Annotated in this window: 47 protein-coding genes and 4 tRNA genes (1 of these 51 running past the window's edge); 30 read left to right on the top strand and 21 right to left on the bottom strand. The window is 69.2% G+C overall.

What is annotated here, in order from left to right:
- Positions 1-1,106 carry the 5' portion of a dihydrolipoyl dehydrogenase gene (gene lpdA / locus AUC47_RS11940; RefSeq protein ID WP_096715405.1) on the bottom strand. 268 nt of this gene lie to the left of the window's left edge, so 1,106 of the gene's 1,374 nt are visible here — the first part of the coding sequence; it begins with the start codon at positions 1,104-1,106; its stop codon lies off the left edge, out of view.
- 4 nt (positions 1,107-1,110) lie between these two features.
- Positions 1,111-2,583: a leucyl aminopeptidase gene (locus tag AUC47_RS11935; RefSeq protein WP_096715404.1), complete on the bottom strand. Its 1,473-nt coding sequence runs from the start codon at positions 2,581-2,583 to the stop codon at positions 1,111-1,113.
- A 104-nt stretch (positions 2,584-2,687) separates the two neighbouring features.
- Here AUC47_RS11935 and AUC47_RS11930 point away from each other — a divergent pair, with 104 nt between their 5' ends.
- From AUC47_RS11930 to AUC47_RS11920, 3 genes are all read left to right on the top strand, one after another.
- A complete protein-coding gene (locus tag AUC47_RS11930; RefSeq protein WP_096715403.1) occupies positions 2,688-3,629 on the top strand; it encodes a proteasome assembly chaperone family protein in 942 nt (313 codons plus the stop codon).
- Positions 3,630-3,757: 128 nt separating this feature from the next.
- Entirely contained in the window at positions 3,758-5,041 is a 1,284-nt protein-coding gene (locus AUC47_RS11925) for an RNA polymerase sigma factor (protein ID WP_096715402.1), read from the top strand.
- Positions 5,041-5,733 carry a coenzyme F420-0:L-glutamate ligase gene (locus AUC47_RS11920; protein WP_096715401.1) on the top strand — a complete coding sequence of 231 codons (693 nt, stop codon included), beginning with the start codon at positions 5,041-5,043 and terminating at the stop codon, positions 5,731-5,733. The genes AUC47_RS11925 and AUC47_RS11920 overlap by 1 nt, the downstream gene beginning before the upstream one ends.
- A gap of 87 nt (positions 5,734-5,820) precedes the next feature.
- Here AUC47_RS11920 and AUC47_RS11915 read toward each other — a convergent pair whose 3' ends face one another.
- Positions 5,821-6,837, bottom strand: a complete 1,017-nt coding sequence (locus AUC47_RS11915; protein WP_096715400.1) for a sugar-transfer associated ATP-grasp domain-containing protein — start codon at positions 6,835-6,837, stop codon at positions 5,821-5,823.
- Between the two features lie 79 nt (positions 6,838-6,916).
- Here AUC47_RS11915 and AUC47_RS11910 point away from each other — a divergent pair, with 79 nt between their 5' ends.
- On the top strand, positions 6,917-7,624 hold the full coding sequence (locus AUC47_RS11910) for an alanine racemase (RefSeq protein WP_256999562.1): 708 nt from the start codon (positions 6,917-6,919) through the stop codon (positions 7,622-7,624).
- Positions 7,621-8,661, top strand: coding sequence for an alanine racemase (locus AUC47_RS11905; protein WP_096715399.1), 1,041 nt, complete (start codon positions 7,621-7,623; stop codon positions 8,659-8,661). The genes AUC47_RS11910 and AUC47_RS11905 overlap by 4 nt, the downstream gene beginning before the upstream one ends.
- Positions 8,662-8,732: 71 nt before the next feature.
- Here the strand turns inward: AUC47_RS11905 and AUC47_RS11900 are convergent, their stop codons facing one another.
- Positions 8,733-8,951 (bottom strand): DUF7455 domain-containing protein, encoded by a 219-nt coding sequence (locus tag AUC47_RS11900; protein WP_096715398.1) that lies wholly within the window; start codon positions 8,949-8,951, stop codon positions 8,733-8,735.
- A gap of 192 nt (positions 8,952-9,143) precedes the next feature.
- On the opposite strand from AUC47_RS11900, the gene AUC47_RS11895 reads away from it, so the two are divergent.
- Positions 9,144-11,249 (top strand): DNA gyrase/topoisomerase IV subunit B, encoded by a 2,106-nt coding sequence (locus AUC47_RS11895; RefSeq protein WP_373557864.1) that lies wholly within the window; start codon positions 9,144-9,146, stop codon positions 11,247-11,249.
- A 41-nt stretch (positions 11,250-11,290) separates the two neighbouring features.
- Here AUC47_RS11895 and AUC47_RS11890 read toward each other — a convergent pair whose 3' ends face one another.
- Complete coding sequence (locus AUC47_RS11890) at positions 11,291-13,732, bottom strand: DNA gyrase/topoisomerase IV subunit A (protein ID WP_096715397.1); 2,442 nt, start codon at positions 13,730-13,732, stop codon at positions 11,291-11,293.
- Between the two features lie 58 nt (positions 13,733-13,790).
- Here AUC47_RS11890 and AUC47_RS11885 point away from each other — a divergent pair, with 58 nt between their 5' ends.
- Positions 13,791-14,912, top strand: coding sequence for an alkaline phosphatase family protein (locus AUC47_RS11885; RefSeq protein WP_256999561.1), 1,122 nt, complete (start codon positions 13,791-13,793; stop codon positions 14,910-14,912).
- Positions 14,913-14,922: 10 nt separating this feature from the next.
- On the opposite strand, the gene sepH is transcribed toward AUC47_RS11885, so the two are convergent.
- Positions 14,923-15,969 carry a septation protein SepH gene (gene sepH, locus AUC47_RS11880; protein WP_096715395.1) on the bottom strand — a complete coding sequence of 349 codons (1,047 nt, stop codon included), beginning with the start codon at positions 15,967-15,969 and terminating at the stop codon, positions 14,923-14,925.
- Positions 15,970-16,165: 196 nt separating this feature from the next.
- On the opposite strand from sepH, the gene AUC47_RS11875 reads away from it, so the two are divergent.
- Positions 16,166-16,459 carry a DUF4193 domain-containing protein gene (locus AUC47_RS11875; protein WP_096715394.1) on the top strand — a complete coding sequence of 98 codons (294 nt, stop codon included), beginning with the start codon at positions 16,166-16,168 and terminating at the stop codon, positions 16,457-16,459.
- Between the two features lie 71 nt (positions 16,460-16,530).
- Here AUC47_RS11875 and AUC47_RS11870 read toward each other — a convergent pair whose 3' ends face one another.
- Positions 16,531-16,995, bottom strand: coding sequence for a DUF3093 family protein (locus AUC47_RS11870; RefSeq protein WP_096715393.1), 465 nt, complete (start codon positions 16,993-16,995; stop codon positions 16,531-16,533).
- 12 nt (positions 16,996-17,007) lie between these two features.
- On the opposite strand from AUC47_RS11870, the gene dut reads away from it, so the two are divergent.
- The 5 genes from dut to dxs all read left to right on the top strand — a co-directional run bounded on the left by dut (position 17,008) and on the right by dxs (position 23,906).
- The gene (gene dut / locus AUC47_RS11865) at positions 17,008-17,481 is read left to right on the top strand and encodes a dUTP diphosphatase (protein ID WP_096715392.1); all 474 of its coding nucleotides are present in this window, start codon (positions 17,008-17,010) and stop codon (positions 17,479-17,481) included.
- Positions 17,474-18,061 carry a DUF3710 domain-containing protein gene (locus AUC47_RS11860; protein ID WP_096715391.1) on the top strand — a complete coding sequence of 196 codons (588 nt, stop codon included), beginning with the start codon at positions 17,474-17,476 and terminating at the stop codon, positions 18,059-18,061. Before dut ends, AUC47_RS11860 begins: the two co-directional genes overlap by 8 nt.
- Positions 18,058-18,804 carry a DUF3159 domain-containing protein gene (locus AUC47_RS11855; RefSeq protein ID WP_256999560.1) on the top strand — a complete coding sequence of 249 codons (747 nt, stop codon included), beginning with the start codon at positions 18,058-18,060 and terminating at the stop codon, positions 18,802-18,804. Before AUC47_RS11860 ends, AUC47_RS11855 begins: the two co-directional genes overlap by 4 nt.
- A 108-nt stretch (positions 18,805-18,912) precedes the next feature.
- Positions 18,913-21,795, top strand: coding sequence for an aconitate hydratase (locus AUC47_RS11850; RefSeq protein WP_179297608.1), 2,883 nt, complete (start codon positions 18,913-18,915; stop codon positions 21,793-21,795).
- A 170-nt stretch (positions 21,796-21,965) separates the two neighbouring features.
- Positions 21,966-23,906: a 1-deoxy-D-xylulose-5-phosphate synthase gene (gene dxs, locus AUC47_RS11845; RefSeq protein WP_096715389.1), complete on the top strand. Its 1,941-nt coding sequence runs from the start codon at positions 21,966-21,968 to the stop codon at positions 23,904-23,906.
- 20 nt (positions 23,907-23,926) lie between these two features.
- Here dxs and AUC47_RS11840 read toward each other — a convergent pair whose 3' ends face one another.
- The 3 genes from AUC47_RS11840 to AUC47_RS11830 all read right to left on the bottom strand — a co-directional run bounded on the left by AUC47_RS11840 (position 23,927) and on the right by AUC47_RS11830 (position 26,809).
- Complete coding sequence (locus AUC47_RS11840) at positions 23,927-24,622, bottom strand: SPFH domain-containing protein (RefSeq protein WP_096715388.1); 696 nt, start codon at positions 24,620-24,622, stop codon at positions 23,927-23,929.
- Positions 24,623-24,752: 130 nt separating this feature from the next.
- Entirely contained in the window at positions 24,753-26,204 is a 1,452-nt protein-coding gene (locus tag AUC47_RS11835; protein ID WP_096715387.1) for a glycerol-3-phosphate dehydrogenase/oxidase, read from the bottom strand.
- The gene (locus AUC47_RS11830) at positions 26,201-26,809 is read right to left on the bottom strand and encodes a TetR/AcrR family transcriptional regulator (protein WP_256999559.1); all 609 of its coding nucleotides are present in this window, start codon (positions 26,807-26,809) and stop codon (positions 26,201-26,203) included. The genes AUC47_RS11835 and AUC47_RS11830 overlap by 4 nt, the downstream gene beginning before the upstream one ends.
- A gap of 20 nt (positions 26,810-26,829) precedes the next feature.
- Between AUC47_RS11830 and AUC47_RS11825 the strand changes: the two genes are divergently transcribed.
- Genes AUC47_RS11825 through AUC47_RS11815 form a run of 3 tightly spaced genes read left to right on the top strand, consistent with a single transcriptional unit; the run spans position 26,830 to position 31,014 of the window.
- On the top strand, positions 26,830-28,452 hold the full coding sequence (locus AUC47_RS11825; RefSeq protein WP_256999558.1) for an FAD-binding oxidoreductase: 1,623 nt from the start codon (positions 26,830-26,832) through the stop codon (positions 28,450-28,452).
- A gap of 1 nt (position 28,453) precedes the next feature.
- A complete protein-coding gene (locus tag AUC47_RS11820) occupies positions 28,454-29,374 on the top strand; it encodes a diacylglycerol kinase family protein (protein WP_096715385.1) in 921 nt (306 codons plus the stop codon).
- On the top strand, positions 29,371-31,014 hold the full coding sequence (locus tag AUC47_RS11815) for a GMC oxidoreductase (RefSeq protein WP_096715384.1): 1,644 nt from the start codon (positions 29,371-29,373) through the stop codon (positions 31,012-31,014). The genes AUC47_RS11820 and AUC47_RS11815 overlap by 4 nt, the downstream gene beginning before the upstream one ends.
- 135 nt (positions 31,015-31,149) lie before the next feature.
- Here AUC47_RS11815 and AUC47_RS11810 read toward each other — a convergent pair whose 3' ends face one another.
- The 4 genes from AUC47_RS11810 to AUC47_RS11795 all read right to left on the bottom strand — a co-directional run bounded on the left by AUC47_RS11810 (position 31,150) and on the right by AUC47_RS11795 (position 36,363).
- Complete coding sequence (locus tag AUC47_RS11810) at positions 31,150-33,309, bottom strand: 3-hydroxyacyl-CoA dehydrogenase NAD-binding domain-containing protein (protein ID WP_096715383.1); 2,160 nt, start codon at positions 33,307-33,309, stop codon at positions 31,150-31,152.
- Positions 33,310-33,315: 6 nt separating this feature from the next.
- Positions 33,316-34,521: a thiolase family protein gene (locus AUC47_RS11805; protein ID WP_096715382.1), complete on the bottom strand. Its 1,206-nt coding sequence runs from the start codon at positions 34,519-34,521 to the stop codon at positions 33,316-33,318.
- Positions 34,522-34,595: 74 nt separating this feature from the next.
- On the bottom strand, positions 34,596-35,789 hold the full coding sequence (locus AUC47_RS11800; protein ID WP_096715381.1) for an HRDC domain-containing protein: 1,194 nt from the start codon (positions 35,787-35,789) through the stop codon (positions 34,596-34,598).
- Entirely contained in the window at positions 35,782-36,363 is a 582-nt protein-coding gene (locus tag AUC47_RS11795; protein WP_096715380.1) for a DUF3000 domain-containing protein, read from the bottom strand. The genes AUC47_RS11800 and AUC47_RS11795 overlap by 8 nt, the downstream gene beginning before the upstream one ends.
- A gap of 25 nt (positions 36,364-36,388) precedes the next feature.
- On the opposite strand from AUC47_RS11795, the gene AUC47_RS11790 reads away from it, so the two are divergent.
- Complete coding sequence (locus tag AUC47_RS11790; protein ID WP_096715379.1) at positions 36,389-37,543, top strand: alpha/beta hydrolase; 1,155 nt, start codon at positions 36,389-36,391, stop codon at positions 37,541-37,543.
- Here the strand turns inward: AUC47_RS11790 and AUC47_RS11785 are convergent.
- Together AUC47_RS11785 and AUC47_RS11780 are read right to left on the bottom strand one after the other, a co-directional pair.
- On the bottom strand, positions 37,527-37,958 hold the full coding sequence (locus AUC47_RS11785; protein ID WP_096715378.1) for a SufE family protein: 432 nt from the start codon (positions 37,956-37,958) through the stop codon (positions 37,527-37,529). The genes AUC47_RS11790 and AUC47_RS11785 overlap by 17 nt on opposite strands.
- Before the next feature lie 18 nt (positions 37,959-37,976).
- Positions 37,977-38,870 (bottom strand): sulfurtransferase, encoded by an 894-nt coding sequence (locus AUC47_RS11780; RefSeq protein WP_096715377.1) that lies wholly within the window; start codon positions 38,868-38,870, stop codon positions 37,977-37,979.
- 146 nt (positions 38,871-39,016) lie between these two features.
- On the opposite strand from AUC47_RS11780, the gene zapE reads away from it, so the two are divergent.
- From zapE to AUC47_RS11765, 3 genes are all read left to right on the top strand, one after another.
- Positions 39,017-40,069, top strand: a complete 1,053-nt coding sequence (gene zapE / locus AUC47_RS11775; RefSeq protein ID WP_096715376.1) for a cell division protein ZapE — start codon at positions 39,017-39,019, stop codon at positions 40,067-40,069.
- A gap of 114 nt (positions 40,070-40,183) precedes the next feature.
- Positions 40,184-41,422, top strand: a complete 1,239-nt coding sequence (locus AUC47_RS11770) for an ammonium transporter (protein ID WP_096715375.1) — start codon at positions 40,184-40,186, stop codon at positions 41,420-41,422.
- Between the two features lie 19 nt (positions 41,423-41,441).
- Positions 41,442-42,023: a type II toxin-antitoxin system PemK/MazF family toxin gene (locus AUC47_RS11765; RefSeq protein WP_096715374.1), complete on the top strand. Its 582-nt coding sequence runs from the start codon at positions 41,442-41,444 to the stop codon at positions 42,021-42,023.
- Here the strand turns inward: AUC47_RS11765 and AUC47_RS11760 are convergent.
- Positions 42,002-42,676 (bottom strand): Pr6Pr family membrane protein, encoded by a 675-nt coding sequence (locus AUC47_RS11760; protein ID WP_179297607.1) that lies wholly within the window; start codon positions 42,674-42,676, stop codon positions 42,002-42,004. The two genes, AUC47_RS11765 and AUC47_RS11760, sit on opposite strands and share 22 nt — an antisense overlap.
- A 93-nt stretch (positions 42,677-42,769) precedes the next feature.
- Between AUC47_RS11760 and AUC47_RS11755 the strand changes: the two genes are divergently transcribed.
- Complete coding sequence (locus AUC47_RS11755; protein WP_096715373.1) at positions 42,770-43,150, top strand: SPW repeat domain-containing protein; 381 nt, start codon at positions 42,770-42,772, stop codon at positions 43,148-43,150.
- Positions 43,151-43,200: 50 nt separating this feature from the next.
- Here AUC47_RS11755 and AUC47_RS11750 read toward each other — a convergent pair whose 3' ends face one another.
- The 3 genes from AUC47_RS11750 to AUC47_RS11740 all read right to left on the bottom strand — a co-directional run bounded on the left by AUC47_RS11750 (position 43,201) and on the right by AUC47_RS11740 (position 44,256).
- Positions 43,201-43,614: a GIY-YIG nuclease family protein gene (locus tag AUC47_RS11750; RefSeq protein WP_096715372.1), complete on the bottom strand. Its 414-nt coding sequence runs from the start codon at positions 43,612-43,614 to the stop codon at positions 43,201-43,203.
- A 38-nt stretch (positions 43,615-43,652) separates the two neighbouring features.
- Entirely contained in the window at positions 43,653-44,105 is a 453-nt protein-coding gene (locus AUC47_RS11745) for a hypothetical protein (protein ID WP_096715371.1), read from the bottom strand.
- Positions 44,106-44,180: 75 nt separating this feature from the next.
- A tRNA-Val gene (locus tag AUC47_RS11740) sits at positions 44,181-44,256 on the bottom strand.
- Positions 44,257-44,407: 151 nt separating this feature from the next.
- On the opposite strand from AUC47_RS11740, the gene AUC47_RS11735 reads away from it, so the two are divergent.
- The 4 genes from AUC47_RS11735 (at position 44,408) to AUC47_RS11720 (ending at position 45,328) form a co-directional block, all read left to right on the top strand.
- Positions 44,408-44,480: transfer RNA gene (locus tag AUC47_RS11735), tRNA-Gly, on the top strand.
- A 53-nt stretch (positions 44,481-44,533) separates the two neighbouring features.
- A tRNA-Cys gene (locus AUC47_RS11730) sits at positions 44,534-44,604 on the top strand.
- Positions 44,605-44,629: 25 nt separating this feature from the next.
- A tRNA-Val gene (locus AUC47_RS11725) sits at positions 44,630-44,701 on the top strand.
- Between the two features lie 288 nt (positions 44,702-44,989).
- Positions 44,990-45,328: a DUF7882 family protein gene (locus AUC47_RS11720; RefSeq protein ID WP_096715370.1), complete on the top strand. Its 339-nt coding sequence runs from the start codon at positions 44,990-44,992 to the stop codon at positions 45,326-45,328.
- 39 nt (positions 45,329-45,367) lie between these two features.
- Here AUC47_RS11720 and AUC47_RS16565 read toward each other — a convergent pair whose 3' ends face one another.
- A complete protein-coding gene (locus AUC47_RS16565) occupies positions 45,368-45,748 on the bottom strand; it encodes a hypothetical protein (protein ID WP_143740736.1) in 381 nt (126 codons plus the stop codon).
- Positions 45,749-45,832: 84 nt separating this feature from the next.
- Here AUC47_RS16565 and AUC47_RS11710 point away from each other — a divergent pair, with 84 nt between their 5' ends.
- The 5 genes from AUC47_RS11710 to AUC47_RS11690 all read left to right on the top strand — a co-directional run.
- Entirely contained in the window at positions 45,833-46,171 is a 339-nt protein-coding gene (locus tag AUC47_RS11710) for a DUF7882 family protein (protein ID WP_096715731.1), read from the top strand.
- Positions 46,172-46,264: 93 nt separating this feature from the next.
- Positions 46,265-46,519, top strand: coding sequence for a hypothetical protein (locus tag AUC47_RS11705; protein WP_096715368.1), 255 nt, complete (start codon positions 46,265-46,267; stop codon positions 46,517-46,519).
- Between the two features lie 4 nt (positions 46,520-46,523).
- Positions 46,524-46,775 carry a hypothetical protein gene (locus AUC47_RS11700; protein WP_179297606.1) on the top strand — a complete coding sequence of 84 codons (252 nt, stop codon included), beginning with the start codon at positions 46,524-46,526 and terminating at the stop codon, positions 46,773-46,775.
- Positions 46,772-47,227 (top strand): BLUF domain-containing protein, encoded by a 456-nt coding sequence (locus AUC47_RS11695; protein ID WP_256999556.1) that lies wholly within the window; start codon positions 46,772-46,774, stop codon positions 47,225-47,227. The genes AUC47_RS11700 and AUC47_RS11695 overlap by 4 nt, the downstream gene beginning before the upstream one ends.
- A 166-nt stretch (positions 47,228-47,393) precedes the next feature.
- On the top strand, positions 47,394-57,671 hold a 10,278-nt coding region (locus AUC47_RS11690; protein WP_143740735.1), incomplete at its 3' end, for a DUF7507 domain-containing protein.

Below are 57,671 nucleotides of genomic sequence, written 5' to 3'. Positions count from 1 at the left end.
TAGGCGGAGACGGCATCCGCTCCGTGCTCCGCGACCGCGGCCTCCTCCGTGATGCCCACCGAGGCGACCTCGGGGCTCGAGTAGGTGACCTTGGGGATCTGGGAGTCGGGGATGTTCGCGGGGGAGAGCCCCGCGATGCGCTCGGCGACCGCGATGCCCTGCTGGAAGCCGCGGTGCGCGAGCTGCAGCCCTGGCACGATGTCGCCGACAGCCCATACGCCGGGGACACCCGTGCGGAGGTCCTGGTCGACCGTCACGAAGCCGCGATCCAGCGTGATGCCCGCCTCCTCGAAGCCGAGGTCGGACGTCACCGGTCCACGCCCGACAGCGACGAGCAGGTAATCGGCGGTGAACTCGGTGCCGTCCTCGAGGGTCACCGTGACGGAATCGTCGGTCTGCGCGGCGCTCTGGAACCGCACCCCGAGCGAATAGCGGATGCCGCGACGGCGGAAGGCGCGCTCGAGCCCCTTGCTCATCGCGATGTCCTCGTTCGGCACCAGGTGCGGAAGAGCCTCGATGATCGTGACGTCGACGCCGAACGAGCGCCACACGCTCGCGAACTCGACGCCGATGACGCCTCCGCCGAGCACCAGAACGCGCTCGGGGATGACGTCGAGCGACAGGGCCTGCTCGCTCGTCAGGATCCGTCCGCCGATCTCGAGTCCCGGGAGCGTGCGGCTGTACGAGCCGGTGGCCAGTACGACGTCGGCGCCGACGTAGACGTCGTCGCCGACGCTCACCGAGCGGTCGGCGTTGAGCCGACCGAGACCCGCGACCGTCGTGATGCCGCGTGCCTTCACGAGCCCCTCCAGGCCCTTGTACTTCTTGGCGACGATGCCCTCGCGGTAGGCGCGGACGCCCGCCGGGTCGATGTTCTCGAGCGTCGCGGTGATGCCGACGTGCGCGGCGTCGCGGACGTGCTCGGCGACTTCGGCGGCGTGCAGCAGCGCCTTGGTGGGGATGCAGCCCCGATGCAGGCAGGTGCCACCGACCTTGTCCTTCTCGATGAGAGCGACGGTCTTGCCGAGCTCGCTCGCTCGGAGTGCTGCGGCGTAGCCGCCGCTGCCTCCGCCCAGGACGACGATGTCGAAGGTGTGGGTTGTCATGCGGTCATGCCTCCGTGTGGGATGCGTCGGCGAAGGCGACGATCGATCGGACCATCGCCCCCGTTGGGCCCTTCTCGGTGAAGCCGTATGGGGCTCCGCCGTGCTCGCCGGAGCCGGCGATGTCGAGATGCACCCAGGGGATGCGGGGTGCGTCGTCCTCGTCCGAGACCCGACCGACGAAACGGCGCAGGAAGAGTCCGGCGTAGGACGCGCCGCCCATGCGATCGCCCATGTTGGCGTTCTGCATGTCGGCGATGGGGGAGTCGAGCGAGTCCTCCATGTAGTCGGGGAGCGGCATGTGCCACGCGAGCTCGTCGACGGCGTCGGCCGCGGCGAGCAGTTCCGCCACGGCGTCGTCGTCTCCGAACACGCCGGTGTGCCGGTGCCCGAGGGCCATGACGATCGCGCCGGTGAGGGTGGCGACGTCGATGATGACGTCGGGGTTCTCACGGCTCGCTGCGACGAGACCGTCGGCCATCACGAGCCGGCCCTCGGCATCCGTGTTCGGGACCTCGACGGTCGTGCCGTCGAGCATGCGCAGGACATCGCCGGGGCGCAGCGCCCGCCCTGACGGCATGTTGTCGGTGATGCACAGCCAGGCCGTGACACGAACGGGCAGCCCGAGCGTCGCGATCGCGCGCAGCGCGGCGAGGCTCGTTGCGGCCCCGGCCATGTCGAACTTCATGCCGACCATCGACGCGGCCGGCTTGAGCGAGAGACCGCCGGTGTCAAACGTGATGCCCTTGCCGACCAGCGCGATGTGACGCGTCGCATCCGCCGGGGCGTAGTCGAGCCGCACGAGACGCGGCGGGCGGTCCGACCCCTGCGCCACTCCGAGGATGCCGCCGAAGCCCTGTTCGGTCAGTGCGACCTCGTCGAGGATCTCGACCGTCACGTCGAGGTCGGCGACGCTGTCGGCCGCGCTCCGAGCGAGCTGTGCGGGGCTCTGCCACTCCGCGGGGACGTTGACGAGGTCCTTGACGAGTGCTACAGCATCCCCGACCGCGACGGCCTTCGCGACGGCGTCGTCGTCGAGCTCCGCGTGCAGCAGCACGGAAGACGCTCGGCTCCTGCCCTTGTCCGACTTATAGCTGTCGAAGCGGTATCCGCCGAGCACGGCGCCCTCTGCGGCGGCGTGCGCGTGCTGCTCGACGCCGGGGGCGAGTCCGACCGATACGGTCTCGAATCCGGTGAGGCTGCGCAGCGCCGTGCCGACCGCGTTGCGCACGGCTGCCGCATCCGCTTCGGATCCGACTCCGACGACCGCGAAGGGGAGCGCGGTGACCTCCGGTGCGTAGACCCTGGCGAACGCGGAAGCGGATCCGGTGAATCCGACCCCCTTGAGAGCGTCGGCGAGACCGGGGAACGCGGCGAGTTCTTCGCCGGATTCGGTGATCTCGGGGATGACGAGCACTGCGGCGTCTGCAGCGCTTCCGGGGAACTGATCTGTTGTGCGCGTGAGCGCGGGAAGCGTCATGACTCCATCCTAGGAGCGTGGTCGGCCGCCGTCGTGATCGGCGTGTTCGCTCTGAGCATGACGCGCTCAGCCCTGCCGTCCGCGGCTGCTCGTAGCATGGACACATGCCCTTCTCCGCAGAGATCCACGAACGTGTCGCGAACGCGCCGGCGGTGCCGCGCGGGCTTCCCCTTGTGCTGCTGCTGACCGGTTTCACCGACGCGGGCAACGCTGTCTCCGGACTCATCGAGCACCTCCGCGAGACCGCCTCTCCGCAGCCGATCGCCGTCTTCGACAACGATGTGCTGCTCGACTACCGCGCCCGTCGGCCCGTGATCGCCTTCGACCAGGACCACCTCACCGAGTTCCGGCCCGCGCGTCTGGAGCTCTCGCTCGCCACCGATGCCCTCGGTCAGAAGTTCCTCCTGCTCGCGGGATACGAGCCCGACTTCGCCTGGAACCAGTTCGCCCGTACGGTGCTCGAGCTGGCGGCGGAGTTCGAGGTGTCCGGCCTCAGCTGGGTCCACTCGATCGCGATGCCGGTTCCGCACACTCGCCCGATCGGCACGACCGTCAGCGGCAACCGTCGCGAGCTCACGGTGGCGCATTCGGTGTGGCGACCGCGCACCCAGGTGCCTGCGACGGCCGGGCATCTCCTCGAGTTCCGGTTCGCGGAGCAGGGCGAACGGGTCGTGGGCTTCGTGCTGCTCGTGCCGCACTACCTGGCCGAGACCGAGAATCCGGATGCCGTGATCGCTGCGGCCGACAAGCTGATGGCGGCGACGGGCCTCGTGATCCTCCTCGACGAGGTGCAGGAGCGCCGCGAGGACTACCTCGCCCGGGTCGACGAGCAGGTGCTCGGCAACGACGAGCTGCAGCAGATGGTGCACGGCCTCGAGCGTCGCTACGACGCCTACATGGCCGGACGGGATCCCGAGGACGACTCATACGACGAGGGTGGATTCAACGAACGCGACCTGCCGAGCGCCGACGAGCTCGCCGCCGAGCTGGAGCGCTATCTGGCCACTCGCCCCACGGGCGACGACGACAAGAACGGCCGCGGCTGACTTCCCTGTCGACCGACTTCGCCGGAATGCATCCGCATCCCCACACGTGTGCGATACTAGGAGTCTGACCCGTTGTCAATCGATCTTTTCCGAGATCGGACTTGACAAGGGTCTTACTAGTGTCCGAAATGGCCCGGGGCTGCCAGCGGCCCCGTGAAAGGCGAAACGTGACTCCTGCCACGACCAAGAAAACCCGGACGAAGAAGAGCGCCGAGGCCCCCGAGGTCGACGCCGAGGTCGAGGAGACGGCGGCCGAGAAGCCGGCGCCCAAGACCGCCGCACAGCGCGCCGCTGCCAAGCGCGCCCCCGCGAAGAAGAAGAAGTCGGACGACATCGTCGAAGAGGACGAGGCCCCCGTCGCCGGCGCGACCGACGAGGCGGACGAGGACGAAGAGGACTCGAAGCCGAAGTTCACCGAGCCGCTGCCGACCGGCGCGATCGTCATCTCGTCGAACGACGACGAGGACGTTCCGGTCTACTCCACGCAGATCACCGGTGCGACGGCGGACCCGGTCAAGGACTACCTGAAGCAGATCGGAAAGGTCGCGCTCCTGAACGCGGCCGAAGAGGTCGAGCTCGCGATGCGCATCGAGGCGGGTCTGTTCGCCGAGGAGAAGCTCTCCGCGATGTCGCCCGCCGAGAAGGCCGGCCAGCTCGGACTCGACCTGCAGTGGGTCGCTCGCGACGGCCAGCGCGCCAAGAGCCACCTGCTCGGCGCCAACCTGCGACTCGTCGTCTCGCTCGCGAAGCGCTACACCGGCCGCGGCATGCAGTTCCTGGACCTGATCCAGGAGGGCAACCTCGGTCTGATCCGCGCCGTCGAGAAGTTCGACTACACCAAGGGCTTCAAGTTCTCGACCTACGCGACGTGGTGGATCCGCCAGGCGATCACGCGTGCGATGGCCGACCAGGCCCGCACGATCCGCATCCCCGTGCACATGGTCGAGGTCATCAACAAGCTCGCCCGCGTCCAGCGGCAGATGCTGCAGGACCTGGGCCGCGAGCCCACTCCCGAGGAGCTCAGCCGCGAGCTCGACATGACGCCCGAGAAGGTCATCGAGGTGCAGAAGTACGGCCGCGAGCCGATCTCCCTGCACACTCCGCTCGGTGAAGACGGCGACAGCGAGTTCGGCGACCTGATCGAGGACACCGAGGCTGTCGTCCCGGCCGACGCGGTGGGCTTCACGATGCTGCAGCGTCAGCTCGAGCAGCTGCTCGACTCGCTGTCGGAGCGTGAAGCGGGCGTGATCCGCATGCGCTTCGGCCTCGGCGACGGACAGCCGAAGACCCTCGACCAGATCGGCGACACCTTCGGCGTGACCCGCGAGCGGATCCGTCAGATCGAGTCGAAGACCATGGCGAAGCTGCGCCACCCGAGCCGGTCGCAGTCGCTGCGGGACTACCTCGAGTGATGCAGGCGAACGACGGCAAGGCGCTCGAGGCGAGCGTCGACGGGAAGAAGTACGCCCGCATCCCGCTCAAGACCCGCGTGGTGATGCCCGACGACGACCTCGACGCCATCGTGACGGAGTACGCGAAGGACGCCGTGCAGCCGGGCGATCTGCTGTTCGTGACCGAGAAGATCGTCGCGATCACGCAGGGCCGGTCGTACCGTCTCGATGAGATCACGCCGCGGCCGCTGGCGAGGTTCCTGTCGCGGTACGTCGTGCGGACGTCCTACGGCATCGGGCTCGGCATGCCCGAGACCATGGAGATGGCGCTGCGGGAGTGCGGCACGCTCCGCATCCTCTTCGCAGCGGGCGTCTCGGTCGTCACGAAGGCCTTCGGCCGACGCGGTGACTTCTATCGCGTCGCCGGCGACAAGGCACGGGCGATCGACGGCCCCACCAAGAACACGATCCCTCCGTACAACGAGGCGGTCGTGCTCGGACCGAAGAACCCGCGCGAGGTCGCCCAGCGACTGCAGAGGCTCGTCGGCAGCGGGGTCGACGTCGCGGTGGTCGACATCAATGACATCGGCGGGAACATCCTCGGATCCACGCTCGACAAGGCGGGTGAGCGCCGGCTCGTGCAGATCCTCGGCGACAACCCGCTCGGCCAGGCGCGTCAGTCCACGCCGATGGGGATCGTCCGCGCAGCTTGACGCGCGACTCGCCGGCAGACAGCACACACGACGAAGGCCCGGATGCTCGGCATCCGGGCCTTCGTCGTGTTCGAGACGGGCGGGGAGTCAGAACCCGATCGCCGCGCGGTACCGCGGCTTGTGACCGGTGCGGATGCCGGTCACGCTCGGCTTGTTCTCGTAGACTCCGGCGCCCCAGTTGCCCTCGACGAGCACGGGGCCGTCCGGCGTGACGACGACGTCCCACCCGACGTACTGCACCTGCGGCACGACGCGGGCCGCCTGGTCGACGAAGGCGCGCACCTCGTCCATCATCGGCAGCTGGAAGTCGGCGATCACGAAGCCCGAGTCGGGGTGCGTGACGTGCACGTGGCCGTGCGAGTCATAGCCGGGGCCGACGGCGTGACCGTCGTCGTCGAGCATCGTGTAGAAGCCGCCGAAGCTCATCTGGTCGCTGACGGCGCCGCGTCCGAACTTCTGTGCGATGGCCAGGATGTGCGTCTTCTCCCCGTCGAAGAACGCGGTGACACGGGTGGTGTTGACGGTGCCGGGGCAGACGGCCGCGAGATCGGCGTGCTGGCGGATCACCTCCTCGACGAGAACCTGCTTCTTCGACAGGAGCTCGGAATGGAAGGCGTCCCAGTCGGTGACGTCGGCGGCGTGGTAGCGGTGCACGCCGGTGCCGGCCTGACCGTGGGTCTCCTTCACGACGATCGTGCCCTGGCGCTCGGTGAAGGCACGGAGCTCGTCGGCGTTGCCGTCGGTGATCAGCATCCACTCCCGCTTGAGGAGCGCGTCGAATTTCGCGTTGAACTCCGCCTTGTCGTGGAACAGGTGGCGGTACTCGGGGTGGTCGTACTGCTGCGAGATCTGGTTCGAGACCGGGTGCGTCATGTAGGTGTCGCGCTCGGCCTTCGTGAGGATCGCGAAGTCGTAGTCGATGTAGTCCTGGAATCCGACATTGTGGCGTCCGGCGGACCAGAGCATGTCGACCACCACGAGCGGCAGAGCCTTGCCGTGCTGTGCGGAGGCCTCTTTCGCGCGCTCGAGCACGGAGCCGACGTCGATGCGTCGCGCGCGCTCCAGCAGGTAGCGGACACGGGGCACAGGGGAAAAGCGCGACATGGATCTCCAAGTTCTTCGGTCGCTCCCAGTCTACGGGCGAGCTACCGGGCAACCTGGCAGCCCGGAGTAGGCTGGACGGGTGCGCGCCTCGACTTCCAGCTCCCTTCCGCAGGCCGTGATCTCGCGATCGGCGTTGGCGGCGGCGGCATCCGAAGCGGTGTCGCGAGGGGGGCGGATCGCCGATCTGCGACGCGACGCCTGGGGACACGGGCTCGTCGGGGTCGCCCATGCGGTGGCGGCTGCCGGCGGCGAGGCGATGCTCGTCGATTCCGCCGCAGAGGCGGAAGCTCTGGCAGTCGAGGGCATCGACGCCGTGACGACCGGGTCCGCCGACGTCGATCCCGCTCTGCTCTACGGATTGCCGGATGCCGACGGCGCGATGCGGACGCGGCCCGTGATGCGCCTCGTCGGCCGCGTGCTCTCGATGAAGCCGCTCAAGGCAGGGGATGCCGTGTCGTACGGCTACACCCATCGTGCGGAGTGCGACACCACGGCGGCGCTCATCACCGGCGGGTACGCGCAGGGGATCGTCCGCGCGCTCGGGAACGCGGCGCACGTCGAGATCCGCGGCACGATGCGTCCGATCATCGGCCGGGTGGCGATGGACGTCTGCGTCGTCGACGTCGGTAGTCCGACCGGTGCCGCGACCGACGACGAGGTGACCTATTTCGGGGGCACGGGTCCTGCGGCTCCCAACCTCGCTCGGTGGAGATCTGTGACGGGGATGTCGGCGGGCGAGCTGATCGCCGTCGCCGGTGCGCACGCCGCCCGGAGGTGGGAGGCATGATCCGCCCCGAGCTGAGACTCTCGACCCGTCGCCTGGCATGGAACATCGCCGCCGTGCGCGATCGCATCGCCCCGTCCGAGCTCATGATGGTGCTGAAGGACGATGCATACGGGCACGGACTGACCTGGGCCGTGGAGACCGGTCTCGCCGCCGGAGTCGACTGGTACGGCGCGTACGACGTGTGCAGCGGGGTGCGGGTGCGGGAGATCCTCGGCGCGCACGGTCGCATCTTCGCGTGGGTCACGTCGATCGACGACGAGATCGACGAGGCGCTGCGCCACGACATCGACCTCGGGGTCGGTTCGACGGAGTACCTGTCGGCGGTCATCGCACGGGCGACAGCGCTCGGCATCCGCGCGCGCATCCACCTCAAGATCGACACCGGACTGCACCGCAACGGCATGCTGCCGGAGGAATGGGAGCAGACCATCGCGGATGTGCGGCGGGCTGAGGCGGCCGGAGCCGTCGCGCTCGTCGGCATCTGGAGCCACCTCGCGGAGGCCAGCGACGAGGAGGACGACGACGCTCGCCGCGAGTTCCTGCACGCGATCGAGGTCAGCGGACGTTCGGGCGAGGTGCCCGACGCGCTCCATCTGACGGCATCCGCCGCGTCCTGGTGGCGCCCCGAGCTGCGGGGCACGGTGTCGCGCATCGGCGCCTTCTGCTACGGCATTCGCTCCGCCGACGGCCCGGACCTCGAGGGCATCGCTCCCGTCGCCGAGCTCGTCGCGACGGTGACCGAGGTCCGCGGCGATGAGGTCACCGTCGGGATCGGCTCTTTCGACGGCATCCCGTCGCGGCTCGCCGGCTCGACGATCGGGACGCCCGCCGGAGCGGGCACGCTCGTCCGCGTCGACGAGGCGAGTTCGGCCGTGTCGATCTGGCCAGGCGCCGCGGTCGGCGATCCGGTCTGGATCTTCGGTGCCGGCGACCACGGCGAGTCGAGCGCGACGACGCTGGCCGAGCGGATCGACACGGTCGGCGAGGAGATCCTCACGCGCCTGACCTCGCGCATCCGCCGGGTCGTCGTCGACTGACCGATCACGAGCGCAGACAGAAGGAGCCCGTCATGAGACGGGCTCCGTGTCGACTCGTTCGGGTCGGCGGATCAGACGGCGTCGATGAGGCGCGAGGTCTCGTCGTGCCAGCTGGTGGCGACGCTGCGGAGCTTCTCCTCGTACTTGCGGCCATGGTGCGCGCAGAAGAGAAGTTCGGATCCGTTGACCTCGGCCGCGATGTAGGCCTGCGCGCCGCAGGAATCGCATCGATCCATGGCGGTCAGGCGGAACTCGACGGCGGAGGTCTCACGTTCGGTCGTTGCGTTCATCTTCGGTGCCTCCTAGGTGTCGGGTTCGCTGGTGGGCGTGATCAATACAACCACGCTGCACCTGTATGCATGCCCGGTTGACGGCGTGTTTCGCTCGGAGCGTACGCGCCGGTCGTGGACGGGGCGCGGAGTAGTCGTGTACGGGGAGTGTCGAGCGGTCCGTGTCCGCGCCCGAGAATAGAATCGGAGATTGTGACCGCCGAGTATTCCGCCCATCATCTCCAGGTGCTCGAAGGCCTCGAGGCCGTCCGCAAGCGCCCTGGCATGTACATCGGGTCGAACGGCTCCCCGGGTCTCATGCACTGCCTGTGGGAGATCATCGACAACGCGGTCGATGAGGCCGTCGCCGGAAACGGTTCGAAGATCGACGTCATCCTGCACGAGGACGGCAGCGTCGAAGTCCACGACCGGGGCCGCGGCATCCCTGTCGACGTCGAGCCCCGCACCGGACTCACCGGCGTCGAGGTCGTCTACACCAAGCTGCATGCCGGCGGGAAGTTCGGCGGCGGCTCGTACGCGGCATCCGGCGGTCTGCACGGCGTGGGTGCCTCGGTCGTGAACGCGCTCTCGGAGCGTCTCGACGTCGAGGTCGATCGCGGTGGCAAGACGTACGCGATGTCGTTCCACCGCGGCGAGCCCGGCATCTTCGCCGACAAGGGCGAGAAGCGTCCGGATGCCCCCTTCACGCCGTTCGAGCAGAAGAGCGAGCTGCGGGTCATCGGGAAGGCGCCGCGCGGCGTCACCGGAACCCGGGTGCGCTACTGGGCCGATCGGCAGATCTTCACGAAGGATGCCGCGTTCCAGCTGGGCGAGCTCGAGACGCGCGCCCGTCAGACGGCGTTCCTCGTGCCCGGGCTCGAGATCGTGGTCCGCGACGCCCGCTCGACGGGCGACGCGGAGGGCGGCGAGTCGACGGCCGTGGAGACCTCGTACCTGTACGAGGGCGGCATCTCGGAGTTCGTCGAGTATCTCGCGACCGATGCGCCGGTGACAGACACCTGGCGTATCCAGGGCGAGGGGACCTTCACAGAGACCGTACCCGTGCTTCAGGCCGACGGGCACATGGTCGCGACCGAGGTCGAGCGCGTGTGCGCTGTCGACATCGCGATGCGGTGGGGAACCGGCTACGACACGATCACCCGCTCGTTCGTCAACATCATCTCCACGCCCAAGGGCGGCACGCATCAGCAGGGTTTCGAGCAGGAGCTCCTCAAGGTGCTGCGCGCCCAGGTCGAGCAGAACGCGCGCCGACTCAAGGTGGGCAGCAACGACAAGCTGGAGAAGGACGACGTGCTCGCCGGCCTCACCGCCGTGCTCACCGTGAACGTTCCGGAGCCGCAGTTCGAGGGGCAGACCAAGGAGGTGCTCGGCACGCCGGCTGTCCGTCAGATCGTCGCCCAGGTGATCCGCAAGGACCTCGCAGCACGGTTCTCGTCGACCAAGCGCGACGACAAGAGTCAGGCGACGCAGCTGCTCGACAAGATCGTCGCCGAGATGAAGGCGCGGGTCTCGGCGCGCGCCCACAAGGAGACGCAGCGCCGCAAGAACGCGCTCGAGTCATCGACGCTGCCGACCAAGCTCGTCGACTGCCGCACGAACGACGTGGAGCGCAGCGAGCTGTTCATCGTCGAGGGCGACTCGGCTCTCGGCACGGCCAAGAACGCGCGCAACAGCGAGTTCCAGGCGCTCCTGCCGATCCGGGGCAAGATCCTCAACGTGCAGAAGGCATCCGTGGGCGACATGCTGTCGAACACCGAGTGCGCCTCGATCATCCAGGTGATCGGCGCCGGATCGGGCCGGAGCTTCGACATCGACGCGGCGCGCTACGGCAAGATCATCCTGATGAGCGACGCCGACGTCGACGGCGCGCACATCCGCACGCTGTTGCTGACGCTCTTCTACCGCTACATGCGACCGCTCATCGAGCACGGCCGGGTCTTCGCCGCCGTACCCCCGCTGCATCGTGTGGTCGTCATCAACCCCGGCTCGAAGCCGAACGAGACGATCTACACCTACAGCGAGCAGGAGATGCACGCGCTCCTCGCCAAACTCCGCAAGGCGGGCAAGCGGTGGCACGAGCCGATCCAGCGCTACAAGGGACTCGGGGAGATGGATGCCGAGCAGCTCGCGTCCACGACCATGGACCGCGGAGGTCGCCTGCTGCGCCGAGTGCGCATGGAGGATGCCGAGGCCGCGGGCCGTGTGTTCGAGCTGCTCATGGGCAACGAGGTCGCGCCGCGGCGCGAGTTCATCATCGACTCGTCGGATCGGCTGTCTCGCGAGTCGATCGACGCCTGATCGCCGAGCGGTAGACCTCGACGAGCGCGAACGTCGAAGTCTCAGACCAGAGTGCGTCCGATGCTGCCGATGACGCCTTCGACAGGCTGCCCCGACGCGTCACGCCGCGCGCGCGCCTCGGGCAGCTTGCGAACCGCACCTGTCGGGTCGACCGCCTGCGCCGGCGCAGGGCCGACCCAGGCGACGCTCAGACGATCCTCTCCCTTCAGGAAGGCGTGGGCGCGCACGCCGCCGGTGGCGCGACCCTTCGCCGGGTACTCGGCGAAGGCGGAGACCTTCACGCGCCCTGGGTCGGTACCGGGCAGAGCGCTCTCGGTGCCGGAGACGGTCGCGACGACGGCATCCGTTCCCGGCGAGACCGCCCCGAAGAACAGCACCGAGGCTCCCGAGCCCAGTTTCACCCCGGCCATGCCGCCGGCCGGAGCTCCCTGCGGGCGCACTGTCGAGGCGGAGAAGCGCAGCAGCTGCGCGTCGGTGGTCACGAACACGAGCTCGGCGTCGTCGGAGGCCTCGGCCGCACCGACGATCGTGTCGCCGGGCTTCATGCCGATGACCTCGATGTCCGGACGCACCGGGAGAGCGGAGGGGACGATGCGCTTGACCGTACCCTGGGCAGTGCCGATCGCGATCGGGGTGTCGCTGTCGAACCGCACGAAGCCGAGGATGCGCTCACCCCGCGTCGTGATGCCGAGATAGTCGCGCAGCGGCGTGCCGGCGCCGAGCTGCACCGACGAGGAGGGGACCGACGGGAGGTCGACGGGGGAGAAGCGCAGAACGCGGCCTTCGGTCGTGAGCGCGCCGATCTCGCCGCGCACTGTGGTGTCGATGGTCGCGAGGATCGCGTCGTGCTTGCTGCGACGGGTCGGGGCGGTGAGCTGCTGTCCCTCCGCGAGGTCGACCCGGACGGCGCGACCCGTCGTCGACAGGACGAGCACGGTCGGCGCGTCGGCGATCTGCAGATCGACGGCGCCCTTCGTCGCCCGCGGCTTCGGTGGGGCCGCGTTCATCAGCAGGGTGCGACGCGGCGTGCCGTAGGCGTCGGCCACGGCATCCAGCTCCTTGGCCACCGCCGCACGCAGGAGCACGTCGCTGCCGAGCAGTTCGCGTAGAGAGGCGATCTCGGCCTGCAGTGCGTCGCGTTCGCTCTCGAGCTCGATGCGCGAGAACTTCGTCAGGCGGCGCAGACGAAGTTCGAGGATGTACTCCGCCTGCGGCTCGCTGAGGTCGAAGACGGTGCGCAGCCGCGTTCGCGCCTGCTCGGAGTCATCGGACGAGCGGATGACCTGGATGACCTCGTCGATGTCGAGGATCGCGATGAGGAGTCCCTCGACGAGGTGCAGGCGCTCCTCGCGCCGGGCCAGCCGATAGCGACTGCGGCGGGTGATGACCTCGATGCGGTGGCTCACGTAGACGCTGAGCATCTCCTTGAGGCCGAGCGTGCGCGGCTGTCCGTCGACGAGCGCGACGTTGTTGATGCTGAACGAGTCCTCGAGCGGGGTGAGCCGATAGAGCTGTTCCAGCACAGCGTTCGGGTCGAAGCCCGTCTTGATGCCGATCGCGACCCGGAGGCCGTGGTTGCGGTCGGTGAGATCGGTGACGTCGCTGATGCCCTGCAGCTTCTTCGACTGCACGGCGTCGCGGATCTTCTCGATGAGGCGTTCGGGGCCGACCATGTAGGGGAGCTCGGATACGACGATGCCGGTGCGCCGCGGACCGAGGGACTCGATCGACACCTTGCCGCGCACCTTGAGCGCGCCGCGCCCGTTGGTATAGGCGTCCTTCACGCCGTCGAGTCCCATGAGGATGCCGCCGGAGGGGAAGTCGGGACCGGGGACGAACTCCATGAGCTCCTCGGTCGTCGCATCCGGATGCTCGAGCAGGTGCGTCGCTGCGGCCACGACCTCGATGAGATTGTGCGGCGCCATGTTCGTCGCCATGCCGACCGCGATGCCGCTGGCTCCGTTGACGAGGAGGTTCGGGAAAGCGGCGGGCAGCACGGCCGGCTGCTGGAACTGGCCGTCGTAGTTCGGGATGAAGTCGACGACGTCCTCGTCGAGATCCTGTGTGAGAGCGGTCGCCGGAGCGGCCAGTCGTGCCTCGGTGTACCGGGCGGCGGCGGGGCCGTCGTCGAGCGAGCCGAAGTTGCCGTGCCCGTCGACGAGCGGCACGCGCAACGCCCAGTCCTGAGCGAGGCGCACGAGCGCGTCGTAGATCGCGGAGTCGCCGTGGGGGTGCAGCTTCCCCATCACCTCGCCGACGACGCGCGCGCTCTTCACATGCCCGCGATCGGGACGCAGACCCATCTCCGCCATCTGGAAGAGGATGCGCCTCTGCACCGGCTTGAGACCGTCTCGCGCGTCAGGGAGAGCCCGCGAGTAGATCACGGAGTAGGCGTACTCGAGGAACGACCCCTGCATCTCACTCTCGAGATCGATGTCCTGGATTCTCTCCGGAGCGAGCTCGGGCGGCGGGGTCTTCGGCATGGCCATCCTGGGTGATGCGGGCTGAGGGCGTGGCGGAGCCTGTGTCAGACTGGCTCGGATGTCCCTCATGCTACCGCCCGAGTCGCTCACAGCCCGGAGCGTCGTCGGGGTGGCGGGCGACCTGTTCGCCGCACTCCGCGGCGAATCGGAGGCTCTGCCGCGCGCGGAGTCCGTCGTGCTCGTGCTCATCGACGGTCTGGGCGCAATCACCCTGCGCGCGCACACCGGGCACGCCCGATCGCTCACAGCGGGGATGGCGAAGAAGGACGTCGCGCACACCGTCTTCCCGTCGACCACCGCCGCGGCGCTGACCAGCCTGCTGACGGGTGTCTCGCCGGGGGAGCACGGCCTCGTCGGATACCGGGTGCTCGACCGTGAGCGCGACCTGCTCGTCAATCAGCTCTCCGGATGGGAGACGGAGGGCATCGACCCGCTCGCCTGGCAGCCGGTCGCGACCGTGTTCGAGCGCGCATCCGCCGAAGGGCGCCCGGCGTTCGCGGTCGGCGTCGCCGCCTACGCTCGCAGCGGTTTCACCCGTGCCACACTCCGCGGCGCCGAGTTCGTCTCGGCCGAGGCTCCGGCCGACCGGGTGCGCCTCGCGTACGACCTCGCCGAACGGCATCCCGGCTCCCTCGTGTACTGCTATCTGCCGGAGGTCGACAAGGCGGGCCACCGGCACGGCGTCGACTCGCCGCACTGGGTCGCCGCGCTCGAAGAGCTCGACGCCGCGCTCTCCATGCGGGTGCCCCCCGGCGTCGGCGTCATCGTCACCGCGGATCACGGCATGGTCGACGTGCCCGCACATCGACAGGTCGTGCTCGAGGCCGAGCACCTCGCGGGAGTGCGGCACCTGGGTGGGGAGCCGCGGATGCTGCACGCCTACCTCGAACCCGACGCGGATGCGGCGAAGGTCGCGGCGCGGTGGCGCAGCGACCTCGAGGGCTTCGCGAACGTGGGGACGCGTGAGGACGCGGTCAGAGCCAGGCTCTTCGGACCGGTGGTGACGGATGCCGCGGCGTCCCGCATCGGCGACGTCCTGATCGTCTCTCGAGGAAATGTCGCGGTGTACGACGGGACCGCGGCGGATCAGCGGAATCGCGGGATGGTCGGCCAGCACGGTGCGCTGACCCCGGAGGAGCGTCAGGTCCCGCTGCTGCGTCTCGGAGCCTTCGCCCGCTGACGCCGGACCCTCACTCGTCGGTGCGGGCTCCGAAGACGATCTCATCCCAGGACGGCATGGCGTTGCGACGGCGACGCCGGCTCCCGCCGTCGTTCGAGGGCTCAGGGGAGGGCTCCGGTTCGGGCTCCTCCTGCTCAGGCTCGGCCGTCTCGAAAGCGTCGAAGAGGGCGATCGGGCTCGAGTCCGCCTCGTCCTCGTCGGTCTCCTCGAGCAGCGGCGCGGCTTCCCGCTGGCCGCGGCGGCGACGAAGAGCCTCGAGGAGATCGGCGGTCTCGGGGCTCGTGCTCGTCGACTCCGGTGCGCGCTTGGTCGCGGCATCCTGCACCGCGGACGACGATCGTTCTGGCTGCGACGACTCCTCGCCCTCGGCGTCGATCGGCGGGGTCGGCACCAGACGCGGGCCGAAGGCACCGGAGTCGAACCGGCTGTCGTCCTTGTACGGCGAGGCGGTGCGCTCGGACTCCACGGCACGGAGGCGGGGGATGAGGCCCTCCGGCAGCGATCCCTGGCGCGACAGCTGCGTGGCGTCGGCATTCAGCGGCGCGAGGGCGCTGCGTCGGGGATCGAACGACCAGCGGGCGTCGTGGTCGACCTCGTTCGCGGTGAACTCGAGCTTGATGATCCAGGTGCGATCCTCCTTCCAGCTCGCCCAGCGCTCGGCCGACGCCTCGACGTCGGCCAGCTTCGCGCGGATCGCGGTGCCGAAGGTGGGCTGCGCGTCCGGTTCGACGTCGCTGCCGATCAGAACGGGCACCGCGAGCGCCTGCCCGATCACGTGCTCGCGCTCCGCGAGGACGGGGCCTTCGAAGCGCTCGACGTCCTCGACGTCGATGCCGAGCAGCTCGGCGACCTCGGGCGCTGTGAGGCCGGCGCGGATCTGCGCCTGGATGTCGCGAGGGCTGGCCGCGAGGCGCTGCGTCGCAGGCTCGCTCTGCCTGGTCGCCCGACGGATCTCCCTGTGCAGGACGTCGTCGATGGGAAGCGCAAACCGCTCGCCCGACTCGGTGGCGAGTACCAGGACCCCTGCTTCGGTGCCGACGATGGTGACGTTTTCCATGCGAATGCCCCTCTTGTGGCTGTGCGTTCATGGTGTCACGCAGCGGCCCTCCGACCGGGGAATACACCGGGCGTGCCGTGAGTTTGCTCTGTCGCACCCGTGGGCATTTGCTTATTCACTCACGGTCGTGCAAACTATGGCCGCCGATTACCCCGACGGCGCACCACCCACTCGCATGAAAGTGGAGATTCTCCATATGGCAACCGACTACGACGCTCCCCGCAAGAGTGAAGACGACTCCGAGTCGATCGAAGCCCTCAAGGAGCGTGTGCCGGACAAGAACTCCGGCTCCACGGGAGACGAGGACGCGGACAACCCGTCCAGCTTCGACCTCCCCGGTGCCGATCTGTCCGACCTCGAGCTCGATGTCGTCGTGCTGCCCGCGCAGCAGGACGAGTTCACCTGCATGAGCTGCTTCCTCGTGAAGCACCGCTCCCAGCTCGACCACGAGGGGCCCGACGGCCCCATCTGCAAGGAGTGCGCTGCCTGAGCGCATCCGAGCGAGACGTGCGCGCCCCCGACTTCGGTCAGGGGCGCGTTGTCGTATCCGGACGCATCACCTCAGGAGCGCGCGGCCTCGATGGCGGCGGCGAGCCGGTCGGGTGTGCGAGTCGAGATGGTCCATGCCGTGACCGGGTCGTCCGGGTCGACGTTCGGCACGACGACGACGCCGTCGATGCCTCCGCGGACCAGGTGCCAGCCGCGCGCGGGGAGACCCGGGCCACGCGCCTGACGCGCTTCCTCGCCGGTGAGCGCGACGGGCCGGCCGAGGTGGTGCACCTCGATGTGCGCGCGTCCAGCGCAGAGCTCATCGCCCTGGACGGAGACCACCGGCGTGAGTGCGATCGCCCCCGCGACGAGCAGCGCCGACACGGCGGCGCCGATCACGAGAGCCACCGTCGATCCGGCGGGGATGAAGATGAGCGCGACCATGGGTCCGGCCAGAGCGATCGTCACCAGCAGCCACAGGCTCGGCGACAGCCGCTCGCGGTAGCGGACTCGCGCGTCGGGGGCGATGTTCTGCATTAGCCTCGTGGGGTGACTGATTCCGTTGATGTCCCCATTATCGCGTCTGTCGTGCCCGACTATGCCCACCCCGGCGACGCGGGAGCGGATCTGGTCGCCGCAGAGGCCGTGCATCTCGCCCCGGGCGAGCGCGCTCTGGTCGCGACCGGTGTGCGCATCGCCCTGCCGGAGGGCTACGCGGCGTTCGTCGTGCCGCGCAGCGGTCTCGCGGCGAAGCACGGCATCTCGATCGTGAACTCTCCCGGCACGGTCGACGCGGGCTACCGCGGCGAGATCAAGGTGAGTCTGATCAACACCGACATCCACAGCGCGTACGATGTGGCCGTCGGCGACCGCATCGCGCAGCTGATCGTCATGCCCGTGACCCGAGCCACGTTCATCCCGGTCGAAGAGCTGCCGGACAGCGTCCGCGGCGAAGGCGGCTTCGGCTCGACCGGCTACCAGGCAGGAACCCACTCGACCCCGGCAGGACAGGTCCATGACTGACAACAACGCGACTCCCTCGAAGTCGGCACCCGCGAACCGCGCGACCGACGGGCCGTTCGACGACTCCGAGGCCAACCCTGTCCGCCCGTACATCGATCTCGGCGGCATCAAGATCCTGCCGCGCGAGGGGCTCAACCTGCGTCTCGAGGTCGAGGAGCAGTCCAAGCGCATCGTCGCGGTCGGTCTCGACTACGCCGAGTCGTCGCTGCAGGTGCAGCCGTTCGCAGCGCCGCGTTCCGGCGGTCTCTGGGACGAGACCCGCGTGCAGCTCCGTGACCAGGTCCGAGCGCAGGGTGGCCGCGTCGAGGAGCGCGAGGGTCCCCTGGGCAAGGAACTGCTCGCCGAGGTGCCGGCGCCCGCCAGCGAGGGCTCGGAGCTGCGTCTCGCGCGCTTCATCGGCATCGACGGCCCCCGGTGGTTCCTGCGTGGCGTGATCGGCGGAGCCGCGGCATCCGACCTCGATGCCGCAGCCAAGGTCGAGGACCTGTTCCGGTCGATCGTGGTCGTGCGTGGAGGCGCCCCGATGCCGCCGCGCGATCTCATCCCGCTGAAGATGCCGGCGACCCCGGGCTCGGCGTGAGCACGCCGTTGACCCCGCCGGCGCCCGAGCCGGAGCGCGAGCAGAGCGCGTCGGAGGTCCTCGGCGCCGCGCTCGGCGGTGCGGCGCGCCGCGCTGGTCTCGATCCGGCGACCTCGGGGGCAACGCATCAGGTCGTCTGGTCGGCGATCGGGGGAGTGCGCGGCATCCTGGAGTCCGTCCTGCCGAGCCTCGCGTTCGTCATCCTCTTCACCATCCGCCCCGAGCCGCTGATCCTGTCATTGGGGGTCTCGGTCGGTCTCGCCGCCGTCTTCACGGCGATCCGGCTGCTGCAGAAGTCGCCGCCCTCCGCCGCGATCGGCGGCCTGGTCGCCGCCGCTGCCGCCGCTGGACTCGCCCTGTTCACCGGACGCGGCGCCGACAACTTCGTCCCCGGCCTCATCACGAACGCCGTGTACGGCACGGCGATGCTCGTGTCGGCGCTGATCGGTTGGTCGCTCATCGGCCTCGCGGTCGGATTCCTGATGGGCGAGGGTACCGCGTGGCGGAAGGACCGCCGCAAGCGTCGGGCCTTCCTCTGGCTGGGAGTCGCATGGGCCGCGCTCTTCTTCGCCCGTCTCGCCGTGCAACTGCCGCTCTACCTCGCGAACGAGGTGGCGGTGCTCGGCACCCTCAAGCTCATCATGGGGCTCCCGCTCTTCGCACCGCTGATCGCCGTCACCTGGCTCGTCGTGCGAGCGCTCTACCCCCGCGCGCCGCAGGCCGAGCAACCGCCTCAGTCGTGATAGATTTATCTTGACATCAAGATAAATTGCAGGCTTCCGGCCACGCGACGAGCGGAGCAGACTGGTTAGGTCTGCCTTGCTAGCCGCAGGGGCTCGCTGGCGAGCAAGATGGAGGCGCCTGTCGCTCCCATCCGAATAGAAGGAGACGGATTCGTGTCCACGGTGAACAGCTTCGGTGCCAAGAGCACCCTGACGGTCGGCAGCACCGACTACGAGATCTTCCGCATCGACACGGTGCCCGGTTTCGACAAGCTCCCCTTCAGCCTCAAGGTCCTCCTCGAGAACCTGCTTCGCACCGAGGACGGCGCGAACGTCACCAAGGCGCAGATCGAGGCTCTCGGGTCGTGGGATGCCGCGGCCGAGCCCAACACCGAGATCCAGTTCACGCCGGCGCGTGTGGTCATGCAGGACTTCACCGGTGTGCCCTGCATCGTCGACCTCGCCACCATGCGCGAGGCCGTCACGGCGCTCGGCGGCGACGCCAACAGGATCAACCCCCTCTCGCCCGCCGAGATGGTGATCGATCACTCCGTCATCGCCGACCTCTTCGGCTCGGAGAACGCGCTCGAGCGCAACGTCGAGATCGAGTACGAGCGCAATGGCGAGCGGTACCAGTTCCTCCGCTGGGGCCAGACGGCCTTCAGCGACTTCAAGGTCGTCCCGCCCGGCACCGGCATCGTGCACCAGGTGAACATCGAGCACCTCGCGAAGGTCATCTACGACCGCACCGTCGATGGCGTGCTGCGCGCCTACCCAGACACCTGCGTCGGCACCGACTCGCACACGACCATGGTCAACGGCCTCGGCGTTCTCGGCTGGGGCGTCGGCGGCATCGAGGCCGAGGCGGCGATGCTCGGCCAGCCCGTGTCGATGCTCATCCCGCGCGTCGTCGGCTTCAAGCTGTCGGGCGACATCCCCGCCGGTGTGACCGCGACCGACGTCGTGCTCACCATCACCGACATGCTGCGCAAGCACGGCGTCGTCGGCAAGTTCGTCGAGTTCTACGGCGAGGGCGTCGCCTCGGTGCCGCTCGCCAACCGCGCGACCATCGGCAACATGAGCCCCGAGTTCGGCTCGACCGCTGCGATGTTCCCAATCGACGATGTGACCCTCGACTACCTGCGCCTCACGGGCCGCAGCGAAGAGGCCGTCGCGCTCGTCGAGGCGTACGCCAAGGAGCAGACGCTCTGGCACGACGCCACGAAGGAGCCCGTCTTCAGCGAGTACCTCGAACTCGACCTCGGCACGGTCGTGCCGTCGATCGCCGGTCCGAAGCGTCCGCAGGACCGCATCCTCCTGTCCGACGCCAAGTCGCAGTTCGAGCAGGACATCCTGAACTACGCCACGGCCTCGACGTCGGACGACGTGGTCGACCTCGAGTCGAAGCACTCGTTCCCGGCATCCGACCCGGGCAACGTCCCCGGCGAGGAGGAGCCGCGCACCACGCGCCCCGTGCACATCAACAGCGGCGCACCGGTCAACGCATCGAACCCGGTTCCCGTCACCACGCCGTCGGGGGAGAAGTACATCCTCGACAACGGGGCCGTCACGCTCGCCGCGATCACGTCGTGCACCAACACGTCGAACCCGTCGGTCATGATCGCCGCCGGTCTCGTCGCCCGCAAGGCTCTCGAGAAGGGCCTCAAGCAGAAGCCGTGGGTCAAGACGACGCTCGGCCCGGGCTCGAAGGTCGTCACCGACTACTACGAGAAGTCCGGTCTGGACAAGGACCTCGAGGGCCTCGGCTTCTACACGGTCGGCTACGGCTGCACGATCTGCATCGGAAACTCCGGTCCGCTCATCGAAGAGGTCTCCGAGGCGATCAACTCGCACGACCTCGCCGTGACCGCCGTGCTCTCGGGCAACCGCAACTTCGAGGGCCGCATCAGCCCCGACGTGAAGATGAACTACCTCGCCAGCCCGCCGCTGGTCATCGCCTACGCCCTCGCCGGGTCGATGCACTTCGACTTCGAGAAGGACGCGCTCGGCAAGGGCTCCGACGGCCAGGACGTGTTCCTCAAGGACATCTGGCCCACACCCGACGAGGTGCAGGAGATCGTCGACTCGTCGATCTCGCGTGAGCAGTTCATCAAGCAGTACGCGACCGTCTTCGACGGCGACGAGCGCTGGCGCAGCCTCCCCACCCCCGAGGACGACACCTTCCAGTGGGACGAGAACTCGACGTACGTCCGCAAGGCTCCGTACTTCGACGGCATGAAGATGGAGCTCACCCCGGTGAAGGACATCGAGGGCGCGCGCGTCATGGCCACGCTCGGCGACTCGGTCACCACCGACCACATCTCGCCAGCCGGAAACATCAAGCCGGGCACGCCTGCCGCCCAGTACCTCACCGAGCACGGCGTCGACCGCAAGGACTTCAACTCCTTCGGCTCGCGCCGCGGCAACCACGAGGTCATGATCCGCGGCACGTTCGCGAACATTCGCCTGAAGAACCTCATGGTCTCGGCCGTCAACGACGGTCAGGTCGTGGAGGGCGGCTACACCCGCGACTTCACGCAGCCGGGCGGCCCGCAGTCGTACATCTACGACGCGAGCATGAACTACCAGGCTCAGGGCACGCCGCTCGTGATCTTCGGCGGCAAGGAGTACGGCTCGGGTTCCTCGCGCGACTGGGCGGCGAAGGGCACCAGCCTCCTCGGCGTCAAGGCCGTCATCACCGAGAGCTTCGAGCGCATCCACCGCTCGAACCTCATCGGGATGGGCGTGGTCCCGCTGCAGTTCCCCGCCGGTGAGAGCTGGGAGTCGCTCGGCCTCGACGGCACCGAGATCGTCTCGATCACCGGTCTCGAGGAGCTGAACAACGGCGTCACGCCGAAGACCGTCAAGGTCACGGCCACGCCGAGCGAGCACTCGCCCGAGGGCAAGCAGGTCGTCGAGTTCGACGCGGTCGTCCGCATCGACACCCCCGGTGAGGCCGACTACTACCGCAACGGCGGCATCCTGCAGTACGTGCTGCGTTCGCTGGTCTGATCGCCGACAGAGGGGCCCGGTTCTTCGGAGCCGGGCCCCTCTGCGTGTGTCCCCTCTGCGTGTGTCAAGGGGGTCCTGCGCTCCAGGCCTTCCCGAGCCCGGCGGGGTAGGATCGAACCTGCATCCGAACCGGAATCGGCTGCCCCGACGGTGCCTGTGAGGAGGTGCAGATGCCCATTCTCCGGAGCATCTCAGGACCCCGTGACCTCGACTCCCTGTCCGAGGATCAGCTCGTCGAACTCGCCGGCGAGATCCGCGAGTTCCTCGTCGAGAACGTGTCGCAGACCGGAGGCCACCTCGGCCCGAACCTCGGCGTCGTCGAGCTCACCCTCGCCCTCCACCGCGTCTTCTCCTCGCCGGACGACCCGTTCATCTTCGACACCGGCCACCAGTCGTACGTGCACAAGCTGCTGACCGGGCGACAGGACTTCTCCTCGCTGCGCCTTCGCGGCGGTCTGGCCGGCTACCCGCAGCGCGGCGAGAGCCCGCACGATGTCGTCGAGTCGTCGCACGCGTCGAGCTCGCTGAGCTGGGCCGACGGTATCTCGCGCGCGCTCACGGCGACGGGGCGCGCCGACCGCCACGTGGTCGCGGTCGTGGGCGACGGCGCGCTGACGGGCGGCATGACGTGGGAGGCGCTCAACAACATCTCCGACGACAACGACCGCAACCTCGTCATCGTCGTGAACGACAACGGACGCTCGTATGCTCCGACCATCGGCGGCATGTCGCGCTACCTGAACCGGGTGCGCACGGCCGCGGCGTACAAGGACCTGCACCAGCGATCCGACCGTCTGTTCCGGGCCTTCGGGCCCGTCGGTCGCGCTGTCTTCCGGGGCGTGCGCGGCGGTGCGCACGGGTTCCTCTCGCGCTTCACGAACAACGAGGCACTCTACTCCAACCTCGACATCAAGTACCTCGGTCCGGTCGACGGTCACGATCTGCCGGCCCTCATCGAGACCCTCGAACTCGCGAAGTCCTACGGGGCGCCCGTCATCGTGCACGCGATCACCGAGAAAGGTCGCGGGTATCAGCCGGCTCGCGACGACGAGGCCGACCAGTTCCACGCCGTCGGACGCATCGACCCGGCCACGGGCGAGACGCTCGGCGCCGGCGGTCGTGGATGGACCGACGTGTTCTCGGATGCTCTGGTCTCGGTCGGCGAGCGCCGCTCGGACGTGATCGCCATGACCGCGGCCATGTTGCGCCCGACCGGCCTCGCGCCGTTCGCCGAGCGGTTCCCCGACCGGGTCTACGACGTCGGCATCGCGGAGCAGCACGCGGTCGCCTCGGCTGCCGGCCTCGCGTTCGGCGGCCTGCACCCCGTGGTCGCGCTCTACGCGACGTTCCTGAATCGCGCGTTCGATCAAGTGCTCATGGACGTCGCGCTGCATCGCGCCGGGGTCACCTTCGTGCTCGACCGCGCGGGCGTCACCGGACCGGACGGCCCCAGCCACCACGGCATGTGGGACCTCGCGATGCTGCAGATCGTGCCGCACATCCGCATCGCGGCTCCGCGAGACGCGGTCCGCCTGCAGGAGGCGCTCGACGAGGCCGTGCTCGTCGACGACGCCCCGACCGTCATCCGCTTCCCGAAGGGCGACGTCGCGCCGGATCTCCCCGCGATCGAACGCCTCGAGGACGGGGTGGACGTGCTCGCCCGCGGCGAGTCGGAAGACGTGCTGGTCGTCGGCATCGGCCCGTTCGCGTCGCTGGCGGTCGATGTCGCCGAGAGGCTCCGTGCGCAGGGGATCGGCGCGACGGTCATCGATCCGCGCTGGGCCATCCCCGTGCAGCCATCGATCGTCGAGCTCGCCGCGCGGCACCGTCTCGTGATCACGCTGGAGGACGGCATCCGCGTGGGCGGCGTCGGGACCCGCGTGCGGCAGGTTCTGCGTGAGGCGGGCATCGACACCGCCGTCGACGAACTCGGGCTCCCCGACGAGTTCATCGACCATGCCTCGCGCGACCAGATCCTCGCGGACGCCGGGCTCACGGCATCGAAGATCGCCCAGGACGTCGTGGCGCAGGTACTCGGCACCCGCATCCCGGTGGCGCGTCAAGCGGGGGAGACCGGGGCCATCGAGTTCCCCCTGCACGAACGCGGCTGATCAGCGCCCGAGGGCACGACTCAGTTCAGGGCATGCAGGGCTGCGACAGCCTCGGCGCCTCGCTCCGAATCACGGAGCGCCGTCGAGAGCAGGTAGCCGTCGGTCAGCGCGTCCCCGGTGACCATGACCCTCACCAGCTCGACTCCGCAGGCCCGCCGCACCTCGTCGGCGCTGGCCGCGATCACCCGCGTGTTGATCTCGTCGTTGTGCGGGAGATCGGCACCGTCGAGGCCCCGGATCACATCTCGCAACGACGCGCCGACGATGTTCGAGGCACGTTCGGTCACGTTCACCACATCGAGCTCGAACACCCGAAGGTCGCGTCCGTTCGGTATCGGACGCCACTCGAACGACGCGTGCACCCGATGCTGGTGGCCGCTCGCGCCTGTCATCTCCCGCGCGGGGAGGTCGGTCGCGCGACACCGCACGTCGATGAGCTTGTACCAGTAGAAGAGCGGGAACGCCCCGTGCGTGCCGGGGTTCAGGACCACGACCTCCCCGACCGCGCCGCCGCGGTTCGCGGGACGCCGCGCCGGTCGGTTGCGGATGATCGGCTTGCCGTTGCGTGTGCGGATGGCAGCCCACCCCTCATCGACCGTCACCACGAAGATCTTCAGGAGGGCCGGAACCACGAGCAGGATGGTGAGGATCGCGGTGCCGGTCTTGAAGAGCCCCGACATCCCCTTGCCGCCGAGCATCGACAGGATCATGTCCATGGGACCACTGTGCACGGTCGGGGCGGATCGTGCGCACGTCTGACGCTCGCACGCTGCGTATTTCACGCGTTGTTCGGCGGGCGTTCCTCGGCGTGACGCACCGCGGTCACTGCGCCGGCCGGCGCCGCGCTCAGGCCAGCTCGGCGAGCGTCTCGGCGACCACGGTCTCGACGGCGGGCTCGCACCGCGCACGGTCGGCATCGGCCAGCCCGACACGCGTGCGTCTGTCGAGCACATCGGATGCCGTCATCGCGCCCTCCGAGCGCACCGCGAACACGACGTCCTCTCGGCTGAGGGGCATGCCGTCGACGAGCGGGCCGGATGCCGTCGGGACGCGCCGATCGACCAGCCGGAGCCCGGCGGTCCGGCTCGCTCCCACCTCCAGCCCTCTCAGCGAGATCGCGAGGTCCACCGCGTCCTCCGCCATGCGGCGATAGGTCGTGAGCTTGCCGCCGAGCACATCGACGAAGCCCCCCTCGGATGCGGTCACGAGGTGCCGTCGGGAGATATCCGCCGTCGAGGCCGCGCCCGTGTCCACCAGCGGGCGCAGCCCGGCGAAAGCGCCGCGCACGTGATCGCGGCCGAGGGGGTGCTCGAGCACGCGATTCAGGTTATCGAGCAGGAACGCGATCTCGGTCTCGGTCGGCGCCGCCACGTCCGGCACGGGGCCGGGCGCATCCTCATCGGTGAGGCCGACGATCACACGCCCGTCGGGCTGCGGCAGGGCGAAGACGAAGCGGCTGATCGAGCCCTCGTGCGGGATCGTGAGGGCGACCGTAGGGGCCCCGAGGTCTGCGGCATCCAGCACGACGTGCGTGCCGCGGCTCGGCCGGATCGTGATGCCCTCGTCGAGAGTGCCCGCCCAGGCGCCGGTCGCGTTGATCACGCTCCGGGCACGCAGGTCGAGGCGGCTGCCGGTGAGCGCATCCTCCGCGCTGGCTCCGTCGGCGCGCAGCGAGCGCGCACGCACCCGCGTGAGGATCCGAGCGCCGTGCGCGGCGGCCGTCCGGGCGACGGTCGCGACGAGGCGGGCGTCGTCGACGAGCTGACCGTCGAAAGAGAGCATGCCGCCGCGGAGACCTCGCGTCACGAGGCCGGGCGCGAGACGCCGAGCGTGCTGCGCGGTGACAGGGCGCGGGGCAGGGAGCGTGCGTCTCGACGTGCCGGCGCGCATGCGCAACAGGTCGCCGAGTGCCATGCCGATCGCCCCCGTCCCGCGCTGTCGCAGGCTGACCTCCGGCACGAAGGGCAGCAATTGGCCGAGGGGACGGATCAGATGCGGTGCGATGGTCGTCATGAGCAGATGCCGCTCCACGGCGCTCTCACGAGCGGTGGCGACATCGCCCGTCGCGAGGTAGCGGAGCCCGCCGTGCACGAGTTTCGAACTGAACCGACTGGTGCCGTAGGCGAGGTCGTGCGCTTCGATCAGGGTGACCGAGAGTCCCCGGGACGCGGCGTCGAGGGCGACGCCCACTCCGGTGATGCCTCCGCCGACCACCAGCACGTCCGCGGTCTCGGAGGCGGAGAACTCGAGTTCCGCAGCCCGTCGCGCGGCGTTGAGGTCGGCGGAGTCGGTGCTCATGCCCGCAGCAGCCCGTCGATGGCCGCGCGCAGCTCGCGCTCCCAGGCGCTCTCCGAGACGAGATCCGACACGGTGCCGTGCGACAGGACAGCCGACTGGGCGAGGAGCAGCAGCATCACCGCCATCTCTGACGGGTCGTCGCGGCGGACATCACCGTACTCCTGGGCGACCGAGATCGCCCTCGCCAGCCACGTCAGGATGAGACGCTGGCTGGATCCGACCCGTTGCAGGGTGTACCGGGTGAACGCCTCCGGCTCCTCGTCGAGCAGACCGCCGAAGACGGCGTCGTTGCGGAACAGCGCCGAGAACCGGAGGACGTCGTCGACCAGTTCTCCGCGCGAGTGCGACGGCTCGGGGAATTCCGCGACGATGCTGGCGACCCGCCGGAGCAACGCCGACCGCACCACGTCGTCGGCATCGCTCCAGCTGCGGTAGATGGTCGGGCGGCTGTGCCCGGCGCGGCGCGCGAGCTCCGCGATCGTCACTCCATGCACACCGCGCCGCATGATCAGATCGTCGGCGGCATCGAGGATGCGCACCTGCGTCGCATCCCATCGGGGCCGGGCGCGATCAGTCAGCGCCGACATTGCTTGACGTTCTTCCATGATGTGTCACACTGTAACGCATGACCCACGGGAACGGCAGTGCCGCGGCCGACTCGGAGATGCGCTGGAACGGCTGGGGCGACCCGACGAAGGCGAAGGATCTGCCGCTCGCCGTGCGCACGCTTCTCCCGCTCCTCCTCGGCAGGATCCGCAAACCGCATCCTGCGGTGAGGCTCGGGGAGGTGCAGCTCGCACCCTCGGCCCTGGACGGCGGCGATGTCGAGGCACTGGCGGCGATCGTCGGTGCGAAGCACGTCTCCACCGATCACGAGGCGCGTGTGCGTCATTCGGGCGGCCGCTCGACGCCGGATCTGCTGCGTCTCCGTGAGCCACGCCAACCCGCACCGGACGGGGTGGTGAGGCCTCGTACCCACGAGGAGGTCTCCGCATGCCTGCGAGTGGCGGTCGATCGCGGCATCGCGGTGATCCCGTTCGGCGGTGGCACCAGCGTCGTCGGCGCCCTCGACCCGGAGCGCGGCTCGCACCATGCGGTCGTCAGTCTGGACCTGCGTCGCCTCGCGGGTCTGCTGCGCATCGACGACATCAGCGGGGAGGCCGTGATCGCGGCGGGCACGGCGGGCCCGGATGCCGAGGCGCAGCTTGCGGTCCACGGATACGAGCTCGGCCACTATCCGCAGAGCTTCCGCTACGCGACGATCGGCGGATTCGCAGCGGCGCGATCCTCGGGGCAGAACTCCGCGGGCAACGGGCGCTTCGACGCGATGGTCACGGGGATCCGTGTCGCGACGCCGACGGGTGATGTCGAGCTCGGCAGGTCGCCCGGCTCCGCGGTCGGGCCCGACCTGATCCGCGTGTTCCTGGGGTCGGAGGGGGCTTTCGGCGTCATCACGGAGGTGCGCGTGCGCGTGCATCCGATCCCGCGTGAGCGCGTGTTCGAGTCGTGGACCTTCCCCGACTTCGCCAGCGGTGCGGAGGGACTGCGCCGGGTGGCGCAGGACGGCGGGGGCCCCACCGTCATCCGTCTGTCCGACGAGTCCGAGACCGCGGTGGGCCTCGCGCAGGTCGGTCGGATCGGCAAGGCGCTCGCGAAGGGCGCCAGCGCCGTCACTGTGTACGAAGGCGAGAGGATCGCCGAGCGCCGCACCCGCGTGAGCGAGCTGCTGCGCGCGGCCGGCGGGAGGTCGGCGGGCGAGGGGGCCTCCGAGGAGTGGCTGGCGGGCCGTTTCGACGGGCCGTACCTGCGCGATTCGCTGCTGGACGCGGGCGTGTTCTGCGAGACGCTCGAGACCGCGACGACCTGGTCGAATCTCGCCGCCCTCAAGGTCGCCGTCGAGAGCAGCCTTCGCGACGGGTTCACCGCGGCCGGTGCGCGGTCCTATGTCATGTGTCACGTGTCGCACGTGTACCCGACCGGCGCCTCGCTGTACTTCACCGTGCTGGCAGGTATCCGTACCGATCCGCTCGCCGTCTGGTCGCGGGTGAAGGCCGGGGTGAACGACGCGATCATCGCGAGCGAAGGCACGATCAGCCACCACCACGCCGTCGGCCGTGACCACGCGCCGTGGCTCGAGAGCGAGATCGGCACGACAGGCGTGCGGATCCTCCGAGCGATCAAGCGCGAGCTCGATCCCGCGGGCGTCCTCAACCCCGGGGCGTTGATCCCGGCGGAGCGAGGCGACTGACATGGTGAGGCACGTGGCCGTGCTGAGCAACCCGTTCGCGGGAAAGGGAAAGGGCCGTGGCGTCACGGATGCCGCAGTCGGCCGACTGCGCGAGCGCGGCGCGGAGATCCGCGTGTACTCGGGAACGACAGCTGCCGAGACGAGGGAGCTTGCCCGGACCGCCCTCGCCGCCCGGCCGGATGCGCTCGTCGTGGTCGGCGGGGACGGCACGCTCTCCGGCATCGTCGATGACCTGCTCGCGGCAGACGTCCCCATCGTGCTCGTGCCGGCCGGGACGGGCAACGATCTCGCGCGGGCGCTCGACCTGCCGCGACACGACCCTGTCGCCGCGGTCGATCTCGCATTCGACGGTGTTCCGCGCACGATCGACGTGGGTGAGATTCGCTCCGGAGATCGCGTCGCCGCGTTCCTCACCGTCGCCGCCCTCGGATTCGACGCGAGGGTCAGTGAGCGCACCAACCGGCTGCGGTGGCCGCACGGCGCCCTGCGCTACTACCTCGCGGTCGTGATCGAGCTCGCCCGTCTGCGACCGCTGCCGTTCTTGCTCTCCGTCGACGGCGGTGCGACGCAAGAGCGCCCTGGCACGCTCGTCGCGGTCGGCAACACTTCGAGTTACGGCGGCGGGATGCCGGTGTGCCTCGGCGCCGACGCGACCGATGGGATGCTCGACCTCGTCGAGGTCGCGCCACTCGGCCGTCTGCGACTGCTCCGGCTCTTCCCATCGCTTCTGCGTGGAACGCACCTCTCGCACGCCGAGGTCAGGCACCGCCGCGTGCGATCGGTCTCCGTCAGGGCCAGCGGTCTGGTCGTCTACGCCGACGGTGAGCGACTCGGCGAAGACGAATGCACGATCACCGTGCGAGAGCGGGCACTGGTGCTCATCGTGCCGGACGGGGACGGCGACGAGGGAGACGACCGATGACGACGGCATCCGCATTCGACGAGGACGTGGTCATCGTCGGCTCAGGGTTCGGCGGCTCGGTGTCGGCCCTCCGTCTCGTGGAGAAGGGCTATCGCGTTCGCGTGTACGAGGCGGGGCGGCGATTCGAGGACGATGACTTCGCGAAGACCAACTGGAACGTCCGCCGCTACCTCTGGGCGCCGCGGCTCGGATGCTTCGGCGTGCAGCGCATCCACCGGCTGCCGCACGTGATGATCCTCGCCGGAGCCGGAGTGGGCGGCGGGTCGCTGAACTACGCCAACACCCTCTATCAGCCTGGCACCGCGTTCTTCATGGACCGACAGTGGCGGGATCTGCGGGACTGGGAGTCCGACCTCGCGCCGCACTACGCCACGGCGAAGCGGATGCTCGGAGTGGTCGACCGGTACCCGCACACGGGACCCGTCGAGCGGATCATGGCCGGCGCGGCGGACGATCTCGGGGTCGCGGACACGTTCCGTCGTGCTCCGGTCGGCGTCTGGTTCGGAAAGCCGGGGGAGCGGGTCGCCGACCCGTACTTCGGCGGCGAGGGTCCGGACCGCACGGGTTGCACGCTGTGCGGCAACTGCATGGTCGGCTGCCGAGTCGGCGCCAAGAACACCCTGATGAAGAACTACCTCCACCTCGCCGAGCGTCGTGGCGCGGTCATCGAGCCGCTGCGAACGGTGACCGAAGTCCGCGCGCTCACCGGCGGAGGCTTCTCCGTCACGACGCAGCGCAGCGGACGGTGGCTCGCCCCGAGGCGGAGGACGATCCGCGCCCGTCAGGTCGTCCTCGCCGCCGGCACGTGGGGCACTCAGCAGCTGCTGCACCGGATGAAGGCCAACGGTGCTCTACCGCATGTCTCGGACGCCGTCGGTCGGCTCACGCGCACGAATTCCGAGGCTCTGGACGGTGCCGTCGCGACGCGCGTGCCGAAGAGCCTGGAGCTGGCCCGCGGTGTCGCGATCACGACGTCATTCCACATCGACGAGCGCACGCACGTCGAGAACGTCCGCTACGGACCCGGGTCGAATCTCATGGGCGCCCTGGCATCGATCATGGTGCCGGGCGGCGTGCCGCTCAGGCGGCGTCTCGCTCTGCTCGTGCGACGTGCGCTGCGCGCGCCGGTGCGTCAGATGCGGCTCGGGTCGCTGCGCCGATGGAGCGAGCGCGGGATCATCGCCCTCGTCATGCAGACGGCGGACAACTCGCTCACCCTGTCGCTGCGGCGCCGCTTCGGGCGATCGGGACTCACGAGCGCCCAGGGGCACGGTGAGCCCAATCCGAGCCACCTGCCACAGGCGCACCGCGCGGCCGAGGCTATCGCGCGAAGGGTCGAGCAGGAGGGTGGTGTCACGACCGAGGCCCGAGGGTCGTGGCCCGAGGTGTTCGGCATCCCGCTGACCGCGCATTTCCTCGGGGGAGCGGTCATCTCCGGATCGCCCGCCTCGGGGGTCGTCGACGAGTTCCACCGCGTGTGGGGACACCCCGACCTGCACGTCGTCGACGGCGCCGCCGTGCCGGCCAACCCCGGTGTGAATCCCTCACTCACGATCACCGCGCTCGCGGAGCGGGCGATGTCGTACTGGCCACGGACCGGAGAGGCGGATGCGCGACCTGCGCAGCGCTCAGGGATGTGAGGCGCGTCTCGTCTCGCTTCGCCCGCTCGACGACGCGCGGGCTCGCTCGACAACCGGAGCCGCCTGCGCCCGGCCGAGCGACAGAACGCCCCATTCGACCGCGTCCGTCGAATGGGGCGTTCTCGTCTGTGTGTCTCAGCGACTTTCGATGCCCCGGATCTGCGGCGAGTGGAAGGACCCTCCGAAGGCGCGTTCGGATGCGCCTTCACGGTCCAGATACGGCGACGCTCCGCCGTCGATGAACGGCCAGCCGGCGCCGAGGATGAGGCAGAGGTCGATGTCCTCGACCTCGGGCACGACGCCCTCGTCCAGCATGAGCTTTATCTCGCTCGCGAGTCCGTCCTGCACGCGCTGGAGGATCGTCGCTGCCGACGCGGCGGTCTTGCCCACGGCAGGCTTGAGGATCTTCTCTGCCTGCTTCGTCCAGCCGGTCACGCGGCCGCCCTTGTCCTTCTCGACGACCGCGTCCAGCTCGGCGAGGGCGTGGAAGTTCTCGTTCGCGTAGAAACGGTCGGGGAACGCGTGCGCCATCGTGTCCTGCACGTGTGCGGCGACCTTCCAGCCGACCAGGTCGATGAGCTGGAATGGCCCCATCGGCAGCCCGAGCGGCGCGAACGCCTTCTCGACGTCGGTGAGCGGTGTGCCCTCGTAGACCGCGCGTGCGGCCTCGCCCATGACCTTGGCGAGAAGGCGGTTGACGACGAACCCGGGGGCATCGGCGGTGAGCACCGCATTCTTGCGGAGGCTCTTCGCGACGACGAACGCCGTGGACAGCGCGGCCTCGGAGGTCGACGGCGTCTTCACGATCTCGATCAGCGGCATCACCGCGACCGGGTTGAAGAAGTGGAAGCCGACCAGGCGCTCCGGGTGGGCGAGCTTCGCGCCGATCTCCTCCACCGACAGCGACGAGGTGTTGGTGGCGAGGATCGCGTCGTCGGCGATGATGTTCTCGATCTCGCCGAACACCTGCTGCTTGACTCCGACCTCCTCGAACACGGCCTCGATGACGAAGTCGCAGTCGGCGTACAGGCTCTTGTCGGTCGTGCCCGTCACGAGCGCGCGCAGCTTGTTCGCCGTGTCGGCATCGAGGCGTCCCTTGGCCTCGAGCTTGCCGATCTCCTCGTGGATGTAGGCGACGCCCTTGTCGACGCGCGCCTGGTCGAGGTCGGTGATGAGCACCGGCACCTGCAGCTTGCGCACGAAGAGCAGCGCGAACTGGCTCGCCATGAGCCCGGCGCCGATGATGCCGACCTTCGTCACCTTCTTCGCGAGGGCCTTGTCCGGCGCGCCGACGGGCCGCTTCGCACGCTTCTGCACCAGGTCGAACGCGTACATGGATGCCGCGAACTGATCGCCGGTGACGAGTTCGGCGAGCGCCTCGTCCTCCCGGGCGAAGCCTTCCGCCTTCGTGCCGCTCTTCGCCTTGTCGAGCAGGTCGAGTGCCGCGTAGGGCGACTTCGGGATCGTGCCGATCTTGGACTCGAGCATACCGCGAGCCATCTTGATCGCGATGGGCCACTTGGTGAGCCGCTCGATCTTGCCCGGTTCGTTCTTGCGCTCGATCTTCTTGCCGCCGAGCACGGTGTCGGCCCAGACGAGTGAGTTCTCGAGGTAGTTCGCCGCCGGGAAGATCGCGTCGACGATGCCGAGGTCGAACGCCTGCTGCGGCTTGAGCATGCGGTTCTGCTTGAGCGGGTTCGAGATGACGACCTCGAGCGCGTTCTCGATGCCGATCAGGTTCGGCAGCAGGTAGGCGCCGCCCCAGCCGGGGATGATTCCGAGGAACACCTCGGGCAGCGCGATGGCCGCGGCCGATGCGTCGACCGTGCGGTAGGTCGAGTTCAACGCGATCTCGAGCCCGCCGCCCAGGGCGAGGCCGTTCACGAAGGCGAACGACGGCACGCCCAGTTCGCCGAGCTTGCCGAGGACCTTGTGGCCGAGCTGTGCGATCAGGCGGGCATTGTCGCGCGAGCCGACCTTGCTGATGTCGGACAGATCGGCGCCCGCAGCCAGGATGTACTGCTTGCCCGTGATGCCCACGGCCTGGATCTCGCCGGCCGCGGCGCGCGCGGCGAGACCGTCGAGCGTCTCGCCGAGCTGCGTCAGCGTCGCGGGGCCGAGGGTGTTCGGCCGGGTGTGATCGCGACCGTTGTCGAGGGTGATGAGCGCCAGCATCCTGCCCGAGGGGAGGCGGATGTCGCGCACCGGCGACTGCGTGATCACCTCACCCTCGGTGAGCGCCTGGATGGGGGAGAAGTCGATCTTCGCGTACTGTTCGGAAACCGAAGTGGCCATCGGGGGTTACTTCCTCTTCTTGCCGTCGAAGTGCGGGTTCTCCCAGATGACCGAGCCGCCCTGGCCCAGCCCGACGCACATGGCGGTCAGGCCGTAGCGCACATCCGGGCGCTCGGCGAACTGCGCCGCGAGCTGGATCATCAGGCGCACTCCGGATGCCGCGAGCGGGTGTCCGAGCGCGATCGCGCCGCCCCACTGGTTCACGCGGGGGTCGTCGTCGGCGATGCCGAAGTGATCGAGCAGGGAGATGACCTGGATCGCGAAGGCCTCATTGAGCTCGAACAGGCCGATGTCGGAGATGTCGAGTCCGGCCTTCTTCAGCGCCTTCTCGGTCGAGGGGATCGGGCCGATGCCCATGATCTCGGGCTGCACGCCGGCGAACGCGAACGACACCATGCGCATCTTCGGGGCGAGACCGAGCTCCTTCACCGCGCCGCCGCCGGCGAGCAGCGACATCGTCGCGCCGTCGGTGAGGGGCGAGGAGGTTCCGGCCGTGACGCGGCCGTGCGGACGGAACGGCGTCTTGAGGCTCGCGAGGTCCTCCATCGTGGTCTGCGGGCGACGGCCCTCGTCCTCGGTCGCGAGGCCCCAGGCGCCGTCGGCATCCTTGATCGCGACGGGCACGAGGTCGGGCTGGATCTTGCCGGCGTCGTACGCGGCCTGCACCTTGTGCTGGCTCAGCATGCCGAAGCGGTCGGAGCGCTCCTTCGTCAGGTGCGGGAAGCGGTCGAAGATGCGCTCAGCCGTGACGCCCATGTTGAGCGCACCGGGGTCGACCATCTTCTCCGCGACGAAGCGGGGGTTCGGGTCGGCGTTGCCTCCGATCGGGTGGTGGCCCATGTGCTCGACGCCGCCGGCGAGTGCGAGGTCGTACATCCCGACGCCGATCGACGCACCCATCGTGGTGACGCTCGTCATGGCACCGGCGCACATGCGCTCGACGGCGAGGCCCGGCACGGTCTGGGGCAGACCGGCGAGGATCGCGACCGAACGGCCGAGGGTGAGGCCCTGATCGCCGGTCTGACTCGTCGCGGCGATCGCGACATCGTCGATCCGGTCGGCGGGGACGGCGGCGTTGCGCTCCATCAAACCGATCGTCGCCTTCACGGCGAGGTCATCTGCGCGGGTGTTCCAGTACATGCCCTTTTCGCCGGCGCGCCCGAAGGGGGTGCGCACTCCATCGACGAAGAAGACGTCCGAGATCTCGGCCACTCTGCCTCCAAGTTTTGTGCGGTGGCCTCAGTCTAGGAACCGCAGGAAATCGGGAGGAATCGGTTGGGTCGAACCTACGAAGCGGGGGCGGACGCCTCGTCGGGCGATTGAGTCGCCTCTACAAAGGCCGCAGCGATCTTCTGTGCGGTCTGTGCAATCTGCCACGGGCGGGCGCCGAGCTTCTCGAGCGCTGAAGCGACCTCATCCGTCGTCGTCCCCGGCAGGTCCCAGGAGATGCGGCGGAGGTAGTCGGGGGTGAGCAGGTTCTCCGTCGGCATGGCGAGCTCCTCCGCCACGGCCTCCACGACGGGGCGCGCCGCCTTGAGGCGAGCGTCCGCTTCGGGGTTGCGATCCGCCCACGCGCGCGGCGGAGGGAGGGCGTCGCTCGGCACGCGCTCGCGCGGCAGCTCCTCCGTCGCGCGCCCGTCGACGATGGCCTGCCACCAGCGGTCGAGTTGAGTGCGGCTCGCGCGTCCCTGGAAGTCCTTGATCCCGGCGAGGGCCTGCTTGCTCTGCGGGTTCGCCAGCACCGCGGCGATCAGGGAGCGATCGGGCACCAGGCGACCGGGGGACACGTCCTGTTCCTGCGCGTAGGCCTCACGAGCCAGCCACAGCGACTTCGCGACGGCGAGATTGCGAGCGCCGCGCACCTGGTGCAGCCCGCTGAGGCGACGCCACGGATCCTCGCGCGGCGGCTTCGGGCGGCGCGTCAGGGTCGCCGCGAACTCCTCGGCGGCGAACGTCGCCTTGCCCTGATCGTCGAGCTGACGCTGCAGCTCCTCCCGAACGTCGATGAGGTGCAGCACATCGAGCGCGGCATACTCGAGCCATGCGGCGGGCAGCGGCCTGGTCGACCAGTCGGCCGCGGAGTGCTCCTTCTTGAGCGTGATGCCGAGCGTGCTCTCCACGACGGCGGCCAGCCCGACCCGTTCGTGGCCCAGCAGACGCGCCGCCAGCTCGGTGTCGAAGATCGACGGCGGTTCGAGGTGGAGCTCTCGGAGCGAGGGGAGGTCCTGACTCGCGGCGTGGAACACCCATTCGACGTCGCCGATCGCCGCCTGCAGCGGCGCGAAATCTCCGATCGCCGGCGGATCGAACAGGAAGACGCCCGCGTCACGGCGGAACACCTGCACGAGGTACGCGCGCTGCGAGTACCGGAAGCCGGAGGCTCGCTCGACATCGACGGCGACGGGTCCTTCGCCCGCCGCGAGCGCGGCGCACGCCGCGTGGAACTCCGAGATATCGGAGATCACGGAGTATTCAGTCACGTGCTGCCTTTCGAGCGCCGATCACGGCGATGCCCTCGGAACCGGGCGGAAGACCCGCCAGCATCCCGACCAGTTCGGCCCATGCTTCGACGTGCGGTCGGAAGGGACCCTCGGGTGTCCAGGACGCCCTCAATTCTATCTGTGCCCCGTCGCCCTCCTCCGCCAGCCCGCCGAACCCCTTCGAGAGGGTCTTCGTCGATGTTCCGGATGCCGAGTGCGAGACCGCCCCGCGCGAGTCGAGCGCGTCGACCAGCCACGACCACGTCACGTCGGCGAGCAGCGGATCGGTGCCGATCTCGGTCTCGAGCGGCGCCTGCGCGAAGATCACGATCCTCCAGCTGCCTCCCCACGCGCCCGGCGCCTCGGGATCGTGGAGCAGAACGAACCGCCCGGTGCCGTAGATCGATTCGCCGTCGTCGTCGGGGCGGACATCTGCGGCGAGCGCGATGGCGTAGGGCGCGAGGCCCTGCGGCGTGGCGATCTCGCGGACGGTGATGTCGCCGCGGAAGGGCGTCTCGCGCAGTTCGGCCACGGCGGCGTCGAAGATCGTCCCGGCATCGGGGTGTGCGGTCACGGTGACAGGCTAGAGTCAGGAGGCGATGAAGAGTCTCAGGCACGCCGTTGCGCTCCTTGTCCCTGCTCTGGTCGCGCTGGGAGCGGCCTCGACACTGCTCGTGCTGAGTGTCGCACGACGTGTCGTCATGCCGGGGAAGCGTCCGGCCGATGCCGAGATCATCGCGGTGGACACCGGTGCGCAGACGATCGAACTGGTGCGGACTCCCGACACGGAGCTGCCCGGTCGATACGGCCTGTTCACGTCGGGCACGGAGGGCTACGTCAAGCTCGGAGCCGTGCTGAGCGCCGACGCGACGACCGTGCGCCGCAAGCTGCTGACCAAGGTCGAGCCGGGGGCGCGCCTGGACCGGCAGGCGGGTTTCAGCGGGTGGTACTACTCGACGCCGAGCGAGCTGCACCTGCGCTGGGAGAACGTGCTCATCGGCTCACCGGCTGGGCCGTGTCCCGCGTGGTTCTTCCCGGCCGAGTCGTCCACGTGGGTGATCCAGGTGCACGGACGCGGCGTCACCCGCGCGGAGTGCCTGCGAGCCGTGCCGGTGCTGCACGCCGAGGGGTTCCCGAACCTCGTGGTGTCGTACCGCAACGACGGGGAGGCTCCTCGCAGCCGCACCGGTGCCTACGCCCTCGGCGCAGCGGAATGGCGCGACGTGGATGCGGCCGTCTCGTACGCGCTGCGCCATGGCGCCGAGCGGGTGATCCTGATGGGCTGGTCCATGGGTGGCGCCGTCGCCCTGCAGACCGCGGTGAGCTCGGGCAACCGTGAACGCATCGCGGGTCTCATCCTCGAATCGCCGGTCGTCGACTGGCGCACGGTACTCCGCTTCCAGGCGAGGGAGATCGGCCTGCGCGCACCGCTCCCTGATCTGGCGATGAGCGCGCTGTCGGTGCCGCTGACCGCCCGACTCAGCGGCGCTGAGGATGCCATTCCCTTCGACCGGCTCGATATGGTCGCCCGCGCGGAGGAGCTCGCGGTCCCGATCCTCATCCTGCACAGCGACGATGACGGGTTCGTTCCCGCCGATGCGTCGCATGCGCTGCGGGAGGCACGCCCCGATCTGGTGACGATGCCGCCGTTCTCCGGCGCCAGGCACACGAAGCTCTGGAACTACGACCAGGCGGGGTGGAGCGACGCCATCACCGAGTGGACGCGCGCGCAGGGGTTCAGCGCTTCTGCCTGACCTGCTTCTTCGCGCGCATCAGCATGCCGGTCATGCCCCCGATCCGAAGAGGCGACACCGCCTTCGTGAGACCGATCGACTGAGGGTAGTCGTCGGGAATGGCGAGCACCTCGTCGGCGCTCAGCCCGGTGATGCCCTGGACGAGGATGCTGGCGAAGCCGCGCGTGGTCGGAGCCTCCGGCGGCGCGGTGGCGTGCATCGTCACCACGTCGTCGTTCACCTCGACGTAGATGTACACGGGGGACTGGCACTCCGCGACGCGCTCGCACATCTCGGGGTGGTTCGCGACCTCGTCCGACACTTCGGGCAGCTCGTCCGCGTACTCCAGGAGAAGCAGCAGGCGATCGGCTTCCGGGGTCTCGAGGAACCCGTCGCGGATCTCGGCGAGGACGTCAGGAACGTGCGAGGTGCTCATCCCTGTCATTCTCACACGTCAGGCGTTGCCGGGCTCCGAGCCCGTGACGATCGGAACGCGGACCGCGCTGCCCCACTCCGTCCATGAGCCGTCGTAGTTGCGGACGTCCTCGAATCCGAGCAGGTGCTTCAGCACGAACCAGGTGTGGCTGGACCGCTCGCCGATGCGGCAGTACGCCACGACCTCGTCGCCGTCGTTCAGTCCGGCGCCGTCGCGGTAGATGGCATCGAGTTCCGCGCGCGACTTGAAGCCGCCGTCCTCCGCGACGGCCTTCGCCCACGGCACGCTCTGCGCGGTGGGGATGTGTCCTGCGCGCAGCGTGCCCTCCTCGGGGTAGGCGGGCGCCGTCGTGCGCTCTCCGCTGTACTCCTCGGGGGAGCGGACATCGATCAGCGGCTTGCCGATGTGCGCCAGGACATCCTCCTTGTAGGCGCGGATGCGAGAGTCGTCGCGCTCGACGACCGGATACTCCGTCGGCGTCACGGTCGGGGCCTCGCGCGTGATCTCGCGGCCCTCGGCGATCCAGCGGTCGCGGCCGCCGTCGAGCAGACGCACGTCTTCGTGGCCGAAGAGCGAGAACACCCAGAGCGCGTATGCGGCCCACCAGTTGTTCTTGTCGCCGTAGATGACGACCGTGTCGTCGCGCGAGATCCCCTTGCGGCTGAGCAGGGCGGCGAATCCCTCGCCGTCGACGTAGTCGCGGACGACCGGGTCGTTGAGCTCGGTGTGCCAGTCGACCTTCACCGCACCGGGGATGTGGCCGGTCTCGTAGAGCAGCACGTCCTCATCGGACTCGACGACGACGAGACCCGGCGCACCCAGGTGCTCGGCGAGCCAGTCCGTGGTCACGAGTCGGCCGGGCTCGGCGTACTCGGCGAACTTGGACGATGACGTGTCGAACTCGATGGCCACAGGGATCTCCTCAGTCGGTGAGCGGCGATGGGGCGGGTGGTGACGGCGTAATGTGGAGCCGACACTTCGACGATAGATCCACGCCGTGCACTCCGGACCCGATTCGTAAGACTTCGACACAGGTGAGCACCAGATCCAGGACCGTGATGACCGACACGCCCACCCGCACGGGTCTCGTGCACCTCATCGACCGCGAGCCGACCGTCAGCGGTCCCGAGATGCTCGCGAGCCTCGTGCCGCCGCCGCAGTTCGACGGCGCGACCTTCGACAGCTACCGCGCCGACCCCGAGTACCCGTCGCAGGAGCAGGCGAAGGAGACGCTGATCCGCTTCGCCGGCCGAGGCGGAGGGTCGGTCAAGCGCGGCGGTCTGTTCAGCCGGGCGAAGAAGGAACCCGAGATGAAGCCGGGCGTGTACCTCGACGGCGGCTTCGGTGTCGGCAAGACCCATCTGCTCGCGTCGATCTACCACGCGATGCCCGCCCGACGGAAGTACTTCGGATCGTTCATCGAGTACACCGCGCTCGTCGGGGCGCTCGGCTACAAGAACACGGTCGATCTCCTCAAAGGTGCCGATCTGCTGTGCATCGACGAGTTCGAGCTCGACGACCCGGGCGACACGATGGTCATGACCAGGCTCCTCGGCGAGCTCGTCCCGACCGGCACGCGACTCGCCGCCACATCGAACACGCCACCGAACGCCCTGGGCGAGGGCCGGTTCGCCGCCCAGGACTTCCTCCGTGAGATCCATGCCATGGCCGACAGCTTCCAGACGCTCCGCATCGACGGCGTCGACTTCCGACAGCGCGCGCTCGACGGCCACGCCGTCGTGAGCGATGGCGACGCGTACGCGGAGGCGGTGGCGACCGGTGCCGCAGCGGGCACGGCATCCGATGACTCCTTCGACGACGTGATCCGCCATCTCGCCCGGGTGCATCCATCGCGGTACATCCGACTCATCACCGGGCTCGACCTCGTCGGACTCCGCGACGTGCGGGTGCTGACCGATCAGTCCGAGGCGCTCCGCTTCGTCGCCTTCGTCGACCGGGTCTACGACGCACAGATCCCGATCGTCGCGACGGGAGTCGGCCTGGACGGCGTCTTCTCCGATGAGATGCTCGGCGGCGGATACCGCAAGAAGTACCTCCGGGCGGTGTCGCGACTGAACGCTCTCACACACGCGGATCGCAGCAGCGCGTAACGCGATGTTCACATAGCCGGTGCTCCTGTAACGTCCCTGCAACACACCTCGCGCATTCCTGAAATCGGACCTCGTCACACTGAAGCTCTCAGTCACCCGAATGTGAGGTTCTTCATGGATGCTCCAGGCAACATCTCCTGGGCGATCACCGCGACCGCCCTCGTCCTGCTCATGACGCCCGGCGTCGCCTTCTTCTACGGCGGCCTCGTCAAGGCGAAGAGCGTCGTCAGCATGATGATGATGAGCTTCGGCTCCATCGGTCTCGTCGCGGTGCTCTGGATCCTCTTCGGCTTCTCGATGAGCGCGGTCGACAACCCGATGGCGTTCGCGGGCAACCCCTTCGCCGACTTCGGCCTCTCGAGCCTCGCCTCGGGTGAGGGATCCAACGTCGCCCTTCTCGGAGTCGCCTACGGCGCGACCTTCGCGATCATCACGGTCGCCCTCATCTCCGGCGCCATCGCCGACCGCGCGAAGTTCGGCAGCTGGCTGATCTTCGCCGGCGTGTTCGCGACCGTCGGATACTTCCCGGTTGCGGCGTGGGTCTGGGGCGGCGGCTGGATCATGAACCTCGGCACGACCCTGTTCGGCGAGGACAGCGGCATCGGCGTCATCGACTACGCCGGCGGCACGGCCGTGCACATCAACGCCGGCGCCGCGGCGCTCGCACTCGCGCTGGTCCTCGGCAAGCGCATCGGCTTCCAGAAGGGCATCCTCAAGCCGCACAACGTGCCGCTGACGCTGCTCGGCGCCGCGCTGCTGTGGTTCGGCTGGTTCGGCTTCAACGCCGGAGCCGAGTGGCTCGCGGAGGACATGGGCGGTGTCGGTCTCATCGGCCTCAACACCCTCGGTGCCACGGCTGCCGCCATCCTCGGCTGGATCCTGATCGAGAAGATCAAGGACGGAAAGCCGACCTCCGTCGGAGCCGCCTCCGGTGCGGTGGCCGGTCTGGTGGCCATCACCCCCGCGTGCGCCAACCTGACCCCCGGCTGGGCCCTGCTGCTCGGCGCGGTCGCCGGTATCGTCTGCGCCCTCGCGATCGAGCTCAAGTTCCGCCTCGGCTTCGACGACTCGCTCGACGTGGTCGGCATCCACCTCGTCGGCGGTCTCATCGGAACCGTCTACCTCGGCTTCTTCGCGACCGACACCGGCCTCTTCGTGGGCGGAGACGCCCGCCAGCTGGCCGTACAGGTCATCGCCGCGGTCGGCGTGCTGATCTACTCCTTCGTCGTGGCCTTCATCATCGGCTTCGCGATCCAGAAGACGATCGGCTTCCGCGTCACCAACGAAGACGAGATCGCGGGCGTCGACCAGGTCGTCCACGGCGAGGAGGGGTACGCGCTCGCAGACGCGTGAGCTGCCATAGGGTGACCGTGTGAGCAACGGCAACGGCATCCTGAACACACTCTCGCAGATACTCATCCGCGCATTCGGATCGAACAGGGCCTCTCGGACGACGACTCGTCCGAGAGGCCCTGTCGCGCGTGTCCGGAGTTCTGCGGAGACGGGCGGCGCGGAGCGGCGTGCGCGAGGAACGGATGCCGTCGGCGCCGCCACGGTGCGGATCGACGCCGACCGCGTCGTCGATCTGCGGCTCGATTACGCACCCGATCGCGACGGTGCGCCGGATGCCGGGGAGATCATCTGGACCTGGGTGCCGTACGAGGAGAACGACGGACGAGGCAAAGACCGTCCGCTGCTCGTGATCGGGCGGCAGTCCGCGAACCGGGTCTATGCGGTGCGGATGACGAGTCGTCCCCATGACGGCGACCGGGACTACCTCTCGATCGGCGCGGGCGAGTGGGACTCGCAGCGGCGCGAATCGTGGGTCGACATCGAGCAGCTCTACAGCGTGCATGAGACGGGGCTGCGAAGAGAGGCCGCGGTGCTCGACCGGACACGCTACGGCCGCGTGACGGCTGCCCTCTCCCGGCGTTACGGATGGACGGACGGCTGATCCTGCGCCGTTCGCAGAGCGCGCTGCGTGCGCTCCGGGAGTGACACCCGCACGCGACTGAGCAGCCACACCACTGCTCCGGCGGCGAGGAGCGCGAGCAGCAGCCCCGCGACGTGTGCGAGGAGCGAGGGGAGTCCGCGCTCGGGGAGCAGGAAGCCGTAGGGGACCCACCCATCCGTGACTCCGCGCACGAGCACGACGACGAGCCACAGCACCGGATAGGGCAGCACGAGCCAGAGACGTCGCCAGGGGAGCGGCGGCCGATCGCCGATCGACGTCCAGTCGACCACGACGAATAGCGGCATGACGGTGTGCAGGATCACGCTCACCCACGCCGGAGCGGAGCCGGTGCCAGGTACGAGGATGTTGTAGACGAGTCCGACCACGATCGTGCACGTGACGGCGACGCCGCGGGCCGTCGAAAGCCACGCCGGTGCGGTGCGGCCTCGCAGGCCGACGAGGGCGACCGTGATGAGGATCATCGACGTCATCAGCGTCGTGAGGTTCGTGAAGTAGCCGAAGTAGTCGAAGGGATTCGCTCCACCGCGGGGGATGCCGATCACGTACGTCCAGCCCAGGAGGGCGATCGCAGCGGCGCCCACCGACAGGCGGAGCGCGGCGATCGCACGTACGAGGGGGCGGTGGGACGTCATCCGGTCAGCGTACGAGGAATTCCCCCAATCCGATTTCCGACGGGCGGCGAACCATCAGTGAGCCGCAGGAAGCGGCGCCACCAAGGAGGAATCATGCGTTTCATCCCCACCAAGGTCCACGGAATCCTCGACTACGTCGTCGGCGTGGCGCTCATCGCGGCACCCTGGCTGTTCGGCTTCGCCAGCTTGGGCGGTCCCGCCGTCATCATCCCGATCGTGCTCGGCGTCGGCCTGATCGTCTACAGCCTGTTCACGAAGTACGAGTGGGGCCCCTTCGGCTTCATCCCGATGCCTGTCCACCTCGTGTTCGACATCGTGGCCAGCCTGTTCCTGGCCCTGTCGCCCTGGATCTTCGGCTTCGCGAACCAGGCGCCGAACGTGTGGCTGCCGCACGTCGTCGTCGGCGTCGCCGTCATCGTCGTGGTGCTGTTCTCACAGCCGCAGCCCGCGAGGGTCAAGGCCGCCCGCGCCTGACCCCATAGACCGAGGGCCCGCAGGAACGATCGGTCCGTTTCTGCGGGCCCTCATCTCTGCATGGCTGCGGACACCCATCGCGCGTACAGCTGCCAGGGGTCGCGGGTGGTGCGGAGTGCGGCGACATGGTGCTCGAGATCCTCCGTGAAGGTGAACCACTCGCCGCCCTCGCGGATCGCCGCGAACTCCCGGTGCCTGGCCTGCTCGACGCCGCGCCCACCCGGCTCGAACGCGAGCAGCTCATCGTGGCGGATCGCTGCGAGGCGCTGACGGGGCCGCCCGCTCGTTCCGATCTTCACCCTGCGGTCGTACCGGAGGTAGTACACGACCTCGACCACCGGACGGGGCAGATCGGCATCGGGAGCGTCGCCGAATCGCCACCCGCACCAGGCGCAGACGAGCTGACCGGAGACCCGGTCGGCCTCGAGGCGGCCGCACAGCGTGCACGGGTCGGGGAGCGTCATTCTCGGCACGCCGCGACACTAGCCGGAGCCGCCGACATTCATCGCTTCGGGAGCGGGCGGATCGCCCCGCGCGGCACCCACTTCCACCACATGAAGTGATGATCGCCCTGTTCGACGTCGAACGTCAGGCCGCAGACGACGCACTCGCACTGGTAGGTCATCGACCACCCCGGCTCGCTCGTGGAGACGATCCGCACGTGATCGACGGCCTCCTCCTTCTTCGGATCGAAGGTGAGGATGCCGACGTACCCGGCGCACCAGCACTCGCCGGCGTCGAACTGAGCGAGTTTGTCGAGAGCGTGATCGAGATGGCCACGGTTCGCGTAGATGATTCCACCGAGATCCAGAGCCTCGGTCGCTCGCCGGATGCGGGGAACGGCGGGAACGAGCGGCCGCAGAACAGCGATGTCGCGAGAAGCGATCGTCTCCCAGGTCGCGTGCAGCACTCGCGACGGATCGCCGGAGAGGAAGTCGTCGAGCAGCGCCGTCACACCGTCACGGTAGCAGCGGGTGCCCGGATCGACGGCAGAAAGCCCCGCATGCCGGGAGGCTGCGGGGCTTCGCTCTGGTGGGCGATACCGGACTCGAACCGATGACCTCTTCCGTGTGAAGGAAGCGCGCTACCAACTGCGCCAATCGCCCATACCCGAGGGGTACGTCAACCGATACTACCCGACGCTCGCGGCGCCCGATGACCACTGGGCGGACACGCGCGAGAATCGGCATCGGTTTGGACACCGGCCGATCATCGGCTAATGTTTCATAAGTGCCCGGGACAACAACCGGGAACAACGCGGATGTAGCGCAGTTGGTAGCGCACAACCTTGCCAAGGTTGGGGTCGCGAGTTCGAGTCTCGTCATCCGCTCAAGTGCAGGGGCCTTCTTCGGAAGGCCTTCAGCACGTGGGGTCAATCCACACGGTGGCGTGGCCGAGCGGCTAGGCACCGGCCTGCAAAGCCGTTTACACGGGTTCGAATCCCGTCGCCACCTCTCTGAAACTGAATAGCCCACACGGGCGCGATTGGCGCAGCGGTAGCGCGCTTCCCTGACACGGAAGAGGTCACTGGTTCGATCCCAGTATCGCGCACAGACAAACCCCCGGTTCAGCCGGGGGTTTTTTCTTGCTGCGACGGTGATGCGAACTCGACGGGGCGGTGGGATCATGTCTGCATGGGGACGGGCGGACCCCGCTGCGGCAATCGGGCAGTTCAGCGGGGTCCGTTCGTCTAATCGGTGCCCGCCCATATAGACGAAGGTGGGGGTGGCGCACTGCTTCGAAGCGTGTAAACGTGGACTCATCCCCACGGAGCGGCCATTCGGGTCGCGCCTCTTGGCACAGGTTTCGGTGGAGAAGCCAGAGCAGAGGAAGTGCCCCATGGGCAAGTTCATCTACGAGGGCGGACCGAAGGTCGACATCGACGACCGCGCCCTCACGCACCTGCAGCTCGTCATGACCGCGAAACTGCGTCGTGGAGAACCGTTCTCGTTCACGTGGAAGGAAGACGCGAGCATCGGCGGCGGTCGCGTCACGGTGTGGGTCCACGCCGGCTCGAGCATGGTGTTCAGATACACCGGCGGACGGCAGCCGTCGATCAACCGCGCTTGGGTCGACGCCCTCGCTTTCACCGCCAACGCGCCATCGGGCCTCTACCTGACCCCTGAACCGACCGAGGGAACGAAGCTCGAGCAGGACCTGGACGCTGCCGTTCGCTGACCGTCCGGGCGGATCGGCGTCGAAGACGCCGTAGCCACCTCACTCCCGCAGATCGAGCATTCGTTCGATGAGCGTCGTGATGTCGTCGCTCACCCAGTTCGTGACCTCCGGCTCGCTCGGGATCTCCGAGGCGAAGAAGAGCGCACGGCCCTCCGAACGCGCCCCGAACGATCCGATCCTCACGTCGTCGATCGAAACATGCCACCGGTCGTCCCTGACCTTGGTGACGAGTGCCTCAAGGCCTCGCATCGGAATCGCGAATTCCGGCGATTCCGCGAGGAGGCGCTGAATATCGAAATACTCCGTCATGGCCCACACGATAACGGCGCCGTTGAAGAGTGAACAGATCTTCAGTTCAGTATGAGGTCGTGGTACACCGTGGCGAGGACGTCGCGGGGATAGCTGAACTCGGTCGAACATGTGCGATGCTTGTGCTCACCACCGAGCGATCACCCGATCGTGCCTCGTCAAACAGGTTCCGTGGCAGACGAGGGTCGTGACATCGTGGGACGTCTCATATACGAGGGTGACGAGAAGGTCGACATCGAGGACCGCGCGCTCACGCACCTGCAACTCGTCATGACGGCCAAACTTCGGCGGGGCGAACCGTTCGCCTTCAGCTGGGCGAACGAGTCGAGTCTCGGCGGCGGTCGCATCACGGTCTGGGTGCACGCCGGCAGCGCGCTCGCCTTCAAGTACTTCGGCAGCCGGCAGCCGTCGATCAATCGTTCATGGATCGACGCACTCGCCATCACCGCCAACAGTCCGGGCGGCCTCCGTCTCGTACCCGAGCCCGCCGAGACGCCGCCGCAAGGCGGTCTCGAGGTCGCCGAGGCGTCGTAAGCCCTACAGCGCGCTTCCGCATCCTGCAAGCCCCTCTCGTCCGCCATCAATCCCGACGTAACGTGGCTGAGCAACGACGGGGAGGTAGCGCACATGAAGCTGACGCACGTCGAGATCGACGGCCGGGACTTCATTCTCAGCGGCGAGCGCGATCTCGTCCACGTGATGTCGCAGATCGAAGCGGCGGCGGCGTCGCCTCCCGCTTTCGTCGATCTCTCCGACGGCGACGATCTGGTGAGCGTGCTCATCCATTCGACCACCCGCGTGGTCGTGTCCGTCGAAACTGATCAGCGGTCGCCGGCCGAGTACGAGCCGCTGTCGTATCCGAACAACGATTGGGATTGGTGAACGCATGACCGCGTCTTCGGACGTCCTGTGGGCGTGCGTCGAAGAGGGCTTCCATGTCGGCAGTCGCGGAGGCGACTTCCTGGGTTACGTGGATCGGCAGCCGAGCGGAGAGTTCCGTGCCTTCGACGCCCGCTCCGAGCAGCTCGGCGACTTCGTCACTCTCTCGGAGGCGACCGCGGCGGTCGCCGCGCGGGCGGAACGCCTCGACCTCGACGGCATCCTCGCCGGTGACGACCTGCAGGGGACGGCCTCGTGACGGGGCACCACGGCGACGTGCTGTCGCTCGTCTACACCAGCAGCGCGTCGCAGCCGTTCCGTGAGACGGCGCTCGAGCAGCTGCTCGAGGAATGCCGGGAGAACAACGCGGAAACGGGTGTGACCGGGATGCTGCTCTATCGCAGCGGCCGGTTCATCCAGGTGCTGGAAGGGGTCGCCGAGACCGTGCGGGCGCTGACAGACCGCATCCGACGCGATCCGCGTCATCACGACATGCGCGTGCTGCTCGAGGAACGCGTGCCGCAGCGGCGCTTCCCCGATTGGACGATGGGGTACCGCGCACTCCGAGGATCCGGGGAGGTCGCGCCGGAAGGGTATCGGGATTCCTTCTCGGACCTCGACGCCGACTCCGACGAGGACACTGCTCGTCGCGCTCTGGCGGAGCTCACGCTCTGGTTCCGAGTGCGCAGCGCGGCATCCGTCGGCGCGTAGGTGCATCGACAACACGGGTCACATGCGCACCATTGTCACCACCTGAGAATTCGCCTAACCTAGCTATCACGTCGGTCCACGGGAGGGTGGCCGGCGGACTCTGAGGGGGGTCGTAGTCGTGGTCAGGGGGAGTGGTCGGCGTCGCCTGCGGCGGTCGATCGTCGCGATGACGACCGCCATCGCGGTCATCGTGGCCGGGCTCACCCTCGGCACGGCGCAGACGGCCGAAGCCGCCGTCGTCCAATGGGGGACCAACTCGGGCACCTCCCCGAACTACCAGGCCAACGTCAACGGCGACTTCATCATGGCCGGCAACGGCGTGCTCGCCTGCTCGGCGACGACGGCCACCACGAACGGCACCTGCGCCGATCTGCACGCGGCGTCGAGCACCAACGCCCAGAACGTCAACGACAACTTCGTCATGACCCAGAACAACTCGGTCGCGGGCTTCACATCGAACTCGAGCAGCGCGACCATCACGGTCCCCTCTGGTGCGACGGTCGTCAAAGCCTTCCTCACGTGGAGCGCCAACACGGGCGTGTACACCGGCGACACCCGCCGTCTCTGCTCGCAGTACTCGGCGGCACGCGGCGTCGCGACCATGCCCGCGGGAAGCGCGACCGGCTACACGACCAGAGCCGTGCAGTTCAAGGTCGGCGGCGGCGGGATCATCGAGGTGGCACCGCAGAGCATGCTCCAGGACCCGGCGTCGCAGGCCACAGCGCTCTACTACTCGGCCAGCGCCGATGTGACCTCGGCCTTCGCCTCGGTGACGACCGGCTCGGAGATCACCATCTCTGCTGGCAACATCTGGACTCCGACCGGCGCCGGCTGCTACGCGGGCTGGTCGATCAACGTCGTCTACGACTACGGGACCTTCATCCCCGACAACCCCGCCTCGGTGCCGCACAACATCATCTACTACGAGGGCCACGTGCGTCAGGGCGCCAACGACGCCGATCTGACCGTCGCGTTCAACGGCTTCACCGCGGTCGCGGCGGGCACGCGCGCCGGGTTCACCCTCTTCGAAGGTGACCGGAACATCACGGGCGATGCCGCCTCGTACTCCCGCGGCGGATCGACGACGTACACCGAGATCCCCAACGCGGCCGGCGCCACCGGGAACATCGGGATCTCCCGCGCCATCGGGTCGGTGAGATACACGGGGACGGCGGGCACGGCGTTCACCAACCAGAGCGTCGACGTCGCGACAGCACCCCTGACCAATGTCGTGGCGGGCGACTCGACCGTGAACCTGCGGCTCGGAACCTCTGGCGACTCGTACCTGCTGCGCAACGCCATGCTGTCGGTGCCGACGGCCGGGCTGCAGGTCGTGAAGACGTACGACGGGACCCTCGACACCCAATCGCGCACGGCCGGCGAGCTCGCGACGTTCACGATCCGCATCACGAACACCGGCGCCGGAACCCTGCGGAACATCGTCGTGACCGACGACCAGGCGAACTGCGCCAGGAACCTCGGAACCCTCACTCTCGCTCCTCTGCAGACGACGACGTACACCTGCACTGCGACGGCACCGTCGTCGACGGGATACGTCTCGACCGCCGAAGCCACGGCGCGGACGGCCGTCGGCGACTTCCTCGCGCAGGACAGCGACAGCACCACTGTGCTGCTCAGCGCCATCAGCCTGACCAAGACGAGCGCTCTCGCCGCCGGCGGCACGGGCCGCGCGGGCGACGTCGTCGTCTACACCTTCACGGTCACGAACACGGGTCAGTCGACCCTGCGCGACATCGTGATCACCGACCCGCTCGTCGGGCTCTCCCCGATCACCTTCGGCGCGTGGCCGGGCACGACCGGAATCCTCACCCCGGGACAGTCGGTCACGGCGACGGCGACGTACACGCTGAAGCAGACGGACGTGGATGCCGGATCGGTCGCGAACACCGCGACGGTGAGTGCCGCAGACGACGACGGGGGAGTGCGTCCGTCCGGATCGGCGAACCGCGTCACCCCTATCGCAGCGGCGGGCGCCGTGACCGTGACGAAGACGGGCGCGCTCGCGAGCGGGTCGACGGGTCGCGTCGGCGACCGCATCAACTACACGTTCACGATCCGTAACACCGGGAATGTCACACTCGCGAACGCGTCACTGGTCGACCCGCTGCCCGGACTGTCGCCACCGGTCATCACCTGGCCGACCTCGACCCCAGGGAGCCTGCCGGTCGGTCAGTCCGCCACCGCCACCGCTTTCTACACCATCACCCAAGCGGATGTGGATGCGGGAAGCGTCCGAAACACCGCCACCGCCTCCGCTCGCACGCCGAACGGCACCACGGTCTCGGGATCGTCGGCCCAGACCTCCGTCCCCACCGTCGCATCGGCACCGGGACTCTCGACGACGAAGTCGGGCTCCGTCACCCAGGGGGCCGGGGGCGTCGGCAGCACCATCACCTACAGCTTCACCGCCCGCAACACCGGCAACACGACACTGACGTCCGTCGCCATCACCGACCCGCTCGCCGGGCTCTCGGCACTCGCGTACAGCTGGCCGGGCACGGCCGGTACCCTCGCCCCCGGCCAAGCGGTCACCGCCACCGCGACGTATACGATCACGCAGGCCGACGTCGACGCGGGCGCCGTGCGCAACACCGCCACGAGCACTGCTCGCACGCCTGCCGGTGCCACGCTGACGATGCCGAGCAGCCAGTCGGTCGTCTCGACCGCGGCATCCGCTCCGGCCGTCACGCTCACGAAGACCGGCGCCCTCGCGCCGGGCAGCACCGGCCGCGCGGGCGACGTCGTCACCTACACCTTCCGTCTCGCGAACAGCGGGAACGTGACGCTCACCGAGGCGGCGATCTCCGACCCGCTGGCCGGGCTGTCCGCGCTCGCCTACACGTGGCCCGGACCGGTCGGCACGCTGGCACCGGGGCAGGCGGTCACGGCGACAGCCACCTACACGCTCAAGCAGTCGGACGTCGACGCGGGATCGGTGGCCAACACCGCGACCGCGACCGCGCTGCCGCCCAGCGGCGCGCGCCTCACGCAGACCCGGGCGTTCACCCTGCCGGTGACGCCGACCGGTGCGCTGACCGTGCTCAAGTCGGGAACGGTCACCTCGGGCACCGGCGGAGTGGGCAGCATCGTCACCTACTCGTTCTCCGCCACGAACAACGGCAACGTGACCCTCAGTCAGGTGGCGATCGCGGATCCGCTGCCCGGTCTCTCGGCGATCACCTACACCTGGCCGGGCACGGCGGGCACGCTCGCCCCGGGGCAGACGGCGCAGGCGCGCGCGACCTACACGATCAGGCAAGCGGATGTCGACGCGGGTGCCGTGTCGAACACGGCCACGGCCTCGGCCCGGACACCGGGAGGCGCGGCGGTCACCGGATCGTCGCCGGCCACCCGCGTGACGACCGCGGCCGCCGCACCGGCCAGCACGACCACCAAGTCGGCGACGGTGTCCGGCACCGCCGCCGTCGGCGACGTCATCACCTATACGGTGCGCACGACGAACACCGGCAACGTCACACTCACCGGCGTGAGCGTCTCGGACACGCTGCCCGGTCTCTCGGCCTTCACTTACACGTGGCCGGGCACCGCGGGCACACTCGCACCCGGGCAGGCCGTGACCGCCGTCGCCACGTACACGATCCGACAGGCGGACGTGAACGCGGGTTCCGTCCGCAACATCGCCTCCTCCACGTCCGCGTATGGCACGACACCGGTGACGAGCACCTCGGGAACGATCACGACGAACACCGTGCCCGCGTCCGCCGCGATCGTGACGACGAAGTCCGGAGCACTGCAGAGCGGCTCCTCGGGCCGCGCGGGCGACACGATCGTCTGGTCGATCACGCTCCGCAACTCCGGAAACGTGACCCTGACGGGGGTCGCGGTCGCAGACTCCCTGCCTGGGATCTCGGCGCCGTCCTACGGGACCTGGCCGAGCGGTACCGCAGGCGTCCTGCAGCCCGGACAGACGGTCACCGCGACCGCCACGTCGACGATCTCGCAGACGGATGTGAACTCCGGTGCCGTGAGCAACACGGCGACCGGCTCCGGCACTCCGCCGAACGGCACAGCGGTCACGAGTACGGCACCGGCGACGGTGTCGCTCGCCTCCGCCCCCGGGATCGTGATCTCCAAGTCGGGCGCCGTGACCGCAGGCAACGGCTCGGTCGGCAGCACGATCACCTACACGTTCACCGCTCGCAATACGGGGAACGTGACCCTCACCGGCGTCGCCATCACGGACCCGCACTCCGGACTCTCGACGCTCTCGTACACGTGGCCCGGCCCCGCCGGGACTCTGCAGCCGAACCAGACCGTCACGGCGACGGCGACGTACACCGTCCGTCAGTCCGACGTCGACGCCGGCGCGGCGCGGAACACGGCGACGGTCGCAGGCACACCGCCCACCGGTCCAGCCATCACCGCCTCGTCGGGCGAGGTCTCGGTGGCGACGATCGCCGCGGCACCTGCAATCTCCGCCACGAAGTCGGCCGCCGGCGGCGGGGGAGGTGTGGGCAGTGTCGTCACATACACATTCCGAGCCACGAACACCGGAAACGTCACGCTCACGGGCGTCGCCATCGCGGACCCTCTCGCCGGTCTCGGCGCGCTGCAGTACCAGTGGCCTGCAGCCCCGGGCACTCTCGCCCCCGGGCAGACAGTCGTCGCCACTGCTCCCTACGCCGTGACCCAGGCGGACGTGAACGCCGGGTCGATCGTGAACACCGCGACCGCGAGCGGCTCGGGTGGCGGGACGACCGTGAGCGCCGGATCGGGCACCGTCACGACGCCGACGGCGGCGATCGCGCCGGCGCTCGCGGTCACCAAGGCCGGCACCCTGAGCGGCACGGGGGCGGCGGGTGACACGATCAGCTACGCGTTCACAGTGCGTAACGCCGGGAACGTCACCCTGACCGGCGTCTCGCTCGTGGACCCGTTGGTCGGTGCGGCGCCGATCACGCTCACCGGATGGACGGGAGCGGCAGGAACGCTGCAGCCGGGGCAGAGCGTGTCGGGTACCGCGACCTACACCGTCAGGCAGACCGACGTCGACGCGGGCGCGGTCGCGAACACAGCCACCGCCACGGGTGTCCCTCCGCGTGGAGCGGCAGTCAGCGGCACGGCGCCCTCCACCGTGCGGATCGCTGCAGTACCGTCGATCTCGGTCGTGAAGGCGGGGTCGATCACGGCCGGTGACGGCGGCGTCGGAAGCACCGCGACCTTCACGTTCACGATCCGCAATTCGGGCAATGTCACGCTCAGCGGCATCAACCTGACCGACACGCTCGCCGGACTCAGCACGCCGACGATCACGTGGCCGGGCCCGGCCAACACGCTCTCTCCAGGACAGACGGCGACCGGGTCCGCGACCTACACGATCCGTCAGGCTGACGTCGACGCGGGGTCGGTGCGCAACACGGCGAGCGTCAGCGGCCGCCCGCCCGCGGGCGCCGTAGTCAGCGCGACGTCGGCGGAAGCGCTGGTGCCGACCAGCGCCGCCGCGCCGGGACTGACGGTCAGCAAGAGCGCGACGACCGCGGGAGGCAACCGCGTCGGCGATGTCGTGACATACACGATCCGCGCCGAGAACACCGGCAACCAGACGCTCACCGGCGTGACGATCAACGACTCGCTCCCAGGCTTGTCGGCACTCGCGATCGCCTGGCCCGGCGCGACCGGCGTGCTCGCCCCCGGGCAGGCGGCGACCGCCAGGGCCACCTATGTCCTGACCCAGAACGACGTGAACGCGGGGTCGGTGCGCAATCGCGCCGCCGCGTCCGCGACAGCGCCGGGCGGAGTCGGCGTCGACGGCTCCTCGAACGAGCTCGTGACCCCGACCGCGACGGCGGCGCCGCGTCTGACACTCGACAAGACCGCCAGCCTCGCACCGGGCGCCACCGGGCGGGCGGGCGATGTCGTCACATACAGCTTCACCGTGCGGAACGCGGGGAACGTCACGCTGACCGGTGTCGGCGTGGCCGACCCCCTGCCGGGCCTGTCGACCATCACGTATTCGGGGTGGCCGGGAGCGGTCGGCACTCTGCAGCCCGGTCAGAGCGTGACCGCGAGCGCGACCAGGCCGCTCACGCAGTCGGACGTCGACGCGGGGTCCGTCGCCAACACGGCTACCGCGAGCGCCACGCCCCCGACCGGAGCCGCGGTGGAGGCGACCGCAGCGGCGACACTGCCGATCACCGCAGGTCCGCTCCTCACCCTCGGCAAGACCGGCGCCTATACGCAGGGCACCGGAGCCGTGGGCAGCGTGATCACCTACACCTTCACCGCACGGAACGCGGGCAACGTCACGCTCACAGCCGTCGCAGTGACCGATCCGCACGCGGGTCTCAGCCCGATCGCTCTGGCGTGGCCGGGGACAGCTGGCACGCTCGGGCCGGGGGAGCAGGTCGTCGGCACGGCGACGTACGTCGTCACCCAGGCCGACGTGGACGCCGGCACCGTGCGCAACACGGCTCGGGTCACGGGGACGCCGCCGAGCGGTCCGGCCGTGGGCGCGGATTCGCCGACCGTCGCTCTGTCGACCGTGGCCGCGGGGCCCGCGCTGACGACGACGAAGTCGGCCGCGGTCTCCGGCACCGGTGCCGTGGGCGACGTGATCGACTACACCGTCCGCGTCACGAACTCGGGCAACGTCACGCTGCGAAGCGTGGTCGTCAGCGATCCGCTGGTCGGTCTGACTCCCTTCACCTACACGTGGCCGGGGGATGCGGGCACCCTCGCTCCCGGGGCCCAGGTGGTCGCCCGTGCGAGCCATACGATCACCCAGGCCGATGTCGACGCCGGGTCGGTTGTCAACGTCGCGACGGGCAGCGCGCAGTCGCCGAGCGGTGTCGCGGTGTCCGGGGCCTCGGGAACCGTCACCACACCGACGGCTGCGGGCGACCCGCGGCTCGTGGTCGTGAAGTCCGGTTCGCTGCCTGCCGGTGCGACGGGAGTGGCCGGTGAGACCATCACCTGGACGGTGACGATCCGCAACGTCGGCAACGTCACGCTCTCCGGCGTGAGCGCGACCGACTCGCTCCCGGGCATCGGCGCCCTGACGTACGGCGCGTGGCCGTCCGGCACGGCCGGGATCCTGGCCCCCGGAGACGCGGTCACCGCGACGGCGACCTCGACGGTGCGTCAGACCGACGTCGACGCCGGGGCCGTGTCGAACGCGGCCACCGCGACCGGAACGCCCGCGAGGGGGTCGGCGACGACCGCGACCGGGTCGGGGACCGTGCCGCTCACCTCGGCACCGGCCCTCTCCCTGCAGAAGAGCGGTGCGTACACGTCCGGCTCTGGAGCCGTCGGCGACACGATCACCTACACGTACACAGTGCGCAACGCGGGCAATGTGACCCTCACGGGCGTGGCGGTCGCGGATCCGCACAGCGGTCTCTCGACGATCTCCTATGGCACCTGGCCATCGGGCGCGGCGGGCACGCTCGCGCCGAACCAGACGGTCACGGCCACCGCGACGTACCAGGTGCGCCAGAGCGATGTGAACGCCGGCTCGATCTCCGACACCGCGACCGTGTCGGGACGCCCGCCGACCGGGGCGGCCGTGTCGGCGACCTCGCAGACGGTGGTGCTGCCGACCGCGGCGTCGGCGCCCGGCATCCTCACGACCAAGACCGCCGCGGTGAGCGGCGCCGGGCAGCTCGGCGACCTCATCACGTACACGATCCGCGCGACCAACTCCGGGAACGTCACGCTGACCGGGGTTGCGATCTCCGACCCCGCTCCCGGGCTGAGCCCGCTCGCCTACGGCCCGTGGCCGAGCGCCAGCGGAACGCTGCAGCCCGGCGAGTCCGTGACGGCCACGACCACCCACCGCATCACGCAGACCGACCTCGACACGGGATCCGTGACGAACACTGCCACCTCGACAGGCACACCGCCGACCGGTCCATCCGTGAGCGACCCGTCCGACACCGTCGTGACGCCGACCGCCGCCCGGTCGGCCGACATCGAGGTGACCAAGACGGGAACGCTGCCCGGCGGCGCGACGGCACGCGCCGGGGACACCGTGTCCTACTCCTTCACGCTGCGCAACGTGGGCAACGTCACGCTCACGGGCGTCGCGCTGACCGACCGCGAGCCTGGTGTATCGCCGCTCGTCTACTCGTGGCCAGCTGAGGCCGGGGTGCTCGCACCGAACCAGGTCGTCACCGCGACGGCGTCCTACACGCTGACGCAGGAGGACGTGGATGCCGGAAGCGTGACGAACGTCGTCGACGGCACGGCCACGGCGCCCGGTGGGACCACCGTCACCGAGGCCGACGACGTCACGATCCCACTCACCGCCGCTCCGTCGATCTCCGTCTCGAAGACCGGCGCGGTGCTCGGAGACGGCGTCGACGACGGTGAGGCCGGCGACGACATCCGGTTCGACTTCGTCGTCGTCAACACGGGCAACGTCACGCTCACCGACGTCGAGCTCGCCGAGAGCATCCCCGGCCTGGTGCCGACGATCACCTGGCCGGATGCTGCGATACCCGGCGTTCTGGCGCCGGGCGCCCAGGCGACCGCCGTCGCGACGTACGAGATCACGCAGGCCGACGTGAACGCCGGCTCGGTGTCGAACACCGTGACCGCCTCCGGCGCGCCGCCCTCGGGCGACGAGGTGACGGCCACCGATTCCGTCGATGTCGCGACGGGCGCCCAGCGTGCCGAGCTGCGTCTCACGAAGGCGGGGAGCACTCTCCCCGGCGAAGCCGGCCTCGGCGATCAGATCACCTATGCGTTCACGGTCGGCAACACCGGAAACGTCACTGTGACCGGGATCACCGTCACCGACCCCCTGGCGGGGCTGTCGACGATCGACGTCGACTGGCCCGAAGCCGACGGAGTGCTCGACCCCGGGCAGACGGCGACAGCGACCGCGACGCTCGCCATCACACAGCAGCACATCGATGCGGGGCGAGTCCTCAACACCGCGACGGCATCGGGCAGCGCGCCCGGCGGACCGGTCACCACCGCCTCGCCGCAGAGCATCGTGCCGGTCGAGGCCGCCGCTCCGTCGGTCGCAGTCACAGACAGCGGTTCGCTCCCGCCCGGTTCTGCAGCGGGATCGACCGTCACCTGGACGTACACTCTGCGCAACACGGGCAACGTCACGCTCACCGGCGCCAGCCTGAGCGACGCCCTGGCGGGAACGAGCGCTCCCGTATATCAGTGGACCGGACCGGCCGGCGTGCTCGCACCCGGCGCCTCGGTGACGGCGACCGCCACGACCGTCCTCACGCAGGCGGACGTCGACGCGGGATCCATCGTCAGCGTCGTGACCGGTCGCGGCGTGGCTCCCTCGGGCGCCGTGGTCACTGCGGCGGCGCCCGCCACCGTGCCGATCTCGTCGACCGCGGGTCTCACGCTCGACAAGACCGCATCGCGCGACGGCGACCTTGCGCTGGGCGATGTCGTCACATACACATTCACGGTGACCAACGGCGGCACAGCGACGATCGACGCGATCGCCCTCAGCGACCCCCTCCCGGGACTGTCGCAGATCACGTTCGGCGCCTGGGCGGGAGCGACCGGAGTCCTGCCGCCCGCAGGCGCGGTCACCGCGACCGCGACCTATACGGTGACACAGGCTGACGTGGACGCGGGCGGCGTCACGAACACCGCCACGGTCACGGGCTCCACTCCTGCCGACGCGCCGGTCGCGGCATCCGATTCCCTCACGCTCGCGACCGAAGACCGTGCCCCTGCGCTCGAGCTGACCAAGGTTGATGAGCTCTCGGGCGCCGGCGTGCTCGGCGACTCGATCTCGTACACGTTCACCGTGCGCAACGCCGGGAACACGACGATCACGGGCACGGGCATCACCGACCAGCTCGGCGACCTGTCGGGGATCGTCTTCGGCGAATGGCCGAGCGGTGAGATCGGGGTGCTGGCACCCGGCGACGAGGTCACGGCCTCGGCGCAGTACACCGTGAGGCAGAGCGATGTCGACGCGGGCGAGGTGGTGAACGTCGCCAGCGCGTCCGGGACCGCGCCCGGGGGCGTGGAGGTGTCGTCCGTGGACGCCACGGCGACCACACCGCTGGCCGACGCGGCTCCGACGCTGACCGCCACGAAGCGCGGCACGCTCGCCCCGGGTTCCACCGGGCGCGCGGGTGACACCGCGGAGTTCCGCTTCTCCGTCGTCAACAGCGGCGATGTCACCGTGAGCGAGGTCGCCTTCGACGACACTCTGATCGGCCTGAGCCCGCTGGCCGTCATCTGGCCGGATCCCGCCCGGCCCGGCGTGCTCGCGCCCGGCGCCGCGGCGACCGCGACAGCCTCCTACACGCTCCTGCAGTCCGACGTCGACGCCGGCGCCGTCTCGAACGCGGTCACCGTCACCGGAACCCCCGTCCGCGGCACTCTCGCGCCCGCCACGGCCGCCGCCACCGTTCCGATCGCCCCCGGCGCCGCGTTGTCTGCGGTGAAGTCTGGTGTGTTGGGTGTGGGTGGT

The sequence above is a fragment of the Microbacterium sp. SZ1 genome, from assembly GCF_002362255.1.
Lineage (GTDB): Bacteria > Actinomycetota > Actinomycetes > Actinomycetales > Microbacteriaceae > Microbacterium.
The sequence above is the reverse complement of the archived record's forward strand: the minus strand, read 5'-3'. Positions and strand labels throughout refer to the sequence as shown.

Coding starts and splice junctions, on each gene's coding strand:
- AUC47_RS11930 (WP_096715403.1), top strand. CDS start 2,688: ATGCCCTTCTCCGCAGAGATCCACGAACGTGTCGCGAACGCGCCGGCG.
- AUC47_RS11750 (WP_096715372.1), bottom strand. CDS start 43,614: ATGACGCTCCCCGACCCGTGCACGCTGTGCGGCCGCCTCGAGGCCGAC.
- zapE (WP_096715376.1), top strand. CDS start 39,017: ATGACCGACACGCCCACCCGCACGGGTCTCGTGCACCTCATCGACCGC.
- AUC47_RS11810 (WP_096715383.1), bottom strand. CDS start 33,309: ATGGCCACTTCGGTTTCCGAACAGTACGCGAAGATCGACTTCTCCCCC.
- AUC47_RS11840 (WP_096715388.1), bottom strand. CDS start 24,622: ATGGACATGATCCTGTCGATGCTCGGCGGCAAGGGGATGTCGGGGCTC.
- dxs (WP_096715389.1), top strand. CDS start 21,966: ATGCCCATTCTCCGGAGCATCTCAGGACCCCGTGACCTCGACTCCCTG.
- AUC47_RS11700 (WP_179297606.1), top strand. CDS start 46,524: ATGACCGCGTCTTCGGACGTCCTGTGGGCGTGCGTCGAAGAGGGCTTC.
- AUC47_RS11760 (WP_179297607.1), bottom strand. CDS start 42,676: ATGACGTCCCACCGCCCCCTCGTACGTGCGATCGCCGCGCTCCGCCTG.
- AUC47_RS11790 (WP_096715379.1), top strand. CDS start 36,389: ATGAAGAGTCTCAGGCACGCCGTTGCGCTCCTTGTCCCTGCTCTGGTC.
- AUC47_RS11835 (WP_096715387.1), bottom strand. CDS start 26,204: ATGAGCACCGACTCCGCCGACCTCAACGCCGCGCGACGGGCTGCGGAA.
- AUC47_RS11850 (WP_179297608.1), top strand. CDS start 18,913: ATGGAGGCGCCTGTCGCTCCCATCCGAATAGAAGGAGACGGATTCGTG.
- AUC47_RS11890 (WP_096715397.1), bottom strand. CDS start 13,732: ATGCCGAAGACCCCGCCGCCCGAGCTCGCTCCGGAGAGAATCCAGGAC.
- AUC47_RS11830 (WP_256999559.1), bottom strand. CDS start 26,809: ATGGAAGAACGTCAAGCAATGTCGGCGCTGACTGATCGCGCCCGGCCC.
- AUC47_RS11815 (WP_096715384.1), top strand. CDS start 29,371: ATGACGACGGCATCCGCATTCGACGAGGACGTGGTCATCGTCGGCTCA.
- AUC47_RS11915 (WP_096715400.1), bottom strand. CDS start 6,837: ATGTCGCGCTTTTCCCCTGTGCCCCGTGTCCGCTACCTGCTGGAGCGC.
- AUC47_RS11935 (WP_096715404.1), bottom strand. CDS start 2,583: ATGACGCTTCCCGCGCTCACGCGCACAACAGATCAGTTCCCCGGAAGC.
- AUC47_RS11885 (WP_256999561.1), top strand. CDS start 13,791: ATGTCCCTCATGCTACCGCCCGAGTCGCTCACAGCCCGGAGCGTCGTC.
- AUC47_RS11825 (WP_256999558.1), top strand. CDS start 26,830: ATGACCCACGGGAACGGCAGTGCCGCGGCCGACTCGGAGATGCGCTGG.
- AUC47_RS11860 (WP_096715391.1), top strand. CDS start 17,474: ATGACTGACAACAACGCGACTCCCTCGAAGTCGGCACCCGCGAACCGC.
- AUC47_RS11870 (WP_096715393.1), bottom strand. CDS start 16,995: ATGCAGAACATCGCCCCCGACGCGCGAGTCCGCTACCGCGAGCGGCTG.
- AUC47_RS11920 (WP_096715401.1), top strand. CDS start 5,041: ATGCAGGCGAACGACGGCAAGGCGCTCGAGGCGAGCGTCGACGGGAAG.
- AUC47_RS16565 (WP_143740736.1), bottom strand. CDS start 45,748: ATGTTCGACCGAGTTCAGCTATCCCCGCGACGTCCTCGCCACGGTGTA.
- sepH (WP_096715395.1), bottom strand. CDS start 15,969: ATGGAAAACGTCACCATCGTCGGCACCGAAGCAGGGGTCCTGGTACTC.
- AUC47_RS11905 (WP_096715399.1), top strand. CDS start 7,621: ATGATCCGCCCCGAGCTGAGACTCTCGACCCGTCGCCTGGCATGGAAC.
- AUC47_RS11770 (WP_096715375.1), top strand. CDS start 40,184: ATGGATGCTCCAGGCAACATCTCCTGGGCGATCACCGCGACCGCCCTC.
- AUC47_RS11755 (WP_096715373.1), top strand. CDS start 42,770: ATGCGTTTCATCCCCACCAAGGTCCACGGAATCCTCGACTACGTCGTC.
- AUC47_RS11900 (WP_096715398.1), bottom strand. CDS start 8,951: ATGAACGCAACGACCGAACGTGAGACCTCCGCCGTCGAGTTCCGCCTG.
- AUC47_RS11720 (WP_096715370.1), top strand. CDS start 44,990: ATGGGCAAGTTCATCTACGAGGGCGGACCGAAGGTCGACATCGACGAC.
- AUC47_RS11875 (WP_096715394.1), top strand. CDS start 16,166: ATGGCAACCGACTACGACGCTCCCCGCAAGAGTGAAGACGACTCCGAG.
- AUC47_RS11785 (WP_096715378.1), bottom strand. CDS start 37,958: ATGAGCACCTCGCACGTTCCTGACGTCCTCGCCGAGATCCGCGACGGG.
- AUC47_RS11820 (WP_096715385.1), top strand. CDS start 28,454: ATGGTGAGGCACGTGGCCGTGCTGAGCAACCCGTTCGCGGGAAAGGGA.
- AUC47_RS11705 (WP_096715368.1), top strand. CDS start 46,265: ATGAAGCTGACGCACGTCGAGATCGACGGCCGGGACTTCATTCTCAGC.
- AUC47_RS11925 (WP_096715402.1), top strand. CDS start 3,758: ATGGCCCGGGGCTGCCAGCGGCCCCGTGAAAGGCGAAACGTGACTCCT.